The organism is Cedecea davisae DSM 4568, from assembly GCF_000412335.2.
GTDB classification, from domain to species: Bacteria; Pseudomonadota; Gammaproteobacteria; order Enterobacterales; family Enterobacteriaceae; genus Cedecea; species Cedecea davisae.
In genome coordinates, this window is record NZ_KE161030.1 from 2012328 (window position 1) to 2069703 (window position 57376).

Consider the following 57376-nt stretch of genomic DNA (forward strand, 5'->3'; position numbering starts at 1 on the left):
AGTTACAACCGCAGAGGACAACACTGTATCTTGTATCGACGGCGTTAAGGTAACGGTCTCATCATTCGTTCCTGCCGTCACTACAACAACGTATACACCAGCAGATTTACGGGTTAACGCCGACACACTAGCACTCTTAATACCACTTTTCGCCAGACTGATATTTGCTTCATTGACATCTACTATCTGATTATTCTTATCTTTAAGCGTCAATGTTAATATTTGTGTGCTTTTCCCGTCTGCCAAAAGCGAGCTCTTTGCCGGTGTAAAACTGCTGTAATTTTTATTGATATTTGGAGCGAGTAAGGTTACTTGTGTTTGACTTTCATTAGAGCGATTTCCATTTAAGTCTTCTGCAACCCCTTTAATAGTCCAGACGTTTGAATCCTCTCCAGAAGATTGTCTGTTGGGTAATATCAGGGTGTAGTCAGTGCCATTTTTTACAATTTTTCCGCCAGCATTTATAAAACCCGCTGCATCCCAATCAATATGTGAAAGGCCATGCTTACTGACGACAGATACCCCCAGTGATTTATGTTCATTAGAGTAGCCAGTCACCTCACTAAACGTATAGAGCTTAATAGTTTCTTTTTTACGATACTCCAACACAATGTTATTGTTTCGCTCAACCAAATCATATCGACTGCCTGCCAGTTTGTGCATTATTGCTACAGATTCTGGAGACAGTTGATTACGCCACGGGACGCCAAACTGATATTTCATATCAATTTTGAATTGAGTATCCTGATTACTTGATTCTCCTTGCCGTTGCTCAACGCCAAACGTTACCAATGGAACGGGTGTGTAATTGACCCCAACAGTAATAGCATGTGGGTTGTGCTGGCGATTATTTATACTAAACAATGCAACTTCATTACCATAGTATTGCTCATAGAGGAGTTTCCCCCCTAGCTGTGGTAAAGCTGGTAACCACATTTGCAAGCGAACATCCCATCCATTAGCTGGCCGCTCCTGATAATCTTCGATATCTGGAGAGTCATGCCATCCAGTCAGGCGGGAGTATCCATTGAATCCAAATTTCATGAAGTCACGACCCAGTTCAATACCGCCACCGGCGCGTGAAAGATTTCTGGATAAGTCGTAATCTACAAAAGCATTGGCCCCGAACATCCATTTATCGTAGAAATGCCGGGCACCGATACCCATGTTTGCTTGTGTCCGATGATCGGTTCGATGAAAGCTGTCCTGGGCAAATAATAATGTATCGCCTTTGTCATATAATGGAAGTAGGAGATCAAATTGTGAATTTTCCAGAGATAGATTCTTCCCGACTCCCAACTCGACTCTGGCTGTGCCAAATTGACTCAACCACTGTTGAACCTCGGTGTTAAGTGCCCCCGTTGCGGTACTTTTGACCATAGCAGCAACCGATTCGCTGTTAGGGGAATTGGTTAAGAATCTGCCGCCCTGGGAGGCAAGTGAAGCAAATTTTTTCTCATGACTATTGCTTACTTCCTGAATCTTGTCAGGTAGGGGAGTAAGAACAGACGTTTTAGGAACATCAAGCTCATCACCTGAACGTAAATGATAGAATCCATGTGAGAAGATGCGAAACTCATTCACTTTACTCAACTGCTCAGGGCTGATTCCATATTTTTTTGCAACAGAATAAATCGTCTCCCCTTCCTTCAGGGTGTATGGCTGGATATTGGCAGCTGATAACTCCTGTTGATTAGGAACTACGCTTGATGCGATTGCAGGAGTAAACACGCACAAAATGGGGAATGTAAACTGAATAAAAATATTAATCCAAATAATTCGACGTAAGAACGGTCGTACCTCGTCCTTTCCTTTGGAGTAAGAGTACAACATAGAGAAAAATCTCCTTGATTTATAAAAATGTTAATTTTTTATGTGGCGGTTTTACATAATTATAAAATATTAAATATAATTGTTATCCATTATAAATGGAGAAGGTAATGAGGCTGTCGCGCAAAAGATAATGATGTGTTAATCTTGGCTGTTTAAATGTTATTTGTAATAACATTTAATGAGGATATTAATCATTTGTTGATATTCGGCTTTATTGTCCTTCAGAAAGGCAATCATCATACATTTGAAATTATAACTATGCAATGTTATCGCCATTGATGTCTCAATGGGTTAAGTTTGCTTTGGACGATGTGTAAGTATTATTATTGTAATATTATCAGCGAGATAATTGCCCAGAGATTCAATGTCTGGCCAGTTAAGAATTTTCATGTTGGTGCTATTCAGAACATTCAATCATGAAATATGATGCAGGGTGTAAGATATTAATTGGAAGTAATAACCGTTTTAAACGTAAAGAACGACGCAATATAATTTTAGAACCGATTGCCCGATTTGCCGGGCAACCGAGCGCTAAGTGTGCGAAAAAACCCTCATTTCGTCGAGTGTGAACTGAGAGTCCTGCTGGCAATCTCTGCGCCAAACCGCGTGTTCAAATTTGGGGGCTGGGCAACGGTGGGAATGAATGAAACAGCTTCAAGGAGGCATTGAGGAACCACTTGCCACGGGGCGCTATTACTACCAGCTACACAGTCATAAAAAGGGATCATGCGTTTGGCTTCATTCCATACTCCTGGGGGACCCGTCCTCTCATGCTTCCAGAACATCTTTCTCCCGGAGCATATCCATAAATTTATCGTTCTTCATTTGTATTGGGGAGATAAGCTGTCCGGACGTCTGGCATTGGCTTTCGGTGCTGACAGCTACTGTTATTTCGGTTTTAAATGTCCGCATAGACGATGTTGTTTCTGGAGCGGTAGGCGGTCGCCTGGTCTGAACGTTTCCTGTAGCGTAAGTGCCAGGAGTCGAGGTTGAATTGGCTGAAAAGAGAGTAACCTGAGATTCTGGCACTGGAGAGGGATCATTTGGATTCACGGTGATTTCCGCGGCATCTTCACCAAAAATCGAAATCTGCAGCGGGGCTGTGTTGGGCGGGATGCTGTTGCCAGCCATATTGCCAAGAGTATTCCAGCAATGGTTAACACGGATAAAAAGATTGGCGATGGAGGCCGGAAGCCTGAGCAATCCGCGCTGGGCCGCACCACGGTCACTCATCCAGTGTTTTGCAACCAGAGCGGTGACGGCCAAAGCGGTGAACACCGTGCTGGATGATTGATTTTCCGCATCGCCCAGAAACTGGTGCACAAAGGCCTCTCCAGGCCAGCCGGTCACCGTCTCTCTGATATAGCAGGCAGATTGAGAAAAGATAGTGTTGTCGGGCAAGAACCAGGAAGCCAGCCCGAGCGCCTGCAATATCGCTGTATCTATATTTCTGCGCTCGGTAATGGCGGTATATAGACTGTTAGCGGCAATAGCGAGATTGGCGGGAACACCGGGGAGTAATTTTGAAAGACAGAAAGAGAGGATTTTGCTCTCTTCATGGTTGCCCAGCGTTGCCATCAACTGCTGAATGCTACGTCGGCAATCCTCGGTGAAAGGAACGAGTGAGTCTGCATTTTGTTCGGGTGAATTTTTCCCGTTACAGGTGGTGTCACTGGCATCAAACCAGACTTCCTCCACCCGGATGCTGTCTTCGGCATCGAACCAGATATCAGGCTCCTCCGCTATCGAAATAGCGTGATTCCCTGACGACCTTGATGTAGGGAAATATGGAATGTGGGAGTTGCAAGGGGGGCTGATATGAATATTTGGCATATTTCATCCTGAATAACAAATTGATTAAAAATGACGATTAAATATTTTTAGATGAAGCGATAAGGTGCCAACTTGTGGCAAGATTTTATTCGCGCTTAACATCTATGTCAGAGTAGTGAACAAGTAGTTTGATGCTGCTTGTTCACTATGAAAATTTATTGTGAGAAAAACTAATCAGGAGGATTGAATATTCTGGAGTGGTAAGGGTTATTTGTGCTAATCCCAATAGTGATAAAATGGCGATAATGGTTTATAATTGCATTAGCGCCGACAAACCCACCAGCTAAATTTTCTCTGGCAATAAATTCGTAGAATGGGAATTCATATTGTCCGAAAATAAATTTAACGGAACTGACTACGGCACCGGAAAATCCCTCAACAGGCTTACCCGTCAGTTGTGCAAGGCGTTCAGCAACGCTAATTTTTCCGGGAGAAGAATCGGCACCAGAGCAAACGAAGAGCCTTATCTTGTCGAAATTCTGTGATAAGATACCCCGCATATACAGTGTGTTATAAAAATCATCAGCATTCATATAATGGATCATATCAAGCGATGCTATTCCCGGACAACCATGAGCGAGAATATTCAACCGACGCTCAGAACCGTCCATATCAATTGCCGTAAAAGATACCTTATCACTTAAATCCGGGATTCCGGTAGTCTGTCCAGTAGTAGAATAAAAATCCAGTATTCTTGGCGACTCTATGCCCTGACGTACACCTGAATTTGGCCAGAACGCCCGGTGGTAGCTGAGTATATGGTTATAGATATACTCGGGTACATGTCCTGCCAATATGGCTGACAGAAGATGGGTGTCATCATTTTCCATTGCGGTATAGACAATACTGTGAAGTACCCCTTCTGCCGAAATGGGTTCATGAGCAATGGCATCATATATTGCACGAGCTATAGACTGACGAAACTCCGGGATATGTGACAGGTGTAAAAGTTCATAAATAGTTGCATATTTCAAAACGCACGCTAGCGAGTGGGTTGATAAACTCAGCGGCTGGCAATTTATTTGCCGTTTTTGTCTTGCAGATGATAAATTGCATGATGTGGACTCCAGTTGTTTGATGTACTTGCGGAATATATCAACATCACTTTGTAACTCTGTCGGGATTTTTTGTCCGACATTCACGCCACCATACTCACGATATGCGGGTTTTATTTCAAATAGGCCCCCCATTCTATTAAGCCAGTATTTGCTCCCGAAAGCTTCCCCGGTTTCCGGATTAACCCGCGCATAAATGGCTTTACCTCTCTTTATTCCGACCGGGATGACGGGAACTTGCAAGCTGGTCCGCGGAAGGGTTGCCATCGTTGAAGTTGGGGGCGTTATTTTTTGTGACCAGCCGGAGCCATTATTTTGGCTAAGCCGATTTGCCAGTTCAGCCGTTTTTTTGTCGGAGGCGAGCAGGTGCAAAATACTCTGACGAAAAGCCCTGCCGGTAAAAGTGAGTAATTCAAAGCCAGGATCGGCCGCTCTGAGAGTATTTGCTCCAAGCAAAGCCAGCTCTTTCAAAGTGGGCAAACGCGTTTCATGAAGTATATTTCTCCCTAATACTGGCCAGCTCCTTATACCTGCCAGAGCGGGGGCGTGACTAAGCCCTTTTGCAACTTGCATACCAAACTTTGTACTCAGGCGGGTGGCCTGGCCAAAAACGGGAAGGAATGAAAGGGCATCCGTAAGGCATGCCGGAATTGCCTGTAAAGGATCTTTGTTAACAATACTTTCAATGCAATCATAAAAAGGAATTAAGTGCTTAATGAAACTCCAAATTTTTTGGAATTCAGATTGGTCATTACCTGATTGGTAAAGATTATTGAAAAGCGTTTCACGGTGTTTGTTCTTGAGCCAGTTAACAAGAGCGGCTTCATCATTATACTTTCCTGCGGTTTTATTTATACTAAATGAATATTTGAACTTGTCGGAGCCAGCTGTGAAAGTTAAGTCCCTATCATTAATTGTAAAATTCTTATCAAAACTATAATCGAACAGGCCGTGGTTGATAAAACTCTCAATATTGCGGTCTACACGGATAATTCTGTAGCCCTCTGTATCACTATTGACTCCCTGTAATGCATATATTCGTTCCATTCCATTGTTATGAACCGCGAAGATGTCCGTTTTGTTGAGTCGGATATCGAAGTCATTAATATGAACGCCGCCGCCCATAGAGCCCCATGCAGGTCGCTGAGAGCGTACGTGAATATCCGCAGGGTACACAAAGGACTCGGGCGATGAAATCATATCGTAATCATCTTTGCTCAGCGATTTCATCGCCGATTGAATGAGGTATGGATCTATTTCACGAAACGTGTCGGCCACGGCGGCGGTAAGTTTCTTATATTCGACGTCAAGACTATCAGGAGCCTCGCCACAAGGTTTTTTTGTGCCACGTAAATAAAATTCTTTTGCTGCTTTCTGGTCTGTTTCCTTACATGATTCCGGAAATTTGTCGCAGTCGATCTCTTGTGCACCGAAGCCTGGAGTGCGAATAGCTCGAATATGAGGGATCTCAGGGCACTGAGAAATTATCTTCTCTGCCAACTTGCCTTTATTGAGCCATTGTAGAGTTGCAGAATGATAGGCTGTGTACTTATTTTCTATATCTTGCTCTAATGTCATTATTTCTTTTCTGTACAGGATGTAGCGGTTGATATCATCAAATTCATTATCACTTGCCCAATATCCATCTGTTGAAGGGGATAAAGTTGTGAATAGCAGTGCCGGGAATTTATAATAAATGATATTATCTTCCGCTATTCCCTCATTGACGGCTAACTGCCACATTTTTTCACCTGTGCTCATCGCCTCCTGATAAGTATAGGCTTTGTCAGAGTTGAGTTGTAAAAAGCGAGAGCCAGTATAGAGATTGGCTAAATCGTAATTACTTAGTTTGAGATTGGCTACTCGTCCGTGTGAGAAGTTAAGAAAAGGCATTTCTTCCATCAGGAAGGCGTTCCACATATCAGCTAATGCGCTACGTTGTGATAAAGGAACCTTGTCGTCTTTTAATGTTCCAGTAATATATAGTTGGCTTATTGTTAACTGAATATAAGCATCTTTAATGGTTGAGGTTTGTTTAAAATAATATGAGCGCATCTTATCTATAAGGATCTTTTCTGGGGAGCAGCCGAGAACATTATTAAATACCCACCTCCGCACCACCGAGCCTGCTTGAGCAAAAGAAATTTTTTCATCTTTCGCTCCCCCATATTGATAGCTGGCTGCTAAAATTTTACTGGCGAGTAATTTTATTTTTGTTTTATATTCAGTTGCGTTGTGATTTTTCTTAAATAGATAACTGGCCAGCGCAGCAAGCATTTTTTCTTTACTCACAGTACTGATTTTTTCCGTTTCATCTAAGAATAGAATGCCTTTTTTACTAAGCATTTTGATAATGCTGTGATTTTCTTTATTCATAACTGTAGGTGGCTTATCAGCCGGGTGCCGTTTGACCTTGCCCGGCGGGAGTTCACTGCTTTGCCCATCAGCTGTTGTTGCCTCTGCCTGATGCGGTGATCCGGTTCTGTCCCACAGTACTTTTCCGGCTAAGCCAAGCCCTGTCATACCTGCTACGGTGCCGGCGGCAATGACCGTTTTGCTCTTTAATGCCCGCACATATGAAGTCGCCAATGGCGCAGCCGCTGCCGCCGCGACCAGAGGAAGCAGGGCTTCCCCCCCAGACCTTTGCGCCGCCGGGGAAGAATAAGCCTGCACAATACTGCCTTCTATCTCCGGAGGCAGCGGTTTCGGGTGGGTTGTGGCATCGCATTGGGTATTGAGGTGGGTGTACGTAATAACACTATTGTTCACCTGCTGATGGGTTTTAGCGCAGCGGGTGGCACAGTTCATCAGCAGTGAAAGCCCACTTTGCTGCCTGAATTTATCTACCGCCAGCAGGTGTGCCTGTTCAGCCAGAGAGCCGTCTGCTTCCGGAACGACTAGTGGCCTGTTCTGCACCGTACCACGGATGAAAGACTCGGGAGTGGCAGTTGAATTCGACGTAAACGCGGTAATCCTGGAAGCTGAGGGCGCGCCGGATACTTCAATACAGCTATCAACCTCGAAAGCAGGTGCCTGTTGTAGTGAACCCCTCGGGAGGTTATTACGAGCCATCAGGCCCAGCGCATTCCAGCAGTGGCTGAGGCGGATAAAAAGATTGGCGATGGAGGCCGGAAGCCTGAGCAATCCGCGCTGGGCCGCACCACGGTCACTCATCCAGTGTTTTGCAACCAGAGCGGTGACGGCCAAAGCGGTGAACACCGTGCTGGATGATTGATTTTCCGCATCGCCCAGAAACTGGTGCACGAAGGCCTCTCCAAGCCAGCCGGTCACCGTCTCTCTGATATAGCAGGCAGATTGAGAAAAGATAGTGTTGTCGGGCAAGAACCAGGAAGCCAGCCCGAGCGCCTGCAATATCGCTGTATCTATATTTCTGCGCTCGGTAATGGCGCTATACAGACTGTTGGCGGCAATAGCGAGATTGGCGGGAACACCGGGGAGTAATTTTGAAAGACAGAAAGAGAGGATTTTGCTCTCTTCATGGTTGCCCAGCGTTGCCATCAACTGCTGAATGCTACGTCGGCAATCCTCGGTGAAAGGAACAAGTGAGTCTGCATTTTGTTCGGGTGAATTTTTCCCGTTACAGGTGGTGTCGCTGGCATCAAACCAGGCTTCCTCCACCCGGATGCTGTCTTCAGCATCGAACCAGGTATCCGGCTCCTCCGCTATTAGAATAGCATTGTCCCCGGACGGCCTGAATGTAGATAAATATGAAATGTGGAAGTTGCAAGGGGGGCTGATATGAGCATTCGGCATGTTACCTCTTGTAAAAGCTAATATGAAAATAACATTCACATTTAACTCTTTAATTAAGATCTTTAATTAAAGAAAACGCTCTTAATAGGGGGCAGCGGCTTGAGGGATATATTCCTTGCCCCAGCGAAGAGGGCAAGGGGGTTATTTATCGATCAGTTAAACGGTTCGCCGAGGGTTAGCATCAGCCGGTTTGCCCAGGCAAAGAATGCGGTTGATTGCACCAGATCAAGCAGTTCCAGCTCGCTAAGACCTTGCTCTCTGAGGGCGTTTATTTGCTGTGCGCTGGCGCTTGTCGGGGTGGCAGAAAGCGCGGCTGAAAAGTTAATTTCCGCCTGCCAGCGTGGAGACTGCCCGTCGCTAAGCGTATTGCCGGGTGCAATAGCCAGCAGGCGCTCAACCGATTCGTTGTGTTTAGAGAGTTGGCTGGCTTTACGGGCGTGTACCGACGCGCAATAGATGCAGCCGTTAACCTTGCTGGCAACGGTCGCAGCTAATTCACGCTCGGCGCGCGGCAGGCCGCCGGGCGTATAGAAAATGCCTTTATCGGTTAGCGTTCGCTGTTCCAGCACCGGCAGGTTGCGCCCCAGAAGTCGGAAGTAGTCGGAGTCCTGGTGGCCGAAGCGCTTCAGGGTTTCCTGCTGTTCAGGTGTAAACTCCGCGTAAGTTTTTGCGGCAATCCACGGTTCCCAGCCAAGCTCGGCCTGGGTGAAGGCCTGCGGTGCCGATTTGCCAGTGTGGGACTGCGGCTGGCGGTGCCATTCTCCCGCGCCTGGAATACGGACCTGCTCGCCGTTTACCGGCTGTCGCCCAATCAGGCGCAGGCCGCGCAGCAGGCGGGTCTGGAAGGCAACAAAGCCGATAATTTGTGACAGTGTCACTATTTCTTCTTCGCTAAACCCCGCTTCACTCAGGGCCTGAACGTCGTTCGGGGTGGCCTGCACCGGCTGGAAGCTGAGCCGTTCTGCGTGATCCAGAGCCTGTTCAAAGCGTTCGCTTGCGGCTTTTCCCGCCAGGCGTTCGGCGTAGTGTTCTGCCAACTGCGCGTCGTCATGCCATTCGGCTACGCGCCGGGCGAGGTGCAGGCGTTCGGCCAGGGTCAGACCGCTGGCGCTGAGTTCGCCAAACAGCGCGTCATAGCTGCCCTGGGCATGTGCCGTTGCGGCTTCGCGAGTTTTGCGTGCCTCCGCCAGCGCGGAGCCGGGGGTAATGTCTGCCAACCGTTCGAGTAAATCCTGATGACTCATAATGATTCCTTAGCCAGTGTCGAAGATGTAGTGCCGGGGCGAGCGCCGCTGCGCACCCAGCCAAGCGCAGGGGCAACGTGCTCCGCCAGCAGTTCGATGGATCGTAAAATGTAGGAGTGGGGCGGATCGATGGAGTGAACCTGGAACGAAAGATCGGTCACGCGTTGCAATGTGCTGTCCCGCTGTAGTGACTCGATGACCTGCTGCGGCGTGCCGAGGTGGACATCAAATGCGGCGATGTGGTGGTCCAGCGTGTCACCGGGAACCGGGTGACCCTGCGCGCGGTGCTGCTCGGCCTGTTGGCGAAGTCCTCTGGCCGCAAGTTGGCGAGCCAGTTGACCGTCGTCGGTAACAAACCCGGTGCGTGAACCCAGAATCCTGGGCTCCACGCCGTCGGGTAAGGCATCCAGATAAGCATCTATTATCGGGTTTTGAATCGCGTCCAGCGGCGTGTCGAGCGCGTCCGGGCTTCGGGGCTGGGTGCGCGATAACATCAGTCCGTCACCGGCTTTACCCGCTCTTGCACCGCCGTCCACCGAGAATGTTGCCTGCCAGATACGGCTTTTCAGCAGCGGAGACGCCGGGTAGAGATGATTATCCGTTCCGCTGAGCGGCTCATCGTTAAGCGCCGAGCGCAGCAGCGCCAGGTTTTCGGCATAAATTTTACCGCGTTCGCTGCTTTGCAGGCCAAATGCCGGAAATGACCCCGGTGTTCCGCCGGAGCCGACGCCCAGTTCAAGGCGGCCACTGCTCAAAAGATCGAGCACCACGGCATCTTCCGCAACGCGCAGCGCCGATTCCATCGGCAGGGTGATTATCCCGGTGCCAAGCCGGATACGGCGGGTATGGGCGGCAACATGGCTGAGGAAAACCAGCGGAGCGGGTAGGCCGCCTTCCGCTTCGTGAAAGTGGTGCTGCGCCACCCACGCGGCATCAAAACCGTGCCATTCGGCGTGAATAATTTGCTCGGTTGCCAGCCGGTAGCGCTCTGCGGCAGGCGCGTGGTCAAGAAGGCGGGTGAAGAAACCCAGGCGTTTAATCGTCATGCTACGTCCTTATGAATGAGGCCGGTATCGGGAATGGCGTTGAGCAACTGCCAGGTGTAATCGCTGGCAGGCGCGTTGAACACGTCGGCTATCGGGCCGTTGTCCACCAGTTGACCGGCGCGGAGCACCGAAACGCTGTGCGCAAGCTGCCGTACGGTCGCCAGATCGTGAGAGATAAACAGGTAGCTAAGCCCGAGCTGCCGTTGCAGGTCGTCCAGCAGGCGCAGGATTTGTGCCTGCACCGTGACGTCCAGCGCAGAAGTGGCTTCATCCAGCACCAGAATTTGAGGTTCCAGGATCAGCGCGCGAGCGATCGCAACGCGCTGACGCTGTCCGCCGGAAAGCTCGCGCGGCCTGCGGGTTAAAACCTCCAGCGGGAGCGCTACCCGTTCGGTAATAGCTTCGACCCGGCTGCGGCGCTCCGCTTTTGAATACTTGCCAAAGTTGAGCAGCGGTTCTTCAATAATGCGAAACAGCGTCTGGCTCGGGTCGAGAGAGGCGAAGGGGTTCTGGTACACCAGTTGAATCTTCTGGCGTAGCTGCCGCCGGGCTTCAGGGCTGAGGGCGGTGGTGTCGATACCGCCTATCAACACTTTGCCGGAGTCCGGTTTTTGGAAGCCCAGCAGAATGCGTGCCAGGGTCGATTTACCCGAGCCGGACTCGCCCACCAGGGCGTGGGTTGTTCCCCGGGCAACGGTAAATGACACGTCATCCAGCGCACGTAATGTTTGCTCGCTGCCTTTGCCCAGAGAGAAATTCTGGTTGAGATTGCGGATCTCGATAGCTGCCGTCTGTGGCGCACGTAGCGGCCACGGGCGTAAAGTGCGGGACAGGCCCGGCGCGTCGGCAAACAGCTGTCGCGTATAAGGATTTTTGGGTCGCTGTACCACGTCGGCAGTCAACCCTGACTCCTGGATCATGCCGTCACGGAAGACCAGAATGCGGTCAGATCTCTGGGCGGCAAGCGCTAAATCGTGGGTGACAAACAGCACGGCGGTGCCGGATTCACGGCGCAGGTTATCCAGCAGGTCCAGGATGCGTTTTTGTACCGTTACGTCCAGGGCGCTGGTCGGCTCGTCGGCAATAATTAGCGCGGGCTTAAGTGCGATGGCCATGGCGATTAAAACCCGCTGTTTCATACCGCCGGAAAGCTGGTGCGGATACTGGCCAGCACGCTGCGCCGGGTGGCTAAGGCCGACTTTTTCCAGCAGGGCAACAACCTGCTCGTCACGCTGCGTTTTTGGTATGCGGGTATGGAGCTTCAGCACCTCGGCAACCTGCTGCCCGATAGTTTTGACCGGGTTTAACGAACTGCCCGGGTCCTGCGGGATAAGGCTAATGCTGGCGCCGCGCAGGGCGTCGAGCTGGCGTTCAGACCAGCGGCTAATTGGTTCGCCGTTAAGGCGTATTTCCCCGGACTCGATGACGCCGTTTTCACCAAGCAGGCCGATAATCGACTGGGCGAGCGTGGTCTTTCCCGATCCGGATTCGCCGACTATCGCCAGCACTTCACCGGCGTTCAGGCTGAACGAGGCATTGTGAACCACGCGTTTGTTCCCCCCGCGTTGGCGCCAGGCGATGCTCAAATTTTCAATCTTTAACAGCGGCGTACTCATGCAACTCTCCCGGCAAAATAGTGGCTTAAACGGTTAACGGCCAGCACCACGGCAACCACGACGATGCCGGGGAAGGTTGAGAGCCACCAGGCGGTTGCCAGATAGTTACGGCCTTCGGCTATCAGCAGGCCCCATTCCGGCGTAGGCGGCGGCGTGCCGTAGCCGAGAAAGCTCAGGGTAGAGAGCGCGAGAATGGCGCTGCCAAATTGCAGCGCGGCAAAGGCGAATACCGAAGTGAGGGCGTTTGGCAGAATATGGCGCCAGAGCACCTGCCAGAAGGTTCCGCCGCTGCCCACCGCCGCTTCTACATAGTCGCTGTGCCGCACGCGAACCACTTCGGCCCGCGCCAGACGCGTGAAATTGGCGATAGAGGTAATACCCACGGCAATGGCCGCGTTGACCGTGCCGAAGCCGAGCAGGATTATCACGCTCAGGGAAAGCAGCAGGCCAGGGATAGCCAGCAGGACGTCAACGCCGCGCATTAAAGCGCTTTCGGTTTTGCCTCCTGTTGCCCCGGCCAGCACCCCAAGTGCGGTGCCAACAACCAGCCCAAGCGCCACGGCCACCAGCGCACCTGAAAGAGAATGAGAAGCTCCCCAGACAATTCTGGCGTAAAGGTCACGGCCAAGCTGATCTGTCCCGAGCCAGTGTCCGGCCTGGGGCGCAAGCCGCTGCGCCCCGGCAACGCCTTCGGTCGGGCTCCAGGCGGTAAATAGCGAAGGAAATAGCGCCCAAAGCGCGACGATGATCACCGTTAACCAGGCAAGCCACAGGCCGGGCTGGAAGTCAGTTTTAAAGCCGGAAAGCCGACGTAAAGAGCGGCGAGGCAGCGGAGTATTAATATCAACGGTAGTCATGCGGTAGCCCCCCGAACGGACTGAAGACGCGGATCGAGTAGCGGATAAATCAGGTCCACCAGCAGGTTAATCACCACAAAGCTGAGGGCGGAAATCATCACTACCGCCTGCAAAACGGCAACATCCTGGTTGTTCACCGCCCGCTGGGTAAGCTGCCCCAGGCCGTTGAGGCCAAATACGGTTTCGGTGATAAGCGCCCCGGCGATAAGTTCGCCCAGCAGCAGGCCGGCAACCGTCAGCACCGGCAGAATCGCATTGCGGGCAACGTGCCGCCACAGCACGCCTGCGCGGCTGCCGCCTTTTGCTCTGGCAACGGAGACATAGGGCTGAGTCAGCACCTGGTCGATATTACGCATCAGCAATTGAGCCAGCGGGGCGCTAATCGGTACGGCGAGGGTGGCAACGGGTAAAATCAATCCCTGCCAGAAGCCGGGGTTGATAACCGGAATCAGCCGCCACTGGAAGGAAAACAGCTGAATAAGCGCGATGCCGAGCCAAAAAGTCGGCACCGCGACAAACAGCGCCGGAAGATTAGCAAACAGGGTGCGTAGCCAGCGTAAAGGTGCGAGGGTGGAAGCGGCAGAAATAGCCACCGCCAGCACGATGGCAGCGGCAAAACCCAGCCCCGCCAGCCGTAAAGTCGAAGGCAGATTAGCGGCGATCAGTTGGCTGACCGAAACTCCGGCCTCCACCGAGTAGCCGAACTCGCCGCGCAGCATATTGCCGAGCGTGGTCAGGTATTGCTGCCAGATTGGGGTGCTTTCCCCGTAGACCACGCGCATTTCCTGAATTTGCGCCGCGCTCAGGCCCAGGTCAGGGTTCTGGAATTTAATCAAAATGGCGTCGCCCGGCAGCAGCTGGAGCAGAATGAACGACACGCTGTAGGCCGCCCAAAGTACCAGCACCGCCTGAGCAAAACGCCCGGTCAGATAACGTGTCATCGTCGCTCCCCTTAGTGTTTCTCAAGCCATGCGGCATAAAATGAAGGTCGTCCCACGGCTTCAAAGGCCACGCCTTTCAGCCACGGCGCACCGGCAAAGACCTGCGGCTCTTCGAAAATTGGAATCACATACGCCTGGTCGATAAGGTAGCGTTGAGCGTCACCGGCAAGCTGGAGGCGCTTTTGCGAGTCGACTTCGGACGAGATGCCCACCAGCAGGGCGTTCAGCCTGTCGTCACTAAACTGAGATGTGGCGCTAAGGCCGCCTTTTTGCAGCAGGGCATCGCGGTTTGCCGGGTGGAACTGGCTCTTGATAACGTCCGGGTCGGCGCGGCCAACTTCAATCACGTTTACCGCCGTTTTCTGTGGATTATTGGTGTCCAGCACGCGGCTGCCTGCGTCACCGGCGCGCACGCTCAGGCCGACGCCAATCTGCTTCCACTGCTGGGCTACCAGTTGCAGCACTTCTTTGTTTTGCGGCTGCGGCAGAGATTCATAGATAGTTAACGACAGCGGCTTGCCGTCTTTCTCGCGTATTCCGTTGGCCGCTTTTTTCCAGCCCGCTTCGTCCAGCAGCTTGTTAGAAAGCTCCGGGTCATATTTCAGCTTGTCGCGCAGGTCAACGTAGCCCGCCGCAGAACTGGCGATAACCGAGGTTGCCACCGGGTAGTTAGCCGAAAACAGCGTATCGACCACTTGTTGGGTATTGGTGCCGTGCAGCAGCGCCTGGCGCACTTTTACGTCGGCAACCAGCGCGTTGTCAGGGCGCAGGGCTATGCCGTCGTTGACGCCGCGAGTCGGTGCCGCATAGATCGGGAATTTTTGCTCAGTAGCCTGCTTTTCGTCATAGGCCTGGACCTGGCGAATAAAGTCCGCCTGGCCCGCCAGCAGCGCGCCGATGCGCACGCTATCTTCAGGCGTGACCAGAATTTTAATGCCGTCGAGGTTAGCCGGGCCTTGCTGCGGGCTGTTCTTTGGCCCCCACTGATAATCTTTGCGGGCCACTAAATCGACTTCACGCCCCAGCGTTTCGTTTTGCACCACAAACGGGCCGGAGCCGATGATATTGCGGGCGTCGCCCAGCTCGTCGAAATTTCGTCCCAGGGTCTTGAGTGATACCAGGCCGGAACCGATGGTGGCCGTGCCCTGCAGGAAACCAGGCGACGGTTTTTTAAAGAAAAACTTAACGGTCAGCGGGTCGACAACTTCGCTATGGTCGTAGTTATTAATGACTTCGGAAACCGGCAGGCGCAGGGCTTTGTTGCCCAACCCGTAAGTGTCGAAGTTTTTGGCTACCGCGTTGGCATCCAGCGGTGTGCCGTCCGAGAACGTCACGCCGGGGCGCAGTTTGAAAGTGTATTCGGTTTTGTCGGCATTGCTGGTCCAGGACTCGGCAATCCACGGCTCCACTTCGAGGGTTTTCGGGTTCTGCCAGGTTAACTTGTCGGTTATCTGGTTCAAAATGCCGCCGTTCGGGTAGAAGCCCCCGGCTGGCGGATAAAGGTTGGTGTGTGCCTGTTGCTCAAGGTAAACCAATTCCCCGCCTTTTACCGGGGCGGCGCTGGCGTGGAAAGCGGCAAAAGTTGCTGCTAATGCCAGGCCGCGGGCAAGCGCGGTCCGGCGAGGCGATGATGGCATGGTGTTATCCTTTATTGTCTGATTGTTAGCGGCGCTGGCGCGCCTTGAAACTCATAACAACTCAGGCAATAAAGGATGAGAACGAAGAAAAACTGCTAACGATTGTCAGAAATTCACTTAACGCAAATAGCTGGCTGGACGTCTGTGCGTCACCTCATGGTGGTGTTCGCGGAAATCATCGGCAGAATCCTCTGCCGCCTGGCGCAGTTCATCGCTGTCGGCCTGGTGACTCAGCTGGATATCCACATCTTTCACTACGAAGTATTCATGCCCCTGGCGCTCTGCCATGGTCTGGCCGGAGAACAGAGCGGTAACAATTAATAACAGGATTGTGTTGAGTCGGTGTTTTTTGGCCATCGTGCTTCTCCTCGGCGAAACGAAGCCACTTTAGCGATAATGCCACCGCGAAACTATTCGACTTTTCAAAAGTGCGTTAAAGGTTTGTCAGCAAGGTAAAAACCGGCAAGGAACCGGTTTTGTTGTGGTCTGGTTAAGGCGAAGTGTGCAGCTTAGTGGAGCCCGGCCAGTCGCAGAAGCGCGGTAACCAGCGCGGCGGCAAGAATAACGAAGATAAGCGGCACTTTACGCCAGGCCAGGAACACGGCGACGGCCACGCCCGCAAAACGTGCGTATCCGGCAAAGTGGGAGCCTTCGAAGAAGGTTGTCGCCAGCGCAACCGAGAACAGCAGGGTGGTTGCCGCGTCGTTAAGCAGCTTTTGCGAGCGGTCAGAAAGCGCCATTCTGCCGCCAAGTTTTGCCCCGCTAAAGCGCATCAGCCACGTACCGGCCGAAAGCACCGCCAGCCCGGCAATAATCGTCAGGGTATTGTCCATTATTTTTTCCTCGCCAGCAGGCCAAGCATCGAAAGCAGTACCGGAAGGCCGACCGGCGCAAACGGCGTAGCCGCCAGCGAAATCGCCGCTCCCGTTGAAGCGCGAACCAGGGTGGTGCGGCTTTTAAACGCCGGGATCACCAGCGCCAGCAGAATAGCCGGGAATACGGCATCAAGGCCGATAACTTCAGGAGAAGGAAGCAGGCTGCCTACGCCCGCGCCGAGCAGGGTTCCCGCCGGCCAGAACAGCGCCACGCCGGTACCGCATAGCCAGTAGGCGGCTTTACGTTTTTCCGGTGAGGATTGGGAAAGTCCGAAAACAACGCTCTCGTCATTCATAATATGGCAGCCGACGGCGCTTAACAGGCGGGTGCCGACTAGTTCGCGCACCGCTACGCCGAAGGGAATATGGCGGGCGTTAACCAGCAGACCGGCCATGGCTGCCGCAAAAGGGTTGCCGCCGCTGGCGATAATACCGATAAACATAAATTCAGAAGCCCCGGCCAGCACCACAAAAGAGGCCAAAACCGGCAGCCAGAGCGGGAAGCCATAGGCCATTGCCAGCGAGCCGTAAGAGACACCGACCACGCCCACGGCAAGGCAGACAAGGAAAATCGCCTTTTTGGTGTCGCCCGGCAGAGCGGCAAGATGTTTGCGCATCATCTAATGTTTTCCATATCGAACGAATTTTTCATTATAATGACCGCAATCTGATGCTATATCAAGCGAACGAATCGTTCATTTTACCGAACAGCGGGTGATGCCATGACGCAGCCGATAGACACTATAGCCCTGAGCCTGGTCCGGGAGAGAAACCGCGCCGGGCTGTCGCTGGCGGAAGTTGCCCGCCGCGCCGGAATTGCAAAATCCACGCTCTCTCAGCTTGAGGCCGGGAACGGTAATCCTAGCCTGGAAACGCTGTGGGCGCTTTGCGTTGCGCTGAATATTCCTTTTGCCACGCTGCTGGAGCCACAAAGTGCCAGAACGCAGATTATACGGCGAGGGGAAGGGAGCCGGGTTTCTTCGGAGCACGCTAATTATGAGGCAATATTGCTCGCTACCTGCCCGCCAGGCGCGCGGCGGGATATCTATTTACTGGAAGCGCAGCCCGGCACGCCAAGGCTTTCAGAACCTCATTCGCCCGGATCGGTCGAGCATATTATTGTGACTCAGGGAAGGGCGCTAATTGGCCTGGTGGATGCTCCACAAGAATTAGGCGTTGGAGATTACATTTGTTACCCGGCTGACCAGCCGCATATATTTAATGCGCTGGAGCCGGATACCATGGCAATTATGATTGCCGAGCAAAATTAAAAACGGGTAGCTTTTTGTTTTCCCCGCAACCGGGCATTATTAATGGGCGACGGATTTGGAAAACAGATTAATCACCAGCACGCCAAGAATAATCAGCGCCATCCCTGCAATAGCAGGCCAGTCGAGCTTCTGATCGAGGAAAAACCAGCCAATCAGGCCGATAAGCACAATTCCCGCGCCGGACCAGATAGCGTAAATTATGCCGGTAGGAATAGTGCGCATAGTAATAGAGAGCGCGTAGAATGCCACGCCGTAAAACAAAATGGTCACCACGCTGGGCCACAGGCGGCTGAAGCCGTCGGAGAGTTTTAATGCGGTGGTGGCAATCACTTCGGCAACGATTGCGAGAATAAGCCAGCTGTAGGTCATGTCTTGTTTCCAACGAGAGAGGGCAATTGCGGAGCGCCATTTTGCCTGGCGGACGGCGGTTGCGGAAGCCCCCTGAAGGTAAAAAAGAGTGATTATCACCTGGTTTATGAATTAACTGTCTTTATTGTTAATTGCAGATTATCCGACTGGTTTGAATGTTAATTTGGAGTTGTTCTTTAATTAAAGTCATAAATTATTTAGTATATTGTCCTTTGTAACATTATGTAATTCAACTATGATACCGGTAACATTGAGATGCGGTCAGGCACGATTAGCCCGCCTCTGGTGAGCGGCGTCGTTAACGGTAATTAACCTCAGGGGTGAGGCATGGATTGGTTAGTAGATTATTTCTCTACTTATCTGTACGGACTGAAAGTGATAGCGATTGGGCTGGCTATCCTGATGCTTATCAGCGGCATCGACGATCTTTTTATTGATATTGTGTTCTGGGTTCGCCGCGCATGGCGTGCCTGTACGGTTTATCGTCGGCATAATCATTTAGGCCATAAACAGCTTTATGAGCCGCAGGAAAAACCGCTGGCGATTATGGTGCCCGCGTGGAATGAAACCGGCGTAATCGGCAATATGGCAAGCCTTGCGGCCAGTACGCTTGATTATGAGAACTACCATATTTTTGTGGGGACCTATCCTAACGATCCGGATACCCAGCGCGACGTCGACGAAGTTTGCGCTCGTTTCCCTAACGTGCACAAAGTGGTCTGCGCTCGTCCGGGGCCGACCAGTAAAGCCGATTGCCTGAATAACATTCTTGATGCGATTTTGCAGTTTGAGCGTAACGCTCGCTTCTCCTTCTCCGGCTTTATTCTCCACGACGCAGAAGACGTTATCTCGCCTCTGGAATTAAGACTGTTCAACTATCTGGTTGACCGTAAAGACCTGATTCAGATCCCTGTTTACCCGTTTGAGCGCAGCTGGACCCACTTTACCAGCCTCAGCTATCTGGATGAGTTTTCAGAGCTGCACGGGAAAGACGTCCCGGTGCGTGAGGCGCTGGCGGGCCAGGTGCCAAGCGCCGGGGTCGGCACGTGTTTCAGCCGCCGTGCCGTGCTGGCGCTGCTTGCGGACGGTGACGGCATCGCGTTTGACGTGCAGAGTTTGACGGAAGATTACGATATCGGCTTCCGCCTGCGTCAAAAAGGCATGGAAGAAATCTTCTGCCGCTTCCCGGTGGTGGACGATACGGACAAATCGTCCAGGCCGTTCGGTCAGCGTAAACGCACCTCTAAAGTTATCTGCGTGCGCGAGTACTTCCCGGATACCTACACCACGGCGGTACGCCAGAAGTCCCGCTGGATTATCGGCATCGTTTTCCAGGGGTTTAAAACGCACCGCTGGAGCAGCAGCTGGGTGCTGAACTACTTCCTGTGGCGTGACCGTAAAGGCGCTATCGCTAACTTCCTTAGCTTTGCCGCGATGCTGGTGATGTTGCAGCTGGTTGCGCTGCTTATCTATCAGCGCAGCGTGGAAGGAGCCTGGCAGTTTCTGTCGATTTTCGTCGGCGGGGCGTGGCTCAGCACGCTGCTGTGGATCAACTTCTTCCTGATGGCGAACCGAATTTTACAGCGCATTATCTTCGTTACCGGCTATTACGGAATATGGCAGGGGCTGATGTCTATTCCGCGCCTATTCTGGGGCAACCTGATCAACTTTATGGCTAACTGGCGTGCGATTCGTCAGGTTATCCAGCACGGTGACCCGCGCCGCGTGGCCTGGGATAAAACCACCCACGACTTCCCGACCGTCAACACCCGTAACCGCGCGCTGCGCCCGCTGGGTGAGATCCTGATAGCCAACGGGGTTATCACCGAGGAACAACTGACGGAAGCGCTTCAAACCCGTACGCCAGGCCTGAAGCTTGGCGGTAGTCTGGTGAACAGCGGCATGATCACCTCCGTGCAGCTGGCCGAAGCGCTTGCCGAGCAAGCGAGCGTGCCGATGGAAATTATCGACAGCCGTCGCTTAGATGAAGCGCTAATTAAAAGGGTTCCGGCAAGCGTGGCGCTGCATTACGCGGTTCTGCCGCTGCGTGAAGTGCAAGGCACGCTTATCTTTGCCAGCGAAAGCGCCATCGACCCGGTTTCCCTCGCGGCGCTGGGGCGCAAAGTTCAGCGCCCGGTAAGCTATGTCATCGTTCCACGCGGTGAGGTTGTCGTAGGGCTGCGCTATTGGTACAGCCAGCAGAAAAACGATCCTTCCGTTCTGCTTAACAAAGCCGTTGAGGCAGGAATGCTTAGCCAGCAGCAGGCCGCTGAAATCTGGCAGGAGTATGTCTCAAGGCAAATTCTGTTTGCCGAAGTGCTGATAACTGAAAGTCACCTCGATGAGGCGGTGCTTAAAGCCGTGTTACTACGCTATGAGCGCAGCCCGATGCTGTTTGGCGAATTCCTGGTTCAGGAAGGGGTAATCAGTCAGCAGGTTGTTGACCACGCGCTGGAGCAGCAGAAAAAACTACAGCCTTCTTTAACCGCATTGATGCATAAAGCCGGACTGAGCAGCCTGCAGCTGTCCAGCCTTGCCGGGGAGGGAGCATGAAGCTTCGCCTGAAACCTTTGGCCGCGCTGGCGTGCGGCCTGTTAATTGCCGGGCAAAGCCTGGCGGCAACCGAAGGCTCAAAAGAAGACCTTGGGCTGAGCGACTATCGCTATTTTAAAGTTTACCCGCACATTGAGCGCGCGCAAAAAGCCCTTAAAGCCAACGATGAGCAGCGCGCCATCAGCAGCTTCCGTCATGCCCACGAGCTTGCGCCGGACAGCGTTCGCCTGACGCTGTGGCTGGCGGAAACGTATCGCCACTTTGACCATGATGATAAAGCGAGAGAACTGCTCAAAGAACAGCTGCGCAAAACGCCTGATAATAAGCAGGTGCGCCTCGCGCTTAACGCTATTCCCCGGGAAGTTAAAAATATCACCACCCGGGATCAACTGCTGGCGCTGAGCGCGGAATGTAACGCCGAGCCTTACGCTGAATGCCGGTCTGAAGTGGGCAACTATGCCCTGAAGCTGGGCGAGCTTGAAGTGGCTTTCGCCCAGATAAACGATACTGCGTTTCGCACGTCACCGGCGGGCCATGAGCTTATCAATGGCCTGATCCAGCGTGCGATTTACCTGCAAAACTGGCAGATGGCCGATCGTGGTTTCGCTCTTCAGGACCGTTCAGCAACGCTCACAGAAGAACAATATCAGCAATGGTTCGCTATTCTGCTGCACCTTGGGCGTGACCGCCGTATTCTCGACCTTCAGCAGCAGGGCGTGATGAACTCGCCCGGTATGCAGCTTGCCTATGCCCGCTCTCTTGCCGAGCGCAAAAAATTCCCAGAGCTGGAAAGCTATCTGGCCAGCCATAAGCCCGAGCTGGCCACCGAAAGCGAGAAGCATAACTGGCGCTATTTGATGGTGACCTGGGGCGGTATGAAAGAGCCTGCTCCGGTGCTGCCGGTGTATAAACCTAAGCCGCTTACCGCCGTCGAAATGCGCATGGCTCAGGCGCGCGTGCTCAAAGATCAGTGCGATAAAGTCATTTCGATTCTGGGCGATATGTCGCCTCAGTATGACGCCCAAAGCTGGTCTCATCTGGCGCAGTGTTACCAGCAGACCGCGCCGGGAATGGCGCTGTATGCTGCCCAGCAGGCAAGCTCGCGGGACAACAATCCTTATTATGCCCGCCAGGTTTCTTACCTTGCATTTGCGGTAGAAGATTATGAACTGGCTCAAAGCAGTATGCGCAGCGTGCCCGCTAAAGAGTTGAGCGACGAAGATGTCACCGCCGCAGCACGCAGCGCATGGCTGGCAAAAGACACCGTGGCGCAGGAATACTGGCAGCAGGTTGCCTGGCAGCGCGGAATGCCCGAGCAGAACTTTGAAACGCCGCCGGCACAAGATGCCGCGACTCGCGGGTTCGCCTTGTTTAAAGCGGACGATATGCCCGGCGCACGCAGTGAGTTAGAAAAAGCGCTCGTCACCATGCCGGACTCCCCGGAAATCATGCGCCAGATGGTTTACATCAATCAGCGCCTGGACGACGGAGTGCAAACGCGCAGCTACAGCGAACGCGTAGTCGACGATATCGATAACACGGTAACTCCGTCTAAGGGGCTGAGCGACGAGCAGCAGAAAGACCGCTTTGCCTTCCGCCGCGTGCATGAAGATAGCCAGCGCGGCTGGACGTTCTCCTTTGATAGCTCCCTGGGCCTGACCACCGCATCCAAAAACGTGGCCGGTGCCGACTCTTCCGGCCCACGCAACCGAAGCAGCCGCAGCTATGGCCAGCTCGAGGCGGAATACCGCATCGGCCAGAACAAAATTCTGGAAGGCGATACGCTTTCGGTCTACAGCCGCGTGTTTGGCGGCAGCGGCGAGCATACCAATATCGCACCGATTTACATGCCTGCACTGGGGCTGGGCGTGCGCTGGAAGCCGCTGCGTGAGCAGGTCATTTATCTGGCAGTAGAGCAGCAGTTGCCGCTCGACAAAGCCACGACCGAAGCCGACGTAATGGTTCGCGCCAGCGCCTCGTTCCTGAACGGCGGCACCCACAGCGATGACTGGCACCCGCTTGGTAAAGGCTGGTTTGCGCAAAATATCTATCTTGATGCCGCGCACTATGTGAAAGGTGATAACCAGCTATATACCGCTGATTACCGTCAAAGCTGGCATCAGAAGGTTTCCGGCAGGCAAACGCTCGAACCGTACTGGCATGTGCAGTACAACAACCAGACGAAACATTCACGCAGCAGCGATACCAAACTTGCCGGGGTTGGCGTTCGCTTTAATACCTGGTTTGGCGAAACGCATTACGATGCATTCCCCCACAAGGCAAGCGTAGGTCTGGAATACCAGCGGGTGATCGACGGTCATAACCGCGATGTTGATTCCAAAAATAGTCTGTTCCTCACAATCGGAGTGCGCTGGTAATGAAATTTACTCCTGCATTAACGCTGGCGGCCGCGCTACTTTGCCCGACATACGCTCTTGCCATCAATGCGGTGATGTACCAGCCGCAGCTGCGCGATATGTCGATGACCGACCAGCAGTGGAAAAATATCCTCGGGCAGCTGAAACAGCAGGGCATCGACACCCTGGTATTCCAGTGGAGCCGCTATGGTGACGCCTTTAACGGCGGAGAGCCGCAGTTCTGGATCGAAAACAAAGCGATGCTGGTTAAAGATAGCGGGCTGAAGCTGGTGATGGGCCTGGCGGCGGACGATAAATTCTTTGAGCGCCAGAATCAGCCGCTTTCCGCGCTGGAAAATTACTTTAACGGCCTGCGCGCGCGTGACGCTGAGCTGGCAGCTCGCTGGAAGCGGGTACTCGGTGAAGAAAATATCGCCGGGTGGTATATCAGCAGCGAACTTGATGACCGCCGCTGGCGTAGCCCGGAAATGCAGCAGGCTGCTCTTGCCTGGCTCACGAAGACCCACGAATCTCTGGCGGCGGTGGCGGATAAGCCGATTGCCGTCAGCAGCTTCTTTGCCGGAAATATGTCGCCGGACGGTTACCAGAAATGGGTCACAAACCTGAGCCATAGCGGGGTTAAAGTCTGGGTGCAGGACGGGGCAGGAACCGGCGTCATGACGCCTCAGGCACGGGCGCTGTATTTACAAACCAACAGCGGCGGGCAGGTGGTTGAACTGTTCCGTCAGGATAAAAATGCCGCCGGGTTTAGCGCTACGCCGCTCGACTCGTCTGAACAGCGCCGTTTGCTGGAGACTCGCCCTCCGGCGGGGAAAGACAGGGTGTACTTCTCGCTGCGCTATATGGGCGCCGCTGCCGGAATATTACAATATCGCAATTCTCCGCCGGTAAATATTGACGCAGAGAAAAAGTAAAATGATTAACGGCCCTTTATTCAATGAAAAAAGGGCCGTTAATTTTATTTTTTGAAGACTTCGATATTCACGTTTTTATGATTCGATCCGCTTCGTTTATACCCGTGAATAGCTATGACTTAAATCCGGCTGCGTTCATCAATAAACGAAACCCCATTCCTACGGCGGCCAGCGCTAATACGCTGGCGCTCCATAAAATCACCATCCACATCACTCTTTTGGCCGTCTGTTTCATCAGTGATATCCCTCTCCGGGCTGCACTTTGCCGCGAAACACGTAGTAGCTCCAGAAGGTGTAAACCAGGATTATCGGGATAATAAACAGCGCGCCAACCAGCATGAAGCCCTGGCTCTGCGGCGGCGCGGCTGCGTCCCACAGCGTGATGCCCGGCGGGATGATATTAGGCCAGATGCTGATGCCGAGGCCGCTAAAACCGAGGAAGACAAGCCCCAGAGTCAGTACAAACGGCGTTGAGTGCAGGCTTTGATGCGAGCGAACGCTGCGCCACAGCCACAGGCTGCACAACACAACCAGCAGCGGAACCGGCAGCAAGAACAGCAGGTTTGGCATGCTGAACCAGCGTATCGCAATGGCCGGGTGGCGCAGCGGCGTCCAGAGGCTTATCGCGGCAATCACCGCCAGCAGACCCAGCAGCAGGCCGGAGGTCAGGATGCGCATTTTGTCATGCAAAGCGCCTTCACTTTTCATCACAAGCCAGGTTGCGCCAAGGAGGGCATAAGCGATGGTCAGCCCCACGCCGCAGAACAAGTTGAAAGGGGTAAGCCAGTCGAGTTGGCTCCCGGCAAACTGACGGCCGCTAACGTCAAAGCCGGAAATCACCGCGCCAACCACAATCCCCTGGCAAAAAGTCGCCAGAATAGAGCCGCCCAGAAAGGCTTGATCCCAGAACGGGCGGTGAGCGGGCGTTGCCTTAAAGCGAAACTCAAACGCCACGCCGCGGAAAATCAGACCCACCAGCATCAGCGTTAGCGGAATAGTCAGCGCATCTATGATGACGGCATAAGCCAGAGGGAATGCCCCGAACAGCGCCGCGCCGCCGAGTACCAGCCAGGTTTCGTTCCCGTCCCATACCGGCGCAACGCTGTTGACCATCACGTCACGATCTTCTCCGCTGCGGATGAAGGGGAAAAGAATGCCAATACCCAGGTCAAAGCCGTCCATCACGATATACATCAGGGTGGCAAAGACGATGATAACGAACCAGATAACGGATAAATCGATGCCCATTAGCGCTGCTCCTCAAGAGATTCTGTCACCGCAGAAAGCGGGCGTGCCGGAGTGCCGGTGGCCGGTGAGTCGCCGTCAAATGGCTGTGGCCCTTTTCTGATAAGCCGGATCATGTAGCTATACCCGATGCCGAACACCGACATATAAACCACGAAGAAGGCGGCGAGACTGATGCTCATTTGCAGCGTTCCGTGGGCGGAGACGGCATCTTTAGTGCGCAGCAGGCCGTAAACGACCCACGGCTGGCGGCCAACTTCGGTGGTGACCCATCCGGCGAGAATGGCAATCAGCCCAGAAGGCCCCATCCACAGCGCAAAATGCAGGAACGGGCGGCTGGTATAAAGGCGCTGGCGATAACGCAGCCACAGGCTGGCAATGCCGAGTGCGATCATCAGCATGCCCAGCCCGGCCATAATGCGAAACGACCAGAAAACAATCGGCGAGTTAGGCCGGTCTTCCTTTGGAAACTCCTTCAGCGCCGGAACCTGTTTGTCCAGGCTGTGGGTCAGGATCAGGCTGCCAAGGGCAGGGATTTCGAGGCCGTAGCGCGTGCGCTCCTGTTCCATATCCGGCAGCCCAAACAGCAGCAGAGGAGTAGGTTCGCCTGGAACGTTTTCCCAGTGGCCTTCAATGGCGGCTATTTTCGCCGGTTGATGCTTGAGAGTATTCAGGCCGTGCATATCGCCGATCATCGCCTGAAGCGGGGCGACAATGACTGCCATCCACAGCGCCATTGAAAACATCGTGCGGATTGCCGGGCTGTTATTACCGCGCAGCAGGTGCCATGCGGCAGAGGCGCCAACAAAAAAGGCGCTGCTGAGGAACGCGGCCACCGACATGTGCAGCAGGCGGTAAGGGAAGGAGGGGTTAAACACCACCGCCAGCCAGTCTACCGGCACCACCTGCCCGTTGTGGATCTCGAAGCCCTGTGGCGTTTGCATCCAGCTGTTAGACGCGAGGATCCAGAAGGTCGAGATAATGGTGCCGAGCGCCACCATACAGGTGGCGAAGAAGTGCAGGCCGGGGCCAACGCGGTTCCAGCCGAACAGCATTACGCCGAGGAAACCCGCCTCGAGGAAGAAGGCGGTGAGAACTTCGTAGGTCAGCAGGGGGCCGGTAATACTGCCCGCAAACTGCGAGAACCCGCTCCAGTTGGTGCCAAATTGATAAGCCATCACCAGCCCGGAGACCACGCCCATACCAAAGTTAACGGCAAAAATTTTTGACCAGAACTGGTACAGCGAGCGGTACACCGGATTTTTAGACCTCAGCCACAGCCCCTCCAGCACCGCGAGGTAGCTGGCAAGACCGATGGTGATAGCCGGGAAAATAATGTGAAAGGAGACAGTAAAAGCAAACTGGATCCTCGCGAGGTGGAAAGCGTCTAAACCGAACATGCAGAACTCCGCATAGCAAATTATTCGGCTCGATTGTAGGCCTCGTCTCTTACGGGTTGTAGAAACAGAGAGGCGGGATAAAGGTATAACAGTTTGCGAATAGCACGTTTTCTTAAGGCCCTGTTATAGATTGGCCGGTGCGTCATGGTTTGCTTCCCACACCGCTATCAAAGGCTCAATTTTTAACTTCATTTCTCTCAATTGCTTACCAGGTTTTACATCCCCCCACCCAGGATATTGATTGTCATTTTTACTGCGCCTCTCTATGCTCTCTGTATCCCCCATGGGGGATATTTGGTCTCATGTTTTCGGGGGTGTTATATGTTAGCTATTCTTGCCAACCGTACTTACAGACATCTGTTTATGGCGCAGGTTATCGCGCTTATCGGCACCGGTCTTGCAACCGTGGCGCTTGGGCTACTGGCTTACGATATGGCCGGAGACAGAGCGGGGGCCGTGCTGGGAACCGCGCTGGCTATCAAAATGAGCGCTTATATTCTGGTCGCTCCTTTTGCGACGGCTCTTGCTGAACGGTTCCCCCGGCGCAGTATGCTGGTGGCGCTGGACCTGGTGCGGGCTCTGGCCGCTCTCGCGTTACCGTTCGTCAGCCAGGTTTGGGAAATCTATCTTCTGATTTTTGTTCTTCAGTCCGCATCCGCGGCGTTCACGCCGACGTTTCAGGCCACAATCCCCGATATTCTGCCGCAGGAGCGGGATTATACCAGGGCGCTTTCACTTTCCCGCCTGGCCTACGATCTTGAGAGTGTGATAAGCCCGGTACTGGCCGCCGCGCTGCTAACGATGATGAGCTTTCATAATTTGTTTGCCGGAACCGCGCTGGGGTTTATGGCCTCTGCCGCTCTTGTGGTTTCATCCAGCCTGCCAAAAGCCCGTTCCGCCGTCGCGCCGCGTAGTTTTTATGACAAAGCGACCAGCGGGATACGCATTTTTCTCGCTACGCCGCGTCTAAAGGGATTGCTGGCGCTTAATATGGCGGTCGCCGCCGCCAGTTCGATGGTTATTGTTAATACCGTGGTGCTGGTACAGGCGGGGTTCGGCTTGCCGCAAAGCTCGACTGCCGCCGCGTTGGCGCTGTTTGGCCTCGGTTCGATGCTGGCCGCGTTACTCCTGCCCAGGCTGTTGGATTCCATTAGCGATCGCCTGCCGATGCTGGCAGGAACGCTGCTGCTGGTTGTGGGGCTGGGGGCAGGAATATTTATCCATAATTACCGGATGCTGCTCGCACTTTGGCTACTGCTTGGGGTAGGTTATTCCCTGGCTCAAACGCCGGTCGGCAGGCTGCTCAAACGTTCGTCCTCCGCAGAGGACAGGCCGGCCTTATTTGCGGCTCAGTTTGCGCTTTCACACTCATGCTGGTTGCTAACTTATCCGTTGGTCGGTTGGGTTGGCGCGGCTTTTAGCGTTAAGGCGGCATTCGCCCTGATGGCGATGATTGCGGCGGTATCGCTGGCCGCCGCCATTGCTATCTGGCCCCAGGAACATAAAACACAAGAGGCTAATCAATGACGATTCATAGCTCACACCCGGATATTATTAAGCGGCTGAAGCGGGCAGCCGGGCATCTGAAAAGCACCATTCAGATGCTGGAGGATGAAAAACCTTGTCTGGACATTACCCAGCAGCTTCAGGCGGTCGAGAAGGCAATAACCAACGCCAAGCGCACGCTTATTCACGATCATCTGGATCACTGCCTGAAAGATGCGCTTAACGGCGAACATCACCCTGCGGACGAGACGCTTAGCGAATTCAAAGAAATTGCCAAATATCTTTAGTTAATTAGCCGGGAGAGGCTTATGTGTCCGAGAGTTTATGGGGTTGCTTTGCTGCTGGGGATCTCGCTCTCGGGTGCCGCTGGCGCTGAGGATTTGCTTTCTCCCGCAAAACGAGAGATTGCGATGCAGTTAGTTTCGAGCGCCGAAAATTCATCTCTGGACTGGCGCAAGCAGTACGCTTATATCGAGGATATTGACGACGGCCGCGGCTATACCGCCGGGCTTATCGGCTTTACTTCTGCCAACGGCGATATGCTCGACGTGGTTGAGCGCTATACCTCCTTTGCGCCGTCAAACCGGCTGGCGGAGTATTTACCCGCGCTGCGCAGGCTGGCGGAAAATAATGACGACTCGCACGAAGGGCTTGAACCCGACTTTATCCAAAACTGGAAGGCGGCGGCGAGGGATGAAAAGTTCCGGGCGGCGCAGGACCGCATTAGCCTGTCGCCTTCGTTGCGCTGGCGAACCAATGATGAAGACTTTGTTATTGAACGTTGAGAGAACTCAGCCCGCATAACGTTGCGGGCCGGGAAGGAAAAAGACTCAGGCTTCCAGCAAAGCCGACAGCCGTTCCTGAACGCTGTTGCAGCCCGCCAGCACAAGGTTACCGCGCAGTAGTCCGTCATTGGCGAGAAACGCATTGCTGGTTCCGCCCGCCTCGGTAATCAGCAGCAGCCCGGCCAGCGCGTCCCAGCTGTTCATGTGCTCTTCGTAGTAGGCGTGGACCTGGCCCGCGGCAACGTGAGCCAGCATCAATGCGCCCGCGCCGAAGCGGCGGTATTCCATACCGTCATTGAGCAAGTATTCAATAGTGCGTGCGTAGAGCGGCAACGGCGCGCGGCTGGAGCGGCCAAGGCCTATAACCACGCTTTCCGGCGCGGGGTCGTGCAGTTTCAGCCGTTTGCCATTGAGCCAGGAGCCTGCGCCGTGGCGAGCGAAAAAAAATTCATCGCGATCCGGGGCATAGATAATGCCCAGCTCAATTGTATTCTGGCGAACATAGGCCAGAGAAACGCACCAGTAGTCCATGCCGAGAATGAAATTGGTTGTGCCGTCAACCGGGTCGAGCACCCATACGCCGCGCTCGCCTTCGGCCAGGCCGCTCTCTTCCCCGAGGAAACCGTCTTCGGGACAATGCTGCTGTAGCCAGCTTTTAATCTGTTGCTCAACTAAAATATCCGCCTGCGAGACAAAGTCCTGGCGCCCCTTGGTTTCTACCTGCAATCCCTTGTCGCGTAGCGCCTGGGCATGGGCACCTGCCTGACGTATTAACTCGCATAGTTCCTGCTGCTGCTGTTCGGTCATGTTCTGCTCTTATGTGGTGGGTAGCGACGTGTGTCGATGAATTAAGTCAACCTTCACCCAACTGGTGCGCGAAGGCTGTAACGGATCGCGGGCTCTTTCCAGCAGGTGCATCAGCGCCAGGCGGGAAATCTCGGCCACATCCTGATTAAGCGTGGTAAGTCGATAACCGTATTGCGCCGTTTGCGGCGTGTTGTCAAAACCAATCAGCTGGAAGTCCTGAGGTGCATCTTTACCCTGCTGGCGCATGCCGTCGAGAAAGCCGCAGGCGAGCTGGGCGTTAGCGCAAAAAATCCCCTCAGGCGGCGGTTCAATTGCGGCGGCTGCCTGCATGCCTCCGTCATAACCTTCCAGCGGGGCAAGCAGCGTGACCAGATTCCGCGCGGTATCGACGCCAAGTTCGTCCAACGCCAACCTGAATGCCTCGCCGCGCATTCTTCCCGCCCAGGTCGAATTGTCGTTGTTCAGCCAGCCAAACCGGCGGCAGCCGCCTCGTACCAGTTGCTCCGCGGCCAGCGCCGCGCCTGCCGCGTTGTCGGAGCAGACGTAATCAACGCCGGGAATATCGGGCTGACGGTTAATGCCTACCACTGGGATTCGCTGCTGTACGCACTCGTTGACCAGCGCTTCCGGCGGCTTGCCGGAGGTGACGATGACGCCGGAAACGCGAAACTGGGCGAAATGCCGCAGGGTGTCTGCCAGCTCCTGCTCGCTGCGAATTTCGGTTACCAGAGCCTGAAATCCGTGACGCTGAATTTCACCCAGCAGGCCGTCCAGCAGGCTGCTGCGGAAAGGATCGTTAATGCGCGATACGATGACGCCTATCAGATGGCTGCGCCGACGGTTAAGTCCCTGGGCAAGAAAATTAACCTGATAACCCAGTTCTTTAGCGACCAGTAGCACGCGCTCGCGGGTTGCGGGGGAGATGCTGCCGTTATTGCTAAGCGCACGGGAAACAACGGCACGGGAGACTCCGGCGCGGCGGGCCACGTCTTCGGCGGTGACGCTTTGTTTTATCAACGAACTCAAGGCAGATAATCCTCGGTGTAAAAACGCTGCTGGCGGAAGTCATATTGCAGCCCGTCGTGGCTGACGAAAAGCCCGGGGTGAGGGCGGCAGGCCAGCTTTAGCGCCGGTAAAATGGCGTCGTTGCAGTGGTACAGCCCCAGCGCAGGTAACGCCAGGTCGTTAAACAATTTCAGGCAGCCGGGGAAGTCGCCGTGGGAGGCGTCATCGGCTAATTCAGATAGCGAAGCGCACTCCTGAAACGCCAGTTCGGCTCCGGCCATCAGCGCAATGGACTCTGGCGTGGGGCGGCCATCGCCGCTATAAAACAGGCTGTGTTCCCTGATGTCGATGCGTATCGCGAGGTTAGCCATTTCATGGCGGGTATGTGCGGTGCGAATTTGCCAGTGCTGCCAGCTGAACTCCGGCTGGCTGTCTCGCCACTCAATGGCAAAGCAGAGCGATGTTTCCGGCCAGTTAGCCAGAAGCGCCAACTGCATCAGCAGCGCCCTTTGCCCGGGCTGGCTGTAAATAATCAGCGGCTTGTGGCGTGAGAAACTCTTCCAGTGGTTGAGCAGGGCGGTCAGGCCGGTGCAGTGGTCAGGGTGAACGTGGGTAAAAAACAGTACGTCGATGTCATTAATTCCACCGCCGCGCTGCCACAGCGCCCGGGGAACGGTGGGACCGCAGTCGATAAGCCACTGCCGATTTTCATCATCAATGACCCGTAATGCAGAAGTGTTTTGCCAGCGGGAGAAGGCGCTGCCGCAGCCAATTACGTCGATTTTCATTATCCCTCGCTAAAAATTTTTCGCGGTTAATTAAAGTGTCACAAACACACGCCACAGTAGGCTCACATCATCCATGAGCGGCGTTTCATTTTTTTTACAGTCAAATGAACACGTGTTCATTTTGGAAAGAAAATGCACCAAACAGAGATTTTCGGATATTGCCCATGAGCTACATGAATATAACAAGCCTCCAAATCAGCTACGGCGATAAGGTGGTGTTAAAAAATATCGATCTCGCCGTGAATAAAGGTGAAATGATTGCGCTACTGGGGCCTTCGGGCTGCGGGAAAACAACATTATTAAATGCGCTATGCGGTTTTATCCCGGTGGAGAAGGGCGAGATTAACGTCGCCGGGCGAAATATTACCCAAAGTTCGCCGGAGCAAAGAAATATCACTATGGTGTTCCAGAGTTATGCCTTGTGGCCACATTTAACGGTGGCGCAAAATATTGGCTATGGGTTGAAATTGCGTAAATGGCCGCGGGAAGATATTAAAAAGCGGGTCGAAGAGTTGTTGCAGATAGTTAACCTGGGCGGCCTGGATGGGGCAAAAATAACCGAGCTTTCCGGCGGGCAGCGGCAGCGGGTTGCGCTGGCAAGGGCGCTGGCCATAGAGCCGGACGTGCTGGTGCTGGACGAGCCGCTGTCGAACCTGGATGCGAAGGTCAGGCTCAGCGTGCGTCACGAAATCAAGCAGTTGCAGAAAAGGCTCGGGTTCACTTCGGTTATCGTCACTCACGACCAGCAGGAGGCGCTGGTAATGGCCGACCGCATCGTGGTGCTGAACAACGGCCAGGTTGAGCAAATTGGTACCCCGGAAGAGATTTACCAGCGACCGGCTACGCCTTTTGTCGCCGACTTTATGGGTGCGGATAATCTTATTTCCGCCGATGGACAGCTTATTTACTTCCGCAGCTCGGATGTTTTCCTTTCAGCATTAAATGATCAAAAGCCAGATGGCGGTTTAACCTTTGAGGGCATCGTTGAACAGCATGCTTTTATTGGGCATAACTATCGCTACGGCGTTCGCTGCGGTGAAAAATTACTTCTGGCTGATTCTGTCGATAATTATTTAATAAATAGTGAGGTCAGGCTATCCGTTCCTGCCTCGGCGCTTCATATTTTTAGTTCGTCTCACGCAGCTTGATAACATTATATTACTCTGAGGGTTGGTCATGTTTAATAAAACCAGGATTGCGGCAGTTACGGCTTTATTTCTGAGCTACGGCGCTCATGCAGAAACTATTCTCAACGTTGCCACCGCGGGCGACCAGAATATGGTTGATTACGTTAAAACCTGGCTCGGGCCTAAGTTTGAGGCGGCGCACCCCGGCGTTAAGGTGCGCGTAGTCGGTACCGGGCCAGGCGATGCCGGTTCGAACAAGATAATTGAAAAACTCAGCGCTCAGCAGCAAAGCGGGGCGAAAACCTGGGATATCGACGTAGCGGTGGTGCACCAGAAAGCCGGGGGCGAACTGGTGGAAAAAAGGCTGCTGGAAAAATATCGTCAGCAGATTAAAACCGGTTCTATGGTAACGGCTGATAACGCCAAAAACGCGCTGGGCGTGAACGTTGAAGGCTATGTGATGCCGATGTTCCTGAGCCAGACGGCAATCGCGTGGAACAGCGAAACCATGAAGGCGCCTCCGGCTTCCTACGACGAGCTGGTCGCCTGGGCGGCAAAGCATCCGCAGGCGTTCGGCTATAACGGTATTAAAAACGGCATGTCCGGCGTCAGCTTCGTGGTGGGCTGGATTTACGCTTATGGCACCGACGCGCAGCGCCTCTCCGCTTTGCCTTACGATAAAGGCGTGGAGAAAAACTGGCCGCAGGCTTTTGAGAAGCTGAAAGAATTCAATAAAAATGTCACTTTTACGCCGGGCAACGCGGGCACGCTGGACATGCTGACGCGAGGCGAAATCGCCATGGGGCCGGTGTGGGTGGATATGTTCTACACCTGGAAAGATCAGGGCAAGTTGCCGCCTTCAATCAAGCTTTCCCTGCTGGCACCGGGCATGCCGGGGCAGCCAATGTATTACGTGACGCCGGTCAAAGCGGCACAACCTCAGCTGGCGCGTGAATTTATCGAGCTGGCGACCAGCCCGGAAGTGCAGGCCGAAGGGATTGTGAAGCAGTTTAACTGGTATCCGGGAATAGACGCGCAGTACGTCAAGCCGAAGCTGGATGACGCAACCTGGCAGAAGCTGTTTGCGGAGATTTCGCCGAAAGCGCTGGCCGACTACGGTAAAAGCTTCCCGATTGCGCCTTATTTCGACGACATCAAAGAAGGCTATGAAAGCCAGGTTTCCAACTAATCACTCCCGAACGCTCAGGCCAGCCCTGAGCGTTATTGTCTGAGCATTAAGGTTTCTTATGCGCGTCTCGCTAAAATATCTGCTGCTGGTCAGTCCCGCCGCGCTGATGATTACGCTGTTATTTCTCTACCCGCTTGGATTTTCGCTGGTGGCCGCTTTCACTTCGGACACACAGGCTTTTACTCTGCAACACTTCGCTAAGGTATTTACGCTCTATTCGAGCGATATCGTTTTTACCGTGGTAATGGTGCTGGTTTCGGTGGCGCTGTTGGCGCTGCTCTCCATCACGCTGTCGGCGGTGATTACGCTCTCATCTTGTCGGCCAATTGTTCGCCTGCTTGGCGTGTTGTACCGCCTGCCGCTGTTTATTCCCTTTATCGTCGCCGCCCAGATGATGCGCACTTTTCTCGCCAAAAACGGGCTGATGAATAACCTGCTGGTGGTAACCGACATGGTAGGGCCGCTGGACACTATTTCATGGCTGGGCTGGAAGGGCATCATTATTACTTTTGTCTGGAAGCAGCTGGCGTTTGCCACTTTGCTTATCTCCGGCGCGATGGCCGCGCTCGACTCGTCGCAAATTCTGGCGGCCAGAAACCTTGGCGCTTCAAAGCCTCGCATTCTGTTCGACATTGTTCTGCCTCAGGTGCTGCCCGCCGTGGGCGTCGCGCTGGTGCTTTCTACGGTGATTATGATGTCGGTGCTTTCCGTTCCGCTGATGATAGGGACCGGTTCGCCAACCATGGTGACGGTGGATATGGCATTCCGCGTTAATTCCTACGGGGATTATGCGGTGGCTAACGCGCTGGGCGTAATTTCACTGCTGATTTGCGGCGCGCTTTCCTGGTTTTATCTGCGCTACAGCCTGCGCCAGAAAGGAGGCGAATAAATGAAGCTTAATTATCTCTGGCGTAAAGCCCGGCCAGGCCGGTTGCTGCAGGCGCTGCTGCTGGCTTTTATGCTGTTCGCCATGTTTGGGCCGCTGCTCAACCTGCTTATCTGGACGGTGACCGAAAGCTGGTTTTACCCGCATGTTTTGCCCAGCCAATGGGGGCTTAAATACTGGTATCAGGTGTTCAGCCCCTACAGCGATGTCTCCGGCTCGTTGTTAACCAGCGTTTTTATCGCCGTGCTGTCGGTGCTGGTTTGCCTGGCTATTTCTATCCCGGCCGGGTTTGCGCTTTCGCGCCGTGTCATGCCGCTGCGGGTGTTATTTATGCTGCTGTTCCTGATCCCGCAGGCGTTCCCGAACCTGACGGTGTATATGAATATCGCCCGGCTGTTCTATCAGTGGGGGCTTAACGGCACTATCGCCGGGGTGGTGCTGGTGCACAGCGTACACGGGCTGATGTATTCGGTATGGATCTGCGTAGCCGCGTTTTCGTCCGTTGACCCGCTACAGGCCCGGGCTTCACGCAACCTGGGCGCGGGGCCACTGTTTACCTTCTGGCATATCGTGCTGCCGCAGGCTGCGCCGGGCATCGTTGCCGCCGGGATCTTTGTGTTCCTGGAATCGCTGGATGAGTTTACCGGTACTTTCTTTGTCGGCGCACCGGACATCACCACGCTGCCGCTGCTGCTGTATAACGCCAGCATGTCCGGCAATTATCAGGTTTCGTCGATTACCGCGCTGATCCTGCTGGTGCCTTCGCTGCTGTTTATGCTGGTTATCAATAAGTTTATGCGTCCGGAAATGTTGGCGAAAATGGGCAAGTAGGGCGGGTTATTGGCTACAATACAGATAATTCCGCACTGATAATGTTATAGATTATCAGCCACCTGGCTTAGCAAAGCCGGGGAAAACAGCCTAAGAGGTGAGTATGAAAATTCTGCCGTTTGCCGTTGTTCCCGTCCTGCTGGCTACCTTTAGCAGCTTCGCCTCTTCCGACGAGGCGTGGAAGGCGTTGGATAAAGATATTCAAAAGAGCTGCCTGGCAATTAGCGCCCTGCAGGAGAAAAAAGTGGAGGGCAAACGTATCGATTTTAGCGATGACGTAGGCTATTCCGCAGTGGTTATTTCCGGAAGCTACAAGTCTAAGAACAGCAGCCCGGCTCCGGGAAAAGAGCTTTGCCTGTATAACCGAAAAACACAATCCGCCAGCCTCGCTGAAATGCTGTAATCCGTTTTAGGGGTCAGTTTGGATATAGAAACATCGACAGCAGGTGTGTAATACAGCCCTGCTGTATTTTTACCGGTGAATGCCTTTACGGCAAGTGACTGGATGACGCTGAAAAAAACAGATTGAACAACACGAGCTGCGGATTGTCAGCCCGGATGTGCCCACCTCATGGCAGATGCTGTCAGATAAAGGCCCTTCGCAGGCTGACCCAATCACCCGTGCCGTGATAATCACCATCAACAATATGCTTATCTACCTAATGGCCGCTATATCGCATAAGGACTGGGTGAGTCGCCGTCAGGACCAAAAACAGGGAATTGAACGTGTCCATACGCTGGGTAAATACTGCGGAAAACAGGCAGATCAAGAACGGCATCAGAAAGTAATGTGCTACCGGCAGGTCAAGAAATTGAGTATCCGTGAAACGGCGGATGCAACGGGATACAGCTCCTCCCAGATGTGCCGCATTCAGGCACTATACCGGCAATCAGAAAGGGGAAATTTTGGTTAAGTTCTATCTAATGTATGATGGAGCAGTATTTAACCAGAGAAACTAAAAGGATTTAAGTTCATGTCAGACAATACGACAGTGACCTGTCTGAGCCACAAAATGAAGTACAAAGAGGTTGCCTGCGGTAAGCAGCGGAAGCACTGGCTGGAGCTGCAGTTTGTGGATGAGAATAACCACCCAGTATCAGGCCTCAACGTGCAGCTGGAGTACCATCAGCTGGCAACGGCGGCGGAGCTGGCGCTGTGGGCGCGTGGCGGTCACACCCGGTTTGATCCCATACCGCCGCCGAATCCGCCCGCCCGCGTCACTGACAGTCAGGGACTGGTACGGTTCGATGATTTGTACTGGATAGCTGTAGATGTGAAAACAGACGGTCAGCAGCTGGCCGACGAGATGGAACAGCGTCCGCTGGGCATCCGACGTAATCCAAACAGCCAGCCGGTGAGTCATAATATTTTCCGGCCGGAAACCCGCGATGCCACATGGCGCTCAGACGTGCAGGAGAAAGCTGAAGCCGCCGGTTATCACCATCACTATGTGACCATCGGGGAACTGTGCAACCGACTGCCGGAAATGCCGGAATGGACCGAACCTGATCCACCGGTGTTTCATTTTCCGACCGGGAAGACGCTAAAAGGAACGGAAATCGCGCGGGAGGCGCTGGAACAGCGCCATGTGATGGAAATCTGTCCCTTCCGGGCGTGGGTGCTGTCGCTACATGACACAAAAGATTATGACCTCGCCAATGGGTTGAACCTCGGCATCATGGCCGATCTTGTGTATGCCGCAGAGGCTAATAACCCGACCATTGATTATTTTTTCCGGCATAAATGTCAGGATTTATCCTGTATTCCGCAGTTTGCTGAGTATCCGTCGTGGTACCACACGCTGGCGGTAGATGTGCCGTTCCGCGAGCGTTATCAGCCTCCGGTGTACCTGAACACGGGGCAGGGAGATAATCCCGAAGGGGATACCCGCCTGTTTACGGTGGAATGTGCCGCACACGTACTGGTCGCATGGTGTGGTACCGACAGCCTGCTGAATATTGTGACCGATTTGTCCTTCGCCCCGAAGCCGTGTCTGCCGGAACTGGCCGGTGCGGGAAATGTTCACGGTGGTTTTCTGGATGCCTATCAACTGGCGAAACGGAAATTCGGGGATAAGTTTGACCTTCGGGCTATCAGGACATCTTTAGACAAAGGAAAATCATTGTTTATTTGTGGTCACAGCTTAGGTGGGGCTCTGGCGTTGCTGTATGCCGCTGAAATGAAGGATTACCAGCCAGTCCTGTACACCTACGGGATGCCACGGACTTTCACTCGCTCGGCGATAGCCTCTCTGAGAGATATCAAACACTACCGGCACGTTAACGACAATGACACTATCACGCAGATCCCGCCGGATGCCGATCTCGATAATGAGTTTTACAGAACGTGGGGGCCTCTGGGCGACAAGCTGGGCTTTGACTGGTCACTGACCACGGCTGCCGGACTCAGCGTGGCCGTGCGGAACCTGACGTACCAGTCAACAGGGCTTGCTGAGAAAAGAGATCCGTACTGGCATCATGGTAGCACGGTGATATTTTTCCGGGCGCAGCAGTGCGCGATGCGGGCCGCCAGCCCGTACCAGAAAAGCCTGGTCGACGGGCAGGCCTACTCCCGGCATTTTGTAGCCACCAAGCTTTATGTGGTGCCGTCCCTGAATGAGGAATGCCTGAAATCCACCGGTGAACATCAGGCCTCGTTTATCCAGTGCCTGAACCCGGCCAGCCTGGCAAAGACCTTTCCGCAGAATACTAATCCGGCACTGAACGGCATCGGGACCGACCCCCGCAGCCACTCGATGGCACACCGCTACCTGCCCTATATTCACAATCAGGTGCTGGAACTGGCAGATCCGGCCCGCGATATGAACCGGAAGGAGATGAGGGTTATGTTCCGGGAAGAGGTTGAGAAAGGCGCAGCCTACAGCAACCCGGATGAGGTTGAGCGTAACCGTGAGTTTCTGGCGCTGCAGGACATGCTGCCGGTGGCTCTGAGGCTGACGCAGGCGGAAGAAACAGGAAAAAATGCCCTGCTGCGTTTTGCGGCGGTAACGGAGGAAGAAGTTGAACTCTCTCAGTAAAACCGCCGTCATTGCGTGTGCTGTGACGCTGCTTTTTGGGTGTGATAACCGTCCAGATAAAACACTTTCTCCCCCTGCAGATGCAAAGTGGGTGGACGTCACTTTTCGGGTGCCTGAGGGGGTTACGCTGCTGCCCGCCGAGCTGCTGTACCGTTCGGCTCAGTGTAAGTCAGTCCGCTATAACTCGAGCAATGAGCCACATGATATTCCGGGCTATAACGATGTTGAACGGCCGTTCGATGTGTCGGATAGCAGCAATGTTCGGCATCTGCGCGTGGCCGTGGAGGGGGGGGGGCCATGTCAGTGGCAGCTGAACTCGTTAATGGTAAGCTTCAGGGTTGCGGATGATGTTCCTCTGGTGAAGGGGAAAAAGGTTATCGATACCAGTTATATATTCGATTTCGGAGACTATGGTCTCAGTGATGGTTATGGGACTGGGCGGGCTAAAGTGTTCAGCGGAGAGCTGATTGAACTCAAAACAGACTTTTTCCCGATGGTTGTTCACCACATTGATGATCAGGTTGATCTGTCTCTTTTCGGTGGTAATACAGGATATGAGCAGTGGCGGAGGAGATATAAAACACTGGATGTGGAAAGCATTAATATTGAGCCGAAAATACACCTCAGTAAAGTAGTTGTGTTAACACCACCGGCTATTCGTCCTGGAAATTTAACTGCGACTTATCCAAATGGTTTCAGTGAAGATATCACTCATATCTACCCAGATTATGACAAGTTGCTCTCGATGAAATGATGAAGTATTCGTCGATCTATAAAGGATCTCCTTGAGATCCTTTTTTACACTTTCAGCCCCTGAATCCACTCGTTTTGTAAAATGTCGCATTTTGCAGTTTCGTTTCCACTGCGCTTTGTTGCAATAGATGAGTGGTGCAAATTTAGCCTTACCGTACAATAATTTTCGATATCCAAACTGACTCTTTTTAGCCCCACCGTATTTTTCTTCACACGGAGAATATATCCGTGTGAAGAGATTCTCCTTTAGCCAGAAGCAGTTACCCGATAAACCCTGATGCAGCAAGGCTTCATGGTCGCTGAACTGCCATTTCTCCGTAACTTTTTTGCCATATATCGCTCCCATACTTCCTGACTTCTGACCCCCTTACAGGCTTCGGACAATGGAAAAAAGACCCTGGCTCCCCTGGCTGATACTCTCGCCGTCTCTCATTTTTCTCCTGCTTTTCACCTGGTTTCCGCTGGTACGTTCGGTCTATGACAGCCTGTTCGATACCCGCATGGCGAGCGATACCGGCGTTTATGTTGCCGCTGGAAACTATATTCGGCTGTTTGCCGATGCGGTTTTCTGGAAGTCGCTTCTCAATAACCTGGTCTACATCGTGCTGACCGTGGTTCCCGGCGTATTGTTAGCGCTGCTGCTGGCCGTTTCGCTGTGGGAAAACCATCGTGTTAACCGCTGGCTGCGCACCGCATTCTTCTTTCCGATGATAATCCCGATGGTCAGCGCGGCCGCGCTGTGGCTGTTTATCTTTATGCCGGGGATGGGAATGCTGGATTACTACCTGGCAAAAATCTTTGGGCCGATGAACAACAACTGGCTGGGGCGCAGCAATAGCGCGCTTTATGCCCTGGCGCTGATTGGCGTGTGGAAGTTTGCCGGTTACTACATGCTGTTTTTCCTTGCCGGGCTGCAAAGCCTGCCGTCCTCTGCCCGCGAAGCGGCGATTATGGAAGGCGCAAGCTCCACTCAGGTGTTCTTTAAGGTAACGCTGCCGCTGCTGCGCCCGACGCTCAGCTTTGTGATTACCACCGCGCTTATCTACTCGATCACCCAAATTGACCACGTTGCGGTAATGACCCGGGGCGGGCCGGACAACTCGACCACGGTGCTGCTTTATTACATCCAGAGCCTTGCCTGGGATACGCACGATCTGGGTAAAGCTTCCGCTGCGACTTTCCTGACGCTGGCTGGCCTGTTTATCTTCTCATTCGTTAATCTGAAGCTGCTGGAAAGGGGCGCACACCATGAGCGTTGAGTTTTCTTCCCCGGTTGTCAACGCGCGTAGCGTGGCGCAACCGCTGTGGTTTCGCCTGCGCAAATCGAAGGGTATCACCCTCAGCGTGCTGATGTGCTGCCTGGCTCTGCTCTGGATCAGCCCGTTTATCTGGATGCTCTCCTCTGCGTTCAGCGCCAGCACTTTTGGCGAGGGCATGGCCTCCGTGCTGCCTCGTTTCCCCCTGACGCTGGACAATTTCCGCGACGCCTGGCAAAGCGCCGACTGGCTGAGTCTGTACGCCAATACCGTTATCTTCAGCTTTGGCACATTCTTCGTGCAGTTAATCACTATTACCACCGCTGGCTATGTGTTTGCCTGCCATGAGTTTCGCGGCAAACAGACGCTGTTCCTGCTGTTCCTGGTGCAGCTGATGGTCATGCCTGTGGTGATGATGGTGCCGAACATGATGACGCTGAAAGCCCTCGGGCTGCTCAATACCTTAACCGGCGTGATGATGCCGTATTTCACCTCGGCTTTTGGGGTGTTTTTGATGCGTCAGGCGTTTCTGGCTATTCCGAAAGAGCTTGAAGAAGCAGCGCTGATGGAGGGCTGCCGCTGGTGGCAGGTGCTCTACCGCGTACTGCTGCCGATGTGCTGGCCGTCGGTGCTGGCGTTTGCCACCGTGAGCATTACCTATCACTGGAACGAATATCTGTGGCCGCTGATGATGCTGAACGACCCGGATAAACAGGTGCTGACCGTCGGGCTGGTCTCTTTTGCTATGGGCGCCGAGTCCGGCGGCCAGTGGGGCACCATCAGCGCCGGGACCATTATGGTCTGCCTGCCGCTGATGCTGGCCTTTATCGCCTTCCAGAAGCAGTTTCTGCGAAGTTTTGGTTTTTCAGGCATTAAGTAAGGAGTTGAGTGATGTTATTAGCGCATATTTCCGACACCCATTTCCGCAGTCAGAACCAGAAGCTGTACGGCTTTATTGATATCAATGCCGGGAATGCCGACGTGGCTTCACAGCTTAACGCCCTGCGCGAGCGCCCGGATGCGGTGATTGTCAGCGGTGATATCGCTAACTGCGGCCGCCCGGAAGAGTACCAGGTTGCGAAACGGGTTCTCGGCACAATAAAGTCGCCGCTGTATTTGATTCCCGGCAACCATGACGATAAAGAGCAGTTTATCGAATACCTCCGTCCGCTCTGTCCGCAGCTTGGCAACGACCCGCAAAACATCCGTTACGCGGTGGATGATTTTGCTACTCGCCTGCTGTTTATTGACTCAAGCCTGGCGGGGCAGTCCAAAGGCTGGCTCACGGAGGAGACCGTTGCCTGGCTCGAAGCTCAGCTTATTGCCGGCGGCGAACGGCCTACGGCGGTGTTTATGCACCACCCGCCGCTGCGCCTGGGCAATGCGCAGATGGACCCTATCGCCTGTGAAAACGGCCATCTGCTGCTGAACCTTATCGAGCGTTTCCCGGCGCTGGTGCGCATTTTTTGCGGCCATAACCACAGCCTGACGATGACCCAATATCGCCAGGCCACCATCGCCACTATTCCCGGAACGGTTCACCAGGTTCCGTATCACTTTGAAGACAGCCGCCCTTATTACGACATGTCGCCGCCATCCTGCCTGATGCATCGCCAGGTGGGCGCGCAGTGGGTCAGCTATCAGCACTCGCTGGCGCACTATGCCGGGCCCTGGCTTTACGACGCAAGTATTAGCTGCCCAACGGATGAGCTTTAATCGCCATGTTAAGACTGAATCAGGTAAGCAAGCAGTTCGACGGCAAAGCGGCGCTTAATGCCCTGTCGCTGAGCATTGACGACGGTGAATTTGTGGTGCTGGTGGGGCCATCCGGCTGCGGGAAAAGCACGCTGCTGCGCATGCTGGCCGGGCTGGAAGAGGTGAGCGCCGGGGAAATCTGGCTTAACGATGAGAACATCACCGCTATGTCGCCGCGCGAGCGTAACTTTGCGATGATCTTCCAGAACTATGCGCTGTTTCCTCATCTTACGGTGCGGGACAACATCACCTTTGGCATGAAGATCCGCAAAGAAGATAAAAGCAGTTGGCAGCCACGGCTTGAGCAGGTGGCTAAGCTGTTACAGCTGGGAGAATTACTGGACAGAAAGCCGGCCAAACTTTCTGGCGGCCAGCGGCAGCGCGTAGCAATGGCGCGAGCCATCGTGCGTAACCCGCGCCTGTTTCTGATGGATGAACCGCTTTCTAACCTTGATGCGCGCCTGCGCACCGAAGTGCGCGACAGCATTATGGCGCTGCATCAGCAGCTTAAAACCAGCACCATTTACGTCACCCACGACCAGACGGAAGCGATGTCTATGGCCGACCGCATCGTGGTGATGAACGGCGGCGTGGTGCAGCAGGTGGGGAAACCGGAACATCTCTATGCCTGGCCCGCCAACCTGTTTGTAGCCGGATTTATCGGCTCCCCGGCGATGAACCTGCTGTCTTTACTCTGCGCGGAAGGCCGGGTGCAGCCCGACGTTTTAAACCTGCCGCTGCCGCCATCTGCCTCTACGCAGACAAACGTCTGGCTGGGTATTCGCCCGGAACATATCACCGATAGCCCGGAAGAAGGGCAGCTGACGCTGTCTGCCACGGTGGTACAACGAGAACTGATGGGGGCAGATTATCTGCTCCATGTCAGCACGCCCGTGGGAACGTTACGCTATACCCGCCGCCATCGCGGTGTGGTGCCAGAAAAAGGCGATACGCTAACCCTCGGTTTTTCACCCTCTGATGTTCATCTTTTTCATATTGACCAACACCACAACTTACACCAGGAGATTGACCATGTTTAACCCCCTGATGCATAAATGGCGGGCGCTTGCCGTTTGCTGTTCGCTGGCTTTAAGCGGCGCGGCACTGGCGAAAGAAAAAATCGATTTTATGTTCCCTGCGCCCGTAGACGGCAAACTGACGATGGAGATGACCCGCGTCATTAAAGCGTTTAACGACTCGCAGCAGGATGTTGAGGTTCGCGGGATCTTCACCGGCGGCTACGACACCACCAAAATCAAAGCCGAGTCAGCGCAGAAGGCCGGTCAACCGCCCGCGTTGGTGATTATGTCCGCCAACTTTACTACCGACCTGGCGCTAAAAGATGAAATCTTGCCGATGGACGAGCTGTTTAAATACGGCAACCGTAAGGCGGGCGACTTCCTGATGAACGACTTCTGGCCCGCAATGCATAAGAATGCTCAGGTGATGGGCGTGACGTATGCCATTCCGTTCCACAACTCCACGCCAATTCTCTATTACAACAAAACTCTGTTTGACCAGGCCGGGATCAAGCAGCCGCCGCAGACCTGGGCGGAAATGCTGGCAGATGCGAAGAAGCTGACCGACGCCAGCAAAGGGCAGTGGGGCATTATGCTGCCGTCCACCAATGACGATTACGGCGGCTGGATTTTCTCGTCGCTGGTTCGCGCCAACGGCGGCAACTACTTCAATGAAAACTATCCGGGCGAAGTTTACTACGACTCGCCGACTACCATCGGCGCGTTGCGCTTCTGGCAGGATTTGATCTACCGCGACAAGGTAATGCCGTCCGGCGTACTGAATTCTAAACAGATCAGCGCGGCGTTCTTTAGCGGCAAGCTGGGTATGGCGATGTTGAGTACCGGCGCGCTGGGTTTTATGCGTGAAAACAGCAAAGACTTTGATATGGAAGTTGCCATGATGCCAGCCAAAGAGCAACGCGCCGTGCCTATCGGCGGTGCCAGCCTGGTCAGCTTCAAAGGTATTTCCGACGCGCAGAAAAAAGCGGCTTATCAGTTCCTGACTTATCTGGTCAGCCCGAAAGTCAACGGAGAGTGGAGCCGCTTTACCGGCTACTTCTCGCCGCTCAAAGCCTCTTACGACACGCCGGAGATGAAAGAGTATATGCAAAAAGATCCACGCGCGGAAATCGCCCTCGAGCAGCTTAAGTACGCCCACCCGTGGTATTCGACCTACGAAACGGTGGCGGTACGTCAGGCGATGGAAAACCAGCTGGCGGCGGTAGTTAACGACCAGAAGGTGAACCCGGAGGCGGCTGCGAAATCCGCTCAGAAAACCGCGGATGAGTTAATGAAGCCTTATGTTGAGAAAACGGCTTTAGCTGATTCCAGGTAACCAGCGTTATCGATCGGGCGGCGGCCGTCGCCCGATTTTCCACTTTCGATTATCATCGACAAAAATCACTTTCTGACTATAACAGTTGCGTAAAAAAGCGTATTTTTAGCGCTCTGATATAGACAGGGAGCAGGGCATGAAAAAATACCAGCAGCTGGCGCAGCAAATCCTCGAGCAGATAGCGCTTGGCGTGTGGCAGCCCGGCGACCGTCTGCCGTCTCTGCGCGAGCAGGTGCGGCACAGCGGCATGAGTTTTATGACCGTCGGTCACGCCTACCAGATGCTTGAAAGCCAGGGTGCAATCGTTGCCAGGCCTCAGTCCGGCTATTACGTTGCGCCTCGCCCTGTGGCGCGCAGCATACCTGTTACGGTGCAGGTCACCAGCGATGAAACTGTCGATATCAATACTTATATTTTCGATGTGCTACAGGCGAGCTGTGACACCTCGGTAGTGCCTTTTGGTTCCGCGTTTCCCGACCCGCGCCTATTCCCTTTACAGCAGCTAAACCGCTCGATGGCGGCGGTGAGCAAAACCGCGACCGCCATCAGTGTGATAGAAAGCCTGCCGCCGGGTAATGAGGCGCTACGCCACGCTATTGCGCAGCGCTATGCCCAGCAGGGAATTCAGGTGTCCCCGGATGAAATAGTCATTACCGCCGGGGCGCTGGAGGCACTAAACCTCAGTCTACAGGCCGTTACCGAGCCGGGGGATTGGGTTATTGTGGAAAATCCGTGCTTCTATGGCGCGTTACAGGCGCTGGAACGCCTGCGGCTTAAAGCGCTGTCGGTGGCGACCGACCCGGTCAGCGGTATCGATCTTGAGGCGCTGGCCAGAGCGCTAAAGGAGTACCCGGTGAAAGCCTGCTGGCTGATGACCAATAGCCAGAACCCGCTGGGCGTGACGCTTTCGGCGGAGAAAAAGGCGCAGCTGATTGAGCTATTGCAGCGCCATAACGTCACGCTTATCGAGGACGATGTCTATACCGAGCTTTATTACGGGCGGGAAAGGCCGTTACCGGCCAGGGCGTATGACGAGCAGGGAATGACCCTGCATTGCTCATCCTTCTCCAAATGTCTGGTGGCCGGATTCCGCATTGGCTGGGTAGCCGCCGGGAAACATGCCCGCCGCATTCAGCAGCTTCAACTGATGAGTACCTTATCCACCAGTTCGCCGATGCAGCTGGCGCTGGTCGATTTCCTGGCGACCCGTCGCTATGACACGCATCTGCGTAAACTTCGCCGCATGCTGGCCGAACGCAAACAGCAGGCGTGGCAGGCCCTGAGCGAGTTGCTGCCGGAGGCGGTTAAAATCCACCGCAGCGAAAGCGGCTATTTTTTATGGGTCGAGCTTCCTGAAGGCTGCGATGCCAGCCTGCTAAGCGAGCGCGCTCTGGGGCATAAAATCAGCATTGCTCCCGGGAAAATGTTTACCACCGGCAAAGCGTGGGACAACTACTTCCGCTTCAACGCTTCATGGGCGTGGGGGGAAAGAGAGCAACAGGCTGCGGTGACGTTGTCACGTTTAATCACCCAACAACTTGAGGAGAAGGCGTAATGTATCAAACGGAAAGGCTTATTTTGCGCCCGTGGCGCGAGGAAGATTTACCCTCGTTTGCCGAGATGAATGCTGACCCTGAGGTAATGCGCTATTTCCTTAATCCGCTAACCGAGGACGAAAGCCGGGACTACCTTGAGTCGTTTCGTCAGCGCATGGCTGAAAACGGATTTGGTTTTTGGGCGCTGGAAGAGCGGAGCAGCGGCGAACTGGCCGGGTTTGTCGGGTTAAACCGGCCGGGTTATACGCTGCCATTTTCTCCCTGCGTGGAAATAGGCTGGCGGCTGCGGAAGGCTTTTTGGGGCAAGGGTTATGCGCCAGAGGCTGCGGCGCGGGCGCTGCGTGTCGGCTTCGAAGAGTACGGGCTTGAAAGCATTGTGGCGTTTACCGCGCTGCCAAATATGCCTTCGCAGAGGGTAATGGAGAAGCTCGGCATGACGAGAGAAGGTGAGTTTGACCATCCTATGGTGTCTGAAGACCACCCGCTGCTGCGGCACGTCTGGTATCAAATTCAGCGGTAGCTGTCGATATTGCCCCGCCAGCCGTAAGAAATGAACAATTTTTGAGAGCAATCACGGCGTGAGTCCTGCAAAACTACGCCTTCAAAAATGTTGTTACGGAATGGAAATTATGAACATCGGCGTATCGCTGGCAGGGCGAATGATTGTGCAGGGGCTGAGCGCAATTAAATCAAGAGCGACTAAATTTGGTAGCGGCGTGAGCAAACTAGTCAGCAGCTTAACCCGAATCAGCAATAGCGATAATCGGCCAACTAAAGGTAAAGAGTGGAAAAGGGCAACATTTCCAAACGGCGTAGGCTATGCAAATATCGAGCACCTGCATATGCCATCACGTTTTTTATCCAGTAGCGAAACGAACAAAAAAATCCAGTTTTCAGAGTTTTTGACCCGCGTTAACTCCAACCCGGAATTAAAGAATAAGTTTAGCTCGATGGCGTAACAGATATTACTAATTGCTGTCACTCAGAACGTTGGCTCAGTTCACCGGGCCAGTGTGTTCATTTCTGGCATTGTCTGAAACCACACCCCCGGCGCTAAAATTTGCTCTTTAGCATGAGCAATTGTCCGTTTATTTCCTTAATTCATCAAATTTTGAACCCGGACACCTGTTGTTACTACTGATATGCCATTGCTAACAGATTTAAAGTAAAGCCGTTACGGGAATTAATGATTAGCTTGTCGAGCGGTTTTAATTTTGCATTGGGGTAAGAGATGAAGAGTAAAAGCCAGCTTTACGGGTTAACGTCGGGTCTGCTTCTGGCGGCGTTGAGCGCCAGCGCCTGGGCGAAAAGCGAACAGGGTGCGCCGGGTGAAAACTACCCGGTATTAACCCAAAGTTATTTATTGCAGTCGTTTGATAGCAGCCAAAAAGTGAAGGAAGAGAAGATTACCCCGGAATTGCAAAATCAGTATTTTTACAGCAATTGCGGCGGCTCCAAAGGTTGTGATTCGGCGCTCCCTGAGGGGGCAATCATGTTTAAAGCGCCATCCGGGTTCGGTTCAACGGCGCACAGTGAGTTCCCGCGCGTTGAATTAAGAGCCACGCAGAACTTCGTTAACGGTAGCGAGTTTAATAACGAGCAAAGCGGCTCGGTCTATATCGTGCAGGCACCGTCTACGCGCTCTATTATCTTCGCCCAGATCCACGGCGATAAGCCCGGCGGGTCGGAGATGTTCAAGCTGCGTTGGGAAAACGGGGCGGTGGTTGCGGGCGTTAAAGAAAATTATGGCGATGCGGAGAAGAGAAGCACGCTGTTATCCGGCATCGGGCTGAACGAAAAGATTGATTACAAGCTGAAGGCTAAAGGGACTTCGGGCGGAATGAAAGTCACGATTGAAGTCAGCGCAGACGGGAAAACGGCCAGTAAAACATTCAGTTACCCGGAGCAGGGCTGGAAGGGCGTCCAGCTGTACTTTAAAGCCGGGAACTACAATCAGGACAAAGACAGGGACGGTACAGAAGCGAAGGTGGCCTACAGCAAGCTGGACGTGCGTTACCAGTAATGGCATTAAACCCGGCGACCTGGAGGCTGCCGGGCAGGCAATCTGCAATATTACTTCTTAACCGCTATCAGCACAGATGAGGCTTTTACCAGCGCCAACAGGCGGCCTCCGGCCTTAAGTGCCATCTCCTCTGCCGCCTCGTTTGTTACTACGGCGGTCAGCTCAAAACCTGCGTCAGTTTTAATGTGCACGGTAGTATTTACCGCACCAGCCAGCACGGATTTCACTTCGCCGGGGAACTGGTTGCGGGCGGAGAAGCGGTAGCCGCATTCTTCGCTTGCCAGCATTACCCACGGCGCTTTGATAAGGGCGATAGCCTCTTTGCCGTTGACCAGGCCCAGCGCATCCTTGCTGGTGCGCGTGACGACGGCCACCAGCTTGCCGCCGCCGTTGAGCGTTAATTCTATTTCGTCGTTAACCGCGCCATCCGTGACGTGGCTAATGGTGCCGGTTAACTGATTACGGGCAGAAATGGTCATGGTGCCTCCTGGCGTTCAACTTGAAAGGGATGAGGTAAAGCATAGAACCGGCGGCCGTTGATTCATATTAATTTTCTATAGATATCAAATTTGACCGCGCAGCTGTTATACCAGAGCAAAGAGCAAAACTGGCACAGCTTACTGCGTGGTGCGTCACAACGTGGTGAAATTTTCGGATGCGGCAGACTGCGCCCGGAATGCCGAAGCTAAGCTTTTTACCACGAATCATCGATGCCTGCGGGCCATAAAAACCAGACTGGGTAAGGGGAGCGGAATGCAAAGCCAACTGTTGATTAACGGCAAGCTTGTGGATGGACTCGGGGAAAAGCAGCCGGTCTACAATCCGGCAACCGGCAAGGTTCTGCTTGAAGTCGCTGAGGCGACGGTGGAACAGGTAAATGATGCGGTGCTGGCGGCGGACCGGGCTTTTGCCGGGTGGGGGCAGACAACGCCGAAGGAGCGCGCTGAGCACCTTCTGGCGCTGGCCGATGTTATCGAGCAGCATAGCGAAGTCTTCGCCCGCCTGGAGTCCCAAAATTGCGGCAAGCCTTATCACTGCGTGCTTAATGACGAAATTCCGGCGGTAGTGGATGTCTTCCGCTTCTTTGCCGGAGCCAGCCGCTGCCTGGGAGGGCTGGCCGCTGGGGAATACCTTAGCGGGCATACTTCGATGATCCGCCGCGATCCTGTGGGCGTTGTCGCCTCTATTGCCCCGTGGAACTATCCGCTGATGATGGCCGCGTGGAAGCTTGCGCCTGCGTTAGCCGCCGGTAACTGCGTGGTTATCAAACCTTCGGAAATCACGCCGCTGACGGTGTTTAAGCTGGCCGAACTGGCAAAAGATATCTTTCCCGCAGGCGTGCTGAACGTCCTGTTTGGCCGGGGGCAAACCGTTGGTGATGTGCTGACCGGTCATGAAAAAGTGCGTATGGTTTCGCTGACCGGCTCTATCGCCACCGGCGAGCACATTATCAGCCATACCGCGCCGTCGATAAAACGCACCCATATGGAATTGGGAGGCAAAGCGCCGGTCATTGTTTTTGACGATGCCTCACTGGAAGCGGTGGTCGAAGGCGTGCGCACCTTCGGTTATTACAATGCCGGGCAGGATTGCACCGCCGCCTGCCGAATCTACGCCCAAAGCGGAATTTATGACCGACTGGTGGAAAAGCTGGGCGCGGCGGTCGCCAGTCTTAAATACGGCAGCCCGGACGATGAAAGCACCGAGCTTGGGCCGTTAAGCTCGCTGGCGCATCTGGAGCGGGTCGATAAGGCGGTGCAGGAGGCGAAGGCGCTGCCCCACGTTAAGGTGATTACCGGGGGCGGGAAGGTGGAAGGTTCAGGCTATTACTTCCAGCCTACGCTGCTGGCAGGCGCGAAGCAGAGCGACGCTATCGTGCAAAAAGAGGTATTTGGACCGGTGGTCAGCGTCACCCGTTTTGACGATGAGCCGCAGGTACTGGAGTGGGCAAATGACTCGAGCTACGGGCTGGCATCGTCTGTCTGGACGCAGGATGTTGGCCGCGCCCATCGCCTCAGCGCCCGCCTGCAATACGGCTGCACCTGGGTTAATACGCACTTTATGCTGGTCAGCGAAATGCCGCACGGCGGCCAGAAGCTCTCCGGCTACGGCAAGGATATGTCGCTCTACGGCCTGGAGGATTACACCGTCATTCGTCATGTGATGATAAAGCATTAACACGATTCACCTGTCCGCAAAAGTGGGCATTTTTGGCTTCCTTTGCCAGGCTTACAGGGACTTGTAAACAGGAGAGACGACCATGGGTTTATTTGATTTTGTCAAAGAAGCAGGTGAGAAACTGTGGGATTCGCTGAAAGGAAATGACGGCGACCAGGGAAGCAAGCTGGAAGAGCACCTGAAAAAGAGCGGCATTGAGGGCGCGGACAAGGTGAGCGTGAGCGTCGAAAACGGCAAAGCGGTAATAACCGGGGATGGGCTTACGCAGGAGCTGAAGGAGAAAATCCAGGTCGCTGTAGGCAACGTTGCGGGTATCAGCAGTGTTGAAAACAACATCAAAGCGACGGACTCCGCGCAGGAGGCGACATATTACACCGTCAAATCCGGTGATACGTTAAGCGCCATTTCTAAACATGTTTATGGCGATGCCAATAAGTACAACAAAATCTTCGAAGCCAACAAACCTATGCTCAGCCATCCGGACAAAATCTACCCCGGGCAGGTGCTGATCATTCCTAAGTTGTAGCGCTGCAAATAAACCCACTTCGGTGGGTTTTTACACTAAAAAAACAGGTTGTGAAACTTGATCTGCGTCATAAAAAAGAGCATATTTTGCAAAATTTTTTAACAAGTAGTCATGTCTGGTATGACCCTTTATCAACATATGTTGGTTTTTTACGCCGTAATGTCGTTAATCTGCGCCGGGATCACCTGGCTGCTGGCCAAAGATTCTAAACGCATCAAATTTCTCTGTTCCGTGCTGGTTGGGGCGACCTGGCCGATGAGCTTCCCGGTGGCGCTGATGTTTTCGCTGTTCTGACCCTCCCTGCGGCCCGGTTTGCCGGGCCTTCGCCATTAACTCCCTCCTGAATAAGCTATCAGCAAATCATCTTGTCGTGTCCGGGCAGATACTATAGTCTCAAAAATCACGATGTTAGCCCCGACCCGGAACCGCTATGGCCGCCCAGAATCCGCTATTAACCGTTAGCTCACTCTGCATTAATACGCCCGATGGAAAACCGCTAGTGCAGAACGCCTCGTTTAGCGTCGAGCGCCGCGAAATCGTGGCCCTGGTAGGTGAGTCCGGCTCGGGTAAAACCTTAACCTCTCTGGCGGTCATGGGGCTGCTGCCCGGCGGCTTGTACCAGAGCGGCGGTGAAATCAGTTTCAACGGCGAGCTTATTGCCGCGCCCGGGAAAACCTATCCTCGGCGGCTGCGCGGGCAGCAAATTGCCACCATTTTTCAGGAGCCGATGAGCAGCATGAACCCGGTGCTGAAAGTGGGTGAGCAAATTGCCGAGGTGCTGGTGCGCCACCAACAATTAAGCTGGAAACAGGCGCATCGTGAGGCGATAGCGTTGCTGGACAGAGTGGGCATCGTTAACCCGGAGCAGCGTGCAAAACAGTATATTCATCAGCTTTCCGGCGGGATGCGCCAGCGCGTGATGATCGCCAGCGCAATTAGCTGCAAGCCAGCGCTGCTGATTGCCGATGAGCCTACCACCGCGCTGGACGTTACCATCCAGGCTCAGATCCTTTCCCTGCTCCAGGAACTACAGCGTGAAATGGCGATGGGCATCTTGTTTATCACCCACGATTTAAGCGTGGTCGCCCGCTATGCGGACCGTGCCTGCGTGCTGTATCAGGGCAATATTGTTGAGCAGGGCAACGTGCCGACGCTGCTGACTTCACCCCAGGCCGGGTACACCCGCAGGCTGATTGCCGCCTCGCAGCCTGAATCCAGGCCCTGCAGGCGTAAAGATGTGACTCGTACCCCGCTGGTGCAGCTCTCTCAGCTAACTAAAAGCTACCCGCAGGCTCACGCGCTGCCGTTCTTCCCGGCCAAACGGCAGACGGTACTCAAGCCAACAAGTCTTGAGATCGAACGGGGTGAAATTGTTGGGCTGATTGGCGAGTCCGGTTCGGGAAAAACCACGCTTGGCCGCGCGGCTATCGGTTTAATTCCGGCAGACAGCGGCACTATTATTTTTGACGGTCTCGATGTACGCCGTGCCAGCCGCGAGCAGCAGCAGGGTATGCGGCGCAGGGCGCAAATCATATTCCAGGACCCTTACGCCAGCCTTGACCCCAAAATGCCGGTTGGAGAGCAGATTGCCGAGCCGCTACGCGTACACAAGCTGCGCCCGGCGGACCAGATCCAAAGCAGGGTAATTGAGCTGCTGGAACTGGTGGGGCTTGAAGCCAGCGCGGCGACGCGATTGCCTTCTGCGTTTTCCGGCGGGCAGCGGCAGCGCATCGCTATTGCGCGAGCTTTGGCCCTGGAGCCGGAACTGCTGGTGGCCGATGAGGCGGTTTCCGCGCTGGATCTCTCGGTGCGAGGGCAGATCCTCGCGCTGCTTGCGGATCTGCGCAACCGTCTGGGTTTAACCGTTTTGTTTATCAGCCACGATCTCGGAGCGGTGCGGCAGGCGTGCGACCGCGTAGTTGTCCTGTATCGCGGTGAAATAGTGGAAACCGGAGCTACAAAGCAGGTGCTTGACCGCCCGCAGCACGAATACACGCGCCAGCTGCTGGCCGCCGCGCCGGATATTCAGCAGGCGCTGAAGCTCCGTGCGGCCGGTTAATCAGCGGTGAAAATGCCGGGTTAGCTTCCGCTATGCAGAGGTAATTCCGGGTGCCCGGCCCATTCGTGCCACGAGCCGACATAAACCGCCAGGTCATGGTATCCGGCAAGCCTCAGAGCCACAAGAACCGTGGCGGCACGCGCGCCTCGATGACACCAGGCGATAATTCTTTGAGAAGGATTAAACCCGGCCTCGGCGGCCAGGCGGGCAATAGCTTCGGCTGATTTAAAGCTGCCGCTCTCCACTACATCCTCCCAGAACAATAGCTTCGAGCCGGGTATCCTTCCCGCCCGTGCGCAGCAGCCATGAACAAAGCTGCCTGCGTATTCCGTTGGCCTTCTCGCATCGAGTAAGACAACCGTCTGCGTATCAGCCTCAAGCACTTCCTGGCGGGTTGCGGCCAGCTGCGGCATGGCAGGCGGAATGGCAGGGGCATTAACTGGGGAAACATCAGCCCAGGTGCCGCTACCCGGCGCTAAATTGCCGCCAGCCTCCATCCACGCATTAATACCGCCGTCCAGAACAAGGCCGGACCTGCCCAGAGCGAACCACAGAAACCACAGGCCGCGCGGAGAACGCATTCCCACTTCTTGCTCAAAAAAGACCGGCGTTGCGTCATCGGCAATATTTAGCTGCTGCCAGGCCTGGATAAAAGCCCCGGCCATCGCCGCGTAGTCTTCCTGCGTGGAGTCGGGAACAAAGTAGTCGTAGACGTTAAGGCCGTATGCGCCAGGCAAGGAGGCCTCTCGCCAGGCGGCAACGTCCCGAACATCAATCAGCGCCAGCCGCTCGCCGCTGGCAAGGCGCTGACGCAAATCGTTGGCGCTAATTATCATCAGCCGTTTCCCAGCCGAACGGCAGTTCGCAGCCTTCACCCCGCGAAACGGCCTCCTGCAGGACTCTGGCGGCGAGGGCGATATCAAAAACGTTGAGGCCGAAGGAGGAGAAATAGACTTTGCCCGTGGGATTAGCGCGCCAGCCGTCAACCACCAGGTTGGTTAAGTCAGCCGCCACTCTTAGCTCGTCAAAAAGCCCGGCGCGGTACATCTGAAACAGGCTCTTGGCGCTGGTTTGTTTGAAATCGCCCCAGAGATCCACCACCACCTGGTCGGCGGCGGCAATCGTTTCGAACGCCACTTCGTGATAGCCGATTTGCAGCACCATGGTGCCCGCTCGCCAGATACCGGGGCGCAGAAAAGGCTCGCTGGCGCTGGTGCAGGTGATGAGCGCATCCCAGTGCTGGCTTAGCGCATCATGCAGCGCTTCAAACTGCGTGACGGGCCAGGGTAAATCGCCGGTTTGGCCCAGCATTTCCACCAGGTGCTCTGGCGTGCGGTTCCAGCAGTAGACCATTTCAAGGTCGGGAAAGTGCGCGCTCAGCATCTCAAGGTGAGCGCGAGCCTGAACGCCTGCGCCAAGTAGTAAAATACGTTTTGGCGCACGGGGCGCTGCTTTCTGTAGCGCCAGGGCCGAAACCGCCGCCGTCCGGGTTGCCGTGAGGCTGCCGCTTTCCAGCAGCCCGATGGGGAGGCCGTTGTCGGCGCGGTTGAGCAGCGTCATCGCCATTGCCTGCGGGTAGCCGTCGCTGGCGCGGGGACGGTGAGCCGTCCACTTCACGCCGGTGGCATTGAACCGCCCACCAACTCTGGCCGGAAGGGCGTAAACTTTGCCCAGGGGAGTATCGAGGTCGACATGCGTTTCCGCAGGCATTACCGCTTCACCGCTTCTCAGCAGGCGGACGGTGTCCTCAATATCCCGTAAGGCCGTGACAGGGTCACTTCCACCCAGGCCGGTAACCTGCTGACGGTTCAGTATTTGCATGCTCAGTGTTCCAGTAACGTTTGGGCAAAGGGATAGAGCGCCGGAGAGCCGCCGCAGTGCATGAAAATAACCGAACTGCCGGGGCGGATCTGACCTTGCTCTGCAAGCGTCATTAAGCCGTGCATCGCTTTACCAGTATAAACCGGGTCGAGCAGCACGCCTTCCTGCTGAGCAACCTGATAAATAGCATTAATACCGCCTTCTGAGGGCACGCCGTAAGCGCTGCCAACAAAGCCGTCTTCAATCCAGATATCCTGCGGCTGCCAGCTTTGATCCCAGTCGAGCAGGCGCGCACAGTCGTCCGCCATAGCGGAGATACGGGCCTGGAACCAGTCCGCTTTGGCGCTGACGCTGATACCAACAATTTGCGTTTTTGGCCAGTAGCGACGAGCGCCAACGTACAGCCCGGCAAGCGTGCCGCCGGAGCCGGTTGGGGCGACAATAACGTCAGGCGCGGATTTACCCTGCGCCCGTAATTGAGCATCTATCTCTTCCACCGCTCGCACATAGCCCAGTGCGCCAAGCGCGGTTGCGCCGCCGAGAGGAATGATCATAGGTTTTTCACCGCGGGCGCTGGCCGCGTCGGCATGAGCCTGCATCGCGCCTTCAATCTGGGTAAAGTAGCCTTCGGGATCGAGGAATTGCAGCTCCGCGCCAAACAGCTTGTCCAGCAGTAAATTGCCCTGGTAGGTTTGCGGCTCATCGCCGCGCAGGACCAGCACCGGCTTCATGCCGAATTTGCGCGCCGCCGCCGCAACCATCCGGGCATGGTTAGACTGGTGGCCGCCGGTGGTGATAACGACTTTTACGCCCTCGCGGCAGGCTTCTGCCATCAGGTATTCCAGCTTGCGGACTTTATTCCCGCCGCCGCCGAAGCCGCTGTAATCGTCGCGTTTGATGGTTAATTCAATGCCTAAGGCCTGGGACAGGCGCGGCAATGATTCCAGCGGAGTGGGGAAGAATCCTAGCGTAACACGTTCAAAATCATTCACATTTTTCATGCATTATCCTGTCTGGTTCCCTGATGCCGGAGGTCGTTAAAAAGCGACAAGCCAGTCGTTAAGCGACTGCTGGAAGCGCTGAAGCCCCCGAAGCGTAACGAATTCGTTCACCCCGTGAGCGTTGCCGCCGTAGCCAAGCCCGCCTATTAAAAAAGCGGGGGCAACGGGAGCGAAAGCGTAGGCGGGGGCGCAGCCCGGCGCCCACGGCCAAATTTGCGGCCTGGCGTGTTGCTGGTGATAGCTGACCATAAGCTCAGCTACGCCGGGATCGTCGAGGCTAAAGCGGTAACCGGGGTAACTGTCGCCGGGCACCAGTTCCACTCCTGAAAGCGCGGCGACCTGCTGCTCAATGCGGTGCATAAGTTTTTCGCCGTCAACTACAGGCGGCGTTCTTAGCACCAGGTCGGCAAAGGCTTCCGGGGGTATAACGCCCTGCGCGCCGTGCGGCAGGCTGGCTATTTCAGAAATGTTCAGTACCGCGCTACCAAGCAGATAAGCCAGGCGGCTGTAGCTGTCTCCTTCAATCGAGAATTTTTCGCTGCGGCGAAAGGTTAGCTCGTCGTCAGGATTAAAATTGGCCGCAAGCTCGTCGAGAATTGAACGGGCTTCTTCATCAAGTTTGCCGGTTTCGAGCACGCCGTTAGCGTGGGCGGGCGCGAGGGTATTCAGAGCCTGCACCAGCCGCCAGACCGGATTATCTATCCAGGCGGCATTGCTGGCGTGTATGGCCGCCTTCGGGCCGCCCCAGCTTCCCCCTTTTACTTGCAGGCGTCCGCCGCTGCGGCCGGTAAAGCCGAGATAGAGACGAGGTGCGCCCCCGCCGTATTCGCAAAGTGAGGGAAATAGCACGGCTTCGGCGGGGTTAATCGGGCAAGGCTGCTGCGCAAGATAGCGGCGCAGGTTGCCGCTGCCGATCTCTTCTTCACCTTCGAGCAGTATTTCGATGTTGGCGTGCAGCCGTCCCGAGTGATAGAGGTCGCGCACTACCATAAGCATGCCCGCCAGCGGGCCTTTGTTATTTTCAGCGCCGCGGGAAATAAATACCTCGCCTTTGTCCGGCCAGTGTTTCAGGCCGCCAACAAAAGGATCAACTTCCCAACCCGCGGTATCCGCAGGCATCACGTCGTACATGTTGTACAGCACCAGCGTGCGCGGCGAACCGATATCGACCCGGACATGAACCAGAGGCGGGGCGCTATCCTGAAGCTGTCCGGCTACCGGGAACAGCACTTCGGCATCGGTTTCTTCAACCAGCCAGCGCTCCAGCCAGGCGGCCAGTTCGCGCTGCCG

51 protein-coding genes and 1 pseudogene (1 of these 52 running past the window's edge) are annotated in these 57376 nt (G+C 54.4%); 28 read left to right on the forward strand and 24 right to left on the reverse strand.

Annotated elements, in window-relative coordinates; translation table 11 throughout:
• The 12 genes from HMPREF0201_RS09345 to HMPREF0201_RS09400 all read right to left on the reverse strand — a co-directional run.
• Positions 1-1833: inverse autotransporter beta domain-containing protein (locus HMPREF0201_RS09345; RefSeq protein WP_016536350.1), on the reverse strand; the 1833-nt coding region annotated here is incomplete at its 3' end.
• A 768-nt stretch (positions 1834-2601) separates the two neighbouring features.
• Positions 2602-3666 (reverse strand): hypothetical protein, encoded by a 1065-nt coding sequence (locus HMPREF0201_RS09350; protein WP_016536352.1) that lies wholly within the window; start codon positions 3664-3666, stop codon positions 2602-2604.
• Positions 3667-3836: 170 nt separating this feature from the next.
• Positions 3837-8495, reverse strand: a complete 4659-nt coding sequence (locus HMPREF0201_RS09355; protein WP_016536353.1) for a hypothetical protein — start codon at positions 8493-8495, stop codon at positions 3837-3839.
• Positions 8496-8647: 152 nt separating this feature from the next.
• Positions 8648-9742 carry an alkylhydroperoxidase domain protein gene (locus HMPREF0201_RS09360; protein WP_392397298.1) on the reverse strand — a complete coding sequence of 365 codons (1095 nt, stop codon included), beginning with the start codon at positions 9740-9742 and terminating at the stop codon, positions 8648-8650.
• A complete protein-coding gene (locus tag HMPREF0201_RS09365; RefSeq protein WP_016536355.1) occupies positions 9736-10785 on the reverse strand; it encodes a putative FMN-dependent luciferase-like monooxygenase in 1050 nt (349 codons plus the stop codon). Before HMPREF0201_RS09365 ends, HMPREF0201_RS09360 begins: the two co-directional genes overlap by 7 nt.
• Positions 10782-12401 carry a dipeptide ABC transporter ATP-binding protein gene (locus HMPREF0201_RS09370; RefSeq protein ID WP_016536356.1) on the reverse strand — a complete coding sequence of 540 codons (1620 nt, stop codon included), beginning with the start codon at positions 12399-12401 and terminating at the stop codon, positions 10782-10784. Before HMPREF0201_RS09370 ends, HMPREF0201_RS09365 begins: the two co-directional genes overlap by 4 nt.
• Entirely contained in the window at positions 12398-13258 is an 861-nt protein-coding gene (locus HMPREF0201_RS09375) for an ABC transporter permease (protein WP_016536357.1), read from the reverse strand. Before HMPREF0201_RS09375 ends, HMPREF0201_RS09370 begins: the two co-directional genes overlap by 4 nt.
• A complete protein-coding gene (locus HMPREF0201_RS09380; RefSeq protein WP_016536358.1) occupies positions 13255-14199 on the reverse strand; it encodes an ABC transporter permease in 945 nt (314 codons plus the stop codon). The genes HMPREF0201_RS09375 and HMPREF0201_RS09380 overlap by 4 nt, the downstream gene beginning before the upstream one ends.
• Positions 14200-14210: 11 nt before the next feature.
• Positions 14211-15836, reverse strand: a complete 1626-nt coding sequence (locus HMPREF0201_RS09385) for a TIGR04028 family ABC transporter substrate-binding protein (protein WP_016536359.1) — start codon at positions 15834-15836, stop codon at positions 14211-14213.
• A gap of 117 nt (positions 15837-15953) precedes the next feature.
• Positions 15954-16193, reverse strand: coding sequence for a DUF2554 family protein (locus HMPREF0201_RS09390; protein WP_016536360.1), 240 nt, complete (start codon positions 16191-16193; stop codon positions 15954-15956).
• 152 nt (positions 16194-16345) lie between these two features.
• Entirely contained in the window at positions 16346-16669 is a 324-nt protein-coding gene (locus HMPREF0201_RS09395; protein WP_016536361.1) for an AzlD domain-containing protein, read from the reverse strand.
• Positions 16669-17328, reverse strand: a complete 660-nt coding sequence (locus HMPREF0201_RS09400) for an AzlC family ABC transporter permease (protein WP_039899280.1) — start codon at positions 17326-17328, stop codon at positions 16669-16671. Before HMPREF0201_RS09400 ends, HMPREF0201_RS09395 begins: the two co-directional genes overlap by 1 nt.
• Positions 17329-17433: 105 nt before the next feature.
• Here HMPREF0201_RS09400 and HMPREF0201_RS09405 point away from each other — a divergent pair, with 105 nt between their 5' ends.
• Positions 17434-17982 (forward strand): helix-turn-helix domain-containing protein, encoded by a 549-nt coding sequence (locus HMPREF0201_RS09405; protein ID WP_016536363.1) that lies wholly within the window; start codon positions 17434-17436, stop codon positions 17980-17982.
• 39 nt (positions 17983-18021) lie between these two features.
• On the opposite strand, the gene HMPREF0201_RS09410 is transcribed toward HMPREF0201_RS09405, so the two are convergent.
• Entirely contained in the window at positions 18022-18351 is a 330-nt protein-coding gene (locus HMPREF0201_RS09410) for an SMR family transporter (RefSeq protein ID WP_039899282.1), read from the reverse strand.
• A 327-nt stretch (positions 18352-18678) separates the two neighbouring features.
• Between HMPREF0201_RS09410 and nfrB the strand changes: the two genes are divergently transcribed.
• From nfrB to HMPREF0201_RS09425, 3 genes are read left to right on the forward strand one after another with little or no spacing between them, the layout of a single operon-like run.
• Complete coding sequence (gene nfrB, locus HMPREF0201_RS09415) at positions 18679-20904, forward strand: cyclic di-3',5'-guanylate-activated glycosyltransferase NfrB (protein WP_016536365.1); 2226 nt, start codon at positions 18679-18681, stop codon at positions 20902-20904.
• Entirely contained in the window at positions 20901-23282 is a 2382-nt protein-coding gene (locus HMPREF0201_RS09420; protein ID WP_016536366.1) for an NfrA family protein, read from the forward strand. The genes nfrB and HMPREF0201_RS09420 overlap by 4 nt, the downstream gene beginning before the upstream one ends.
• Positions 23282-24196 (forward strand): DUF4434 domain-containing protein, encoded by a 915-nt coding sequence (locus tag HMPREF0201_RS09425; RefSeq protein ID WP_016536367.1) that lies wholly within the window; start codon positions 23282-23284, stop codon positions 24194-24196. The genes HMPREF0201_RS09420 and HMPREF0201_RS09425 overlap by 1 nt, the downstream gene beginning before the upstream one ends.
• A 112-nt stretch (positions 24197-24308) precedes the next feature.
• Here the strand turns inward: HMPREF0201_RS09425 and HMPREF0201_RS22490 are convergent, their stop codons facing one another.
• Genes HMPREF0201_RS22490 through HMPREF0201_RS09435 form a run of 3 tightly spaced genes read right to left on the reverse strand, consistent with a single transcriptional unit; the run spans position 24309 to position 26841 of the window.
• Positions 24309-24431 (reverse strand): DUF2474 domain-containing protein, encoded by a 123-nt coding sequence (locus HMPREF0201_RS22490; protein WP_016536368.1) that lies wholly within the window; start codon positions 24429-24431, stop codon positions 24309-24311.
• Positions 24431-25444, reverse strand: coding sequence for a cytochrome d ubiquinol oxidase subunit II (gene cydB, locus HMPREF0201_RS09430; protein WP_016536369.1), 1014 nt, complete (start codon positions 25442-25444; stop codon positions 24431-24433). The genes HMPREF0201_RS22490 and cydB overlap by 1 nt, the downstream gene beginning before the upstream one ends.
• A complete protein-coding gene (locus HMPREF0201_RS09435) occupies positions 25444-26841 on the reverse strand; it encodes a cytochrome ubiquinol oxidase subunit I (protein WP_016536370.1) in 1398 nt (465 codons plus the stop codon). Before HMPREF0201_RS09435 ends, cydB begins: the two co-directional genes overlap by 1 nt.
• A 321-nt stretch (positions 26842-27162) precedes the next feature.
• Here HMPREF0201_RS09435 and HMPREF0201_RS09440 point away from each other — a divergent pair, with 321 nt between their 5' ends.
• The 3 genes from HMPREF0201_RS09440 to HMPREF0201_RS09450 are packed head-to-tail and all read left to right on the forward strand — an operon-like array spanning position 27163 to position 29132.
• Complete coding sequence (locus tag HMPREF0201_RS09440) at positions 27163-28368, forward strand: MFS transporter (protein WP_016536372.1); 1206 nt, start codon at positions 27163-27165, stop codon at positions 28366-28368.
• Positions 28365-28634: a metal-sensing transcriptional repressor gene (locus tag HMPREF0201_RS09445; protein WP_016536373.1), complete on the forward strand. Its 270-nt coding sequence runs from the start codon at positions 28365-28367 to the stop codon at positions 28632-28634. The genes HMPREF0201_RS09440 and HMPREF0201_RS09445 overlap by 4 nt, the downstream gene beginning before the upstream one ends.
• 21 nt (positions 28635-28655) lie before the next feature.
• Positions 28656-29132, forward strand: coding sequence for a chitosanase (locus HMPREF0201_RS09450; protein WP_016536374.1), 477 nt, complete (start codon positions 28656-28658; stop codon positions 29130-29132).
• A gap of 45 nt (positions 29133-29177) precedes the next feature.
• Here the strand turns inward: HMPREF0201_RS09450 and HMPREF0201_RS09455 are convergent, their stop codons facing one another.
• Genes HMPREF0201_RS09455 through HMPREF0201_RS09465 form a run of 3 tightly spaced genes read right to left on the reverse strand, consistent with a single transcriptional unit; the run spans position 29178 to position 31732 of the window.
• Complete coding sequence (locus tag HMPREF0201_RS09455; RefSeq protein ID WP_016536375.1) at positions 29178-29939, reverse strand: inositol monophosphatase family protein; 762 nt, start codon at positions 29937-29939, stop codon at positions 29178-29180.
• 9 nt (positions 29940-29948) lie between these two features.
• Positions 29949-30956, reverse strand: a complete 1008-nt coding sequence (locus HMPREF0201_RS09460; RefSeq protein ID WP_083478397.1) for a LacI family DNA-binding transcriptional regulator — start codon at positions 30954-30956, stop codon at positions 29949-29951.
• 5 nt (positions 30957-30961) lie between these two features.
• Complete coding sequence (locus HMPREF0201_RS09465; RefSeq protein WP_016536378.1) at positions 30962-31732, reverse strand: MBL fold metallo-hydrolase; 771 nt, start codon at positions 31730-31732, stop codon at positions 30962-30964.
• Between the two features lie 164 nt (positions 31733-31896).
• Between HMPREF0201_RS09465 and HMPREF0201_RS09470 the strand changes: the two genes are divergently transcribed.
• The 17 genes and pseudogenes from HMPREF0201_RS09470 to HMPREF0201_RS09550 all read left to right on the forward strand — a co-directional run bounded on the left by HMPREF0201_RS09470 (position 31897) and on the right by HMPREF0201_RS09550 (position 48501).
• Positions 31897-32880 carry an ABC transporter ATP-binding protein gene (locus HMPREF0201_RS09470; RefSeq protein WP_016536379.1) on the forward strand — a complete coding sequence of 328 codons (984 nt, stop codon included), beginning with the start codon at positions 31897-31899 and terminating at the stop codon, positions 32878-32880.
• A gap of 28 nt (positions 32881-32908) precedes the next feature.
• Positions 32909-34048: an ABC transporter substrate-binding protein gene (locus tag HMPREF0201_RS09475; protein WP_016536380.1), complete on the forward strand. Its 1140-nt coding sequence runs from the start codon at positions 32909-32911 to the stop codon at positions 34046-34048.
• 58 nt (positions 34049-34106) lie between these two features.
• A complete protein-coding gene (locus HMPREF0201_RS09480) occupies positions 34107-34937 on the forward strand; it encodes an ABC transporter permease (protein ID WP_016536381.1) in 831 nt (276 codons plus the stop codon).
• Positions 34938-35765, forward strand: coding sequence for an ABC transporter permease (locus tag HMPREF0201_RS09485; protein WP_016536382.1), 828 nt, complete (start codon positions 34938-34940; stop codon positions 35763-35765).
• A gap of 103 nt (positions 35766-35868) precedes the next feature.
• Positions 35869-36168 (forward strand): hypothetical protein, encoded by a 300-nt coding sequence (locus tag HMPREF0201_RS09490; protein WP_016536383.1) that lies wholly within the window; start codon positions 35869-35871, stop codon positions 36166-36168.
• 93 nt (positions 36169-36261) lie between these two features.
• Positions 36262-36679: pseudogene (locus HMPREF0201_RS23335) on the forward strand (recombinase family protein); the annotation flags it as partial.
• A gap of 60 nt (positions 36680-36739) precedes the next feature.
• The gene (locus HMPREF0201_RS09500) at positions 36740-38803 is read left to right on the forward strand and encodes a lipase family protein (protein ID WP_039898216.1); all 2064 of its coding nucleotides are present in this window, start codon (positions 36740-36742) and stop codon (positions 38801-38803) included.
• On the forward strand, positions 38787-39557 hold the full coding sequence (locus HMPREF0201_RS09505) for a hypothetical protein (protein ID WP_039898217.1): 771 nt from the start codon (positions 38787-38789) through the stop codon (positions 39555-39557). Before HMPREF0201_RS09500 ends, HMPREF0201_RS09505 begins: the two co-directional genes overlap by 17 nt.
• Before the next feature lie 382 nt (positions 39558-39939).
• Positions 39940-40815 (forward strand): carbohydrate ABC transporter permease, encoded by an 876-nt coding sequence (locus tag HMPREF0201_RS09510; protein WP_016536388.1) that lies wholly within the window; start codon positions 39940-39942, stop codon positions 40813-40815.
• A complete protein-coding gene (locus HMPREF0201_RS09515; RefSeq protein ID WP_016536389.1) occupies positions 40805-41692 on the forward strand; it encodes a carbohydrate ABC transporter permease in 888 nt (295 codons plus the stop codon). Before HMPREF0201_RS09510 ends, HMPREF0201_RS09515 begins: the two co-directional genes overlap by 11 nt.
• Before the next feature lie 11 nt (positions 41693-41703).
• The gene (locus HMPREF0201_RS09520) at positions 41704-42528 is read left to right on the forward strand and encodes a phosphodiesterase (RefSeq protein ID WP_016536390.1); all 825 of its coding nucleotides are present in this window, start codon (positions 41704-41706) and stop codon (positions 42526-42528) included.
• 5 nt (positions 42529-42533) lie between these two features.
• Positions 42534-43607, forward strand: coding sequence for an ABC transporter ATP-binding protein (locus HMPREF0201_RS09525; protein ID WP_016536391.1), 1074 nt, complete (start codon positions 42534-42536; stop codon positions 43605-43607).
• 7 nt (positions 43608-43614) lie between these two features.
• Positions 43615-44922, forward strand: a complete 1308-nt coding sequence (locus tag HMPREF0201_RS09530) for an ABC transporter substrate-binding protein (protein WP_167344796.1) — start codon at positions 43615-43617, stop codon at positions 44920-44922.
• Between the two features lie 136 nt (positions 44923-45058).
• Positions 45059-46477, forward strand: a complete 1419-nt coding sequence (locus tag HMPREF0201_RS09535; protein WP_016536393.1) for an aminotransferase-like domain-containing protein — start codon at positions 45059-45061, stop codon at positions 46475-46477.
• Positions 46477-46998: a GNAT family N-acetyltransferase gene (locus tag HMPREF0201_RS09540; protein WP_016536394.1), complete on the forward strand. Its 522-nt coding sequence runs from the start codon at positions 46477-46479 to the stop codon at positions 46996-46998. Before HMPREF0201_RS09535 ends, HMPREF0201_RS09540 begins: the two co-directional genes overlap by 1 nt.
• 109 nt (positions 46999-47107) lie before the next feature.
• A complete protein-coding gene (locus tag HMPREF0201_RS09545; RefSeq protein ID WP_039898219.1) occupies positions 47108-47437 on the forward strand; it encodes a hypothetical protein in 330 nt (109 codons plus the stop codon).
• A gap of 272 nt (positions 47438-47709) precedes the next feature.
• Positions 47710-48501, forward strand: a complete 792-nt coding sequence (locus tag HMPREF0201_RS09550) for a polysaccharide lyase family 7 protein (protein WP_016536396.1) — start codon at positions 47710-47712, stop codon at positions 48499-48501.
• 50 nt (positions 48502-48551) lie between these two features.
• On the opposite strand, the gene HMPREF0201_RS09555 is transcribed toward HMPREF0201_RS09550, so the two are convergent.
• Complete coding sequence (locus tag HMPREF0201_RS09555) at positions 48552-48980, reverse strand: TOBE domain-containing protein (protein WP_016536397.1); 429 nt, start codon at positions 48978-48980, stop codon at positions 48552-48554.
• A gap of 274 nt (positions 48981-49254) precedes the next feature.
• On the opposite strand from HMPREF0201_RS09555, the gene patD reads away from it, so the two are divergent.
• The 4 genes from patD (at position 49255) to HMPREF0201_RS09575 (ending at position 53264) form a co-directional block, all read left to right on the forward strand.
• Complete coding sequence (gene patD / locus HMPREF0201_RS09560) at positions 49255-50679, forward strand: aminobutyraldehyde dehydrogenase (protein ID WP_039898220.1); 1425 nt, start codon at positions 49255-49257, stop codon at positions 50677-50679.
• 82 nt (positions 50680-50761) lie between these two features.
• Positions 50762-51205 carry a peptidoglycan-binding protein LysM gene (gene lysM / locus HMPREF0201_RS09565; protein ID WP_016536399.1) on the forward strand — a complete coding sequence of 148 codons (444 nt, stop codon included), beginning with the start codon at positions 50762-50764 and terminating at the stop codon, positions 51203-51205.
• Positions 51206-51325: 120 nt separating this feature from the next.
• Positions 51326-51499 carry a GhoT/OrtT family toxin gene (locus HMPREF0201_RS09570; protein WP_071704136.1) on the forward strand — a complete coding sequence of 58 codons (174 nt, stop codon included), beginning with the start codon at positions 51326-51328 and terminating at the stop codon, positions 51497-51499.
• 136 nt (positions 51500-51635) lie between these two features.
• Positions 51636-53264 (forward strand): dipeptide ABC transporter ATP-binding protein, encoded by a 1629-nt coding sequence (locus tag HMPREF0201_RS09575; protein WP_016536401.1) that lies wholly within the window; start codon positions 51636-51638, stop codon positions 53262-53264.
• 20 nt (positions 53265-53284) lie between these two features.
• Here the strand turns inward: HMPREF0201_RS09575 and HMPREF0201_RS09580 are convergent, their stop codons facing one another.
• The 4 genes in view from HMPREF0201_RS09580 to HMPREF0201_RS09595 are tightly spaced (at most 36 nt apart) and all read right to left on the reverse strand, a layout consistent with a single transcriptional unit that may run on beyond the window.
• Positions 53285-54100: a sulfurtransferase gene (locus tag HMPREF0201_RS09580; protein WP_016536402.1), complete on the reverse strand. Its 816-nt coding sequence runs from the start codon at positions 54098-54100 to the stop codon at positions 53285-53287.
• Positions 54090-55085 carry an ornithine cyclodeaminase family protein gene (locus HMPREF0201_RS09585; RefSeq protein ID WP_016536403.1) on the reverse strand — a complete coding sequence of 332 codons (996 nt, stop codon included), beginning with the start codon at positions 55083-55085 and terminating at the stop codon, positions 54090-54092. Before HMPREF0201_RS09585 ends, HMPREF0201_RS09580 begins: the two co-directional genes overlap by 11 nt.
• Positions 55086-55087: 2 nt before the next feature.
• Positions 55088-56086: a 1-aminocyclopropane-1-carboxylate deaminase/D-cysteine desulfhydrase gene (locus HMPREF0201_RS09590; RefSeq protein ID WP_016536404.1), complete on the reverse strand. Its 999-nt coding sequence runs from the start codon at positions 56084-56086 to the stop codon at positions 55088-55090.
• A 36-nt stretch (positions 56087-56122) separates the two neighbouring features.
• Positions 56123-57376, reverse strand: partial view of a M20/M25/M40 family metallo-hydrolase gene (locus HMPREF0201_RS09595; RefSeq protein WP_016536405.1) — the 3' portion only. The gene runs 75 nt beyond the window's last position; only the last 1254 of its 1329 coding nucleotides appear in the window; the start codon falls outside the window, past its right edge; its stop codon occupies positions 56123-56125.

Coding starts and splice junctions, on each gene's coding strand:
- HMPREF0201_RS09350 (WP_016536352.1), bottom strand. CDS start 3,666: ATGCCAAATATTCATATCAGCCCCCCTTGCAACTCCCACATTCCATAT.
- HMPREF0201_RS09355 (WP_016536353.1), bottom strand. CDS start 8,495: ATGCCGAATGCTCATATCAGCCCCCCTTGCAACTTCCACATTTCATAT.
- HMPREF0201_RS09365 (WP_016536355.1), bottom strand. CDS start 10,785: ATGACGATTAAACGCCTGGGTTTCTTCACCCGCCTTCTTGACCACGCG.
- HMPREF0201_RS09370 (WP_016536356.1), bottom strand. CDS start 12,401: ATGAGTACGCCGCTGTTAAAGATTGAAAATTTGAGCATCGCCTGGCGC.
- HMPREF0201_RS09375 (WP_016536357.1), bottom strand. CDS start 13,258: ATGACTACCGTTGATATTAATACTCCGCTGCCTCGCCGCTCTTTACGT.
- HMPREF0201_RS09380 (WP_016536358.1), bottom strand. CDS start 14,199: ATGACACGTTATCTGACCGGGCGTTTTGCTCAGGCGGTGCTGGTACTT.
- HMPREF0201_RS09385 (WP_016536359.1), bottom strand. CDS start 15,836: ATGCCATCATCGCCTCGCCGGACCGCGCTTGCCCGCGGCCTGGCATTA.
- HMPREF0201_RS09390 (WP_016536360.1), bottom strand. CDS start 16,193: ATGGCCAAAAAACACCGACTCAACACAATCCTGTTATTAATTGTTACC.
- HMPREF0201_RS09395 (WP_016536361.1), bottom strand. CDS start 16,669: ATGGACAATACCCTGACGATTATTGCCGGGCTGGCGGTGCTTTCGGCC.
- HMPREF0201_RS09400 (WP_039899280.1), bottom strand. CDS start 17,328: ATGCGCAAACATCTTGCCGCTCTGCCGGGCGACACCAAAAAGGCGATT.
- HMPREF0201_RS09405 (WP_016536363.1), top strand. CDS start 17,434: ATGACGCAGCCGATAGACACTATAGCCCTGAGCCTGGTCCGGGAGAGA.
- HMPREF0201_RS09410 (WP_039899282.1), bottom strand. CDS start 18,351: ATGACCTACAGCTGGCTTATTCTCGCAATCGTTGCCGAAGTGATTGCC.
- nfrB (WP_016536365.1), top strand. CDS start 18,679: ATGGATTGGTTAGTAGATTATTTCTCTACTTATCTGTACGGACTGAAA.
- HMPREF0201_RS09420 (WP_016536366.1), top strand. CDS start 20,901: ATGAAGCTTCGCCTGAAACCTTTGGCCGCGCTGGCGTGCGGCCTGTTA.
- HMPREF0201_RS09425 (WP_016536367.1), top strand. CDS start 23,282: ATGAAATTTACTCCTGCATTAACGCTGGCGGCCGCGCTACTTTGCCCG.
- HMPREF0201_RS22490 (WP_016536368.1), bottom strand. CDS start 24,431: ATGAAACAGACGGCCAAAAGAGTGATGTGGATGGTGATTTTATGGAGC.
- cydB (WP_016536369.1), bottom strand. CDS start 25,444: ATGGGCATCGATTTATCCGTTATCTGGTTCGTTATCATCGTCTTTGCC.
- HMPREF0201_RS09435 (WP_016536370.1), bottom strand. CDS start 26,841: ATGTTCGGTTTAGACGCTTTCCACCTCGCGAGGATCCAGTTTGCTTTT.
- HMPREF0201_RS09440 (WP_016536372.1), top strand. CDS start 27,163: ATGTTAGCTATTCTTGCCAACCGTACTTACAGACATCTGTTTATGGCG.
- HMPREF0201_RS09445 (WP_016536373.1), top strand. CDS start 28,365: ATGACGATTCATAGCTCACACCCGGATATTATTAAGCGGCTGAAGCGG.
- HMPREF0201_RS09450 (WP_016536374.1), top strand. CDS start 28,656: ATGTGTCCGAGAGTTTATGGGGTTGCTTTGCTGCTGGGGATCTCGCTC.
- HMPREF0201_RS09455 (WP_016536375.1), bottom strand. CDS start 29,939: ATGACCGAACAGCAGCAGCAGGAACTATGCGAGTTAATACGTCAGGCA.
- HMPREF0201_RS09465 (WP_016536378.1), bottom strand. CDS start 31,732: ATGAAAATCGACGTAATTGGCTGCGGCAGCGCCTTCTCCCGCTGGCAA.
- HMPREF0201_RS09470 (WP_016536379.1), top strand. CDS start 31,897: ATGAGCTACATGAATATAACAAGCCTCCAAATCAGCTACGGCGATAAG.
- HMPREF0201_RS09475 (WP_016536380.1), top strand. CDS start 32,909: ATGTTTAATAAAACCAGGATTGCGGCAGTTACGGCTTTATTTCTGAGC.
- HMPREF0201_RS09480 (WP_016536381.1), top strand. CDS start 34,107: ATGCGCGTCTCGCTAAAATATCTGCTGCTGGTCAGTCCCGCCGCGCTG.
- HMPREF0201_RS09485 (WP_016536382.1), top strand. CDS start 34,938: ATGAAGCTTAATTATCTCTGGCGTAAAGCCCGGCCAGGCCGGTTGCTG.
- HMPREF0201_RS09490 (WP_016536383.1), top strand. CDS start 35,869: ATGAAAATTCTGCCGTTTGCCGTTGTTCCCGTCCTGCTGGCTACCTTT.
- HMPREF0201_RS09500 (WP_039898216.1), top strand. CDS start 36,740: ATGTCAGACAATACGACAGTGACCTGTCTGAGCCACAAAATGAAGTAC.
- HMPREF0201_RS09510 (WP_016536388.1), top strand. CDS start 39,940: ATGGAAAAAAGACCCTGGCTCCCCTGGCTGATACTCTCGCCGTCTCTC.
- HMPREF0201_RS09515 (WP_016536389.1), top strand. CDS start 40,805: ATGAGCGTTGAGTTTTCTTCCCCGGTTGTCAACGCGCGTAGCGTGGCG.
- HMPREF0201_RS09520 (WP_016536390.1), top strand. CDS start 41,704: ATGTTATTAGCGCATATTTCCGACACCCATTTCCGCAGTCAGAACCAG.
- HMPREF0201_RS09525 (WP_016536391.1), top strand. CDS start 42,534: ATGTTAAGACTGAATCAGGTAAGCAAGCAGTTCGACGGCAAAGCGGCG.
- HMPREF0201_RS09530 (WP_167344796.1), top strand. CDS start 43,615: ATGCATAAATGGCGGGCGCTTGCCGTTTGCTGTTCGCTGGCTTTAAGC.
- HMPREF0201_RS09535 (WP_016536393.1), top strand. CDS start 45,059: ATGAAAAAATACCAGCAGCTGGCGCAGCAAATCCTCGAGCAGATAGCG.
- HMPREF0201_RS09540 (WP_016536394.1), top strand. CDS start 46,477: ATGTATCAAACGGAAAGGCTTATTTTGCGCCCGTGGCGCGAGGAAGAT.
- HMPREF0201_RS09545 (WP_039898219.1), top strand. CDS start 47,108: ATGAACATCGGCGTATCGCTGGCAGGGCGAATGATTGTGCAGGGGCTG.
- HMPREF0201_RS09550 (WP_016536396.1), top strand. CDS start 47,710: ATGAAGAGTAAAAGCCAGCTTTACGGGTTAACGTCGGGTCTGCTTCTG.
- HMPREF0201_RS09555 (WP_016536397.1), bottom strand. CDS start 48,980: ATGACCATTTCTGCCCGTAATCAGTTAACCGGCACCATTAGCCACGTC.
- patD (WP_039898220.1), top strand. CDS start 49,255: ATGCAAAGCCAACTGTTGATTAACGGCAAGCTTGTGGATGGACTCGGG.
- lysM (WP_016536399.1), top strand. CDS start 50,762: ATGGGTTTATTTGATTTTGTCAAAGAAGCAGGTGAGAAACTGTGGGAT.
- HMPREF0201_RS09570 (WP_071704136.1), top strand. CDS start 51,326: ATGACCCTTTATCAACATATGTTGGTTTTTTACGCCGTAATGTCGTTA.
- HMPREF0201_RS09575 (WP_016536401.1), top strand. CDS start 51,636: ATGGCCGCCCAGAATCCGCTATTAACCGTTAGCTCACTCTGCATTAAT.
- HMPREF0201_RS09580 (WP_016536402.1), bottom strand. CDS start 54,100: ATGATAATTAGCGCCAACGATTTGCGTCAGCGCCTTGCCAGCGGCGAG.
- HMPREF0201_RS09585 (WP_016536403.1), bottom strand. CDS start 55,085: ATGCAAATACTGAACCGTCAGCAGGTTACCGGCCTGGGTGGAAGTGAC.
- HMPREF0201_RS09590 (WP_016536404.1), bottom strand. CDS start 56,086: ATGAAAAATGTGAATGATTTTGAACGTGTTACGCTAGGATTCTTCCCC.